The organism is Pseudoalteromonas sp. TB25 (genome assembly GCF_000497995.1).
Classification (GTDB): domain Bacteria; phylum Pseudomonadota; class Gammaproteobacteria; order Enterobacterales; family Alteromonadaceae; genus Pseudoalteromonas; species Pseudoalteromonas distincta.
This window is the reverse complement of record NZ_AUTI01000458.1, coordinates 1-57,671: the sequence shown is the minus strand read 5'-3', so window position 1 is coordinate 57,671 and position 57,671 is coordinate 1. Positions and strand designations below refer to the sequence as shown.

50 protein-coding genes and 2 pseudogenes (1 of these 52 running past the window's edge) are annotated in these 57,671 nt (G+C 39.1%); 32 read left to right on the top strand and 20 right to left on the bottom strand.

What is annotated here, in order from left to right; all coding sequences use genetic code 11:
* The coding region annotated (locus tag L652_RS0123110) for an NCS2 family permease (RefSeq protein WP_029770364.1) crosses the window boundary (this coding region is incomplete at its 5' end): on the top strand, positions 1–138 show 138 of its 985 nt. The annotated region extends 847 nt beyond the left edge of the window.
* Positions 139–211: 73 nt separating this feature from the next.
* On the opposite strand, the gene L652_RS0123105 is transcribed toward L652_RS0123110, so the two are convergent.
* Complete coding sequence (locus tag L652_RS0123105; protein ID WP_024594743.1) at positions 212–970, bottom strand: hypothetical protein; 759 nt, start codon at positions 968–970, stop codon at positions 212–214.
* A gap of 324 nt (positions 971–1,294) precedes the next feature.
* Here L652_RS0123105 and cysB point away from each other — a divergent pair, with 324 nt between their 5' ends.
* On the top strand, positions 1,295–2,272 hold the full coding sequence (cysB, locus tag L652_RS0123100) for an HTH-type transcriptional regulator CysB (RefSeq protein ID WP_002961670.1): 978 nt from the start codon (positions 1,295–1,297) through the stop codon (positions 2,270–2,272).
* Positions 2,273–2,348: 76 nt separating this feature from the next.
* Here the strand turns inward: cysB and L652_RS0123095 are convergent, their stop codons facing one another.
* From L652_RS0123095 to pabB, 3 genes are all read right to left on the bottom strand, one after another.
* Positions 2,349–3,725 carry an L-serine ammonia-lyase gene (locus tag L652_RS0123095; RefSeq protein ID WP_024603668.1) on the bottom strand — a complete coding sequence of 459 codons (1,377 nt, stop codon included), beginning with the start codon at positions 3,723–3,725 and terminating at the stop codon, positions 2,349–2,351.
* A gap of 101 nt (positions 3,726–3,826) precedes the next feature.
* Positions 3,827–4,402, bottom strand: coding sequence for a CoA pyrophosphatase (locus tag L652_RS0123090; RefSeq protein WP_024594770.1), 576 nt, complete (start codon positions 4,400–4,402; stop codon positions 3,827–3,829).
* 6 nt (positions 4,403–4,408) lie between these two features.
* On the bottom strand, positions 4,409–5,767 hold the full coding sequence (pabB, locus tag L652_RS0123085) for an aminodeoxychorismate synthase component I (protein WP_024594771.1): 1,359 nt from the start codon (positions 5,765–5,767) through the stop codon (positions 4,409–4,411).
* Between the two features lie 155 nt (positions 5,768–5,922).
* Between pabB and L652_RS01000000124330 the strand changes: the two are divergent.
* The 5 genes and pseudogenes from L652_RS01000000124330 to L652_RS0123055 all read left to right on the top strand — a co-directional run bounded on the left by L652_RS01000000124330 (position 5,923) and on the right by L652_RS0123055 (position 13,987).
* Positions 5,923–7,454, top strand: a pseudogene (locus tag L652_RS01000000124330) (fumarate hydratase).
* Between the two features lie 430 nt (positions 7,455–7,884).
* Complete coding sequence (locus tag L652_RS0123075; RefSeq protein WP_024595520.1) at positions 7,885–8,925, top strand: Glu/Leu/Phe/Val dehydrogenase; 1,041 nt, start codon at positions 7,885–7,887, stop codon at positions 8,923–8,925.
* A 136-nt stretch (positions 8,926–9,061) separates the two neighbouring features.
* A complete protein-coding gene (locus L652_RS0123070; protein WP_024595521.1) occupies positions 9,062–9,700 on the top strand; it encodes a CatA-like O-acetyltransferase in 639 nt (212 codons plus the stop codon).
* 177 nt (positions 9,701–9,877) lie between these two features.
* The gene (locus L652_RS0123065; protein ID WP_024595522.1) at positions 9,878–10,702 is read left to right on the top strand and encodes a M90 family metallopeptidase; all 825 of its coding nucleotides are present in this window, start codon (positions 9,878–9,880) and stop codon (positions 10,700–10,702) included.
* A 105-nt stretch (positions 10,703–10,807) separates the two neighbouring features.
* The gene (locus L652_RS0123055) at positions 10,808–13,987 is read left to right on the top strand and encodes an amidohydrolase family protein (RefSeq protein WP_024595523.1); all 3,180 of its coding nucleotides are present in this window, start codon (positions 10,808–10,810) and stop codon (positions 13,985–13,987) included.
* Between the two features lie 139 nt (positions 13,988–14,126).
* On the opposite strand, the gene L652_RS0123050 is transcribed toward L652_RS0123055, so the two are convergent.
* Entirely contained in the window at positions 14,127–14,468 is a 342-nt protein-coding gene (locus tag L652_RS0123050; RefSeq protein WP_002961684.1) for a hypothetical protein, read from the bottom strand.
* A 150-nt stretch (positions 14,469–14,618) separates the two neighbouring features.
* On the opposite strand from L652_RS0123050, the gene L652_RS0123045 reads away from it, so the two are divergent.
* The gene (locus tag L652_RS0123045) at positions 14,619–15,371 is read left to right on the top strand and encodes a Nif3-like dinuclear metal center hexameric protein (protein WP_024595524.1); all 753 of its coding nucleotides are present in this window, start codon (positions 14,619–14,621) and stop codon (positions 15,369–15,371) included.
* 14 nt (positions 15,372–15,385) lie between these two features.
* Here L652_RS0123045 and L652_RS0123040 read toward each other — a convergent pair whose 3' ends face one another.
* The 3 genes from L652_RS0123040 to L652_RS0123025 all read right to left on the bottom strand — a co-directional run bounded on the left by L652_RS0123040 (position 15,386) and on the right by L652_RS0123025 (position 19,872).
* Positions 15,386–16,150, bottom strand: coding sequence for an ElyC/SanA/YdcF family protein (locus L652_RS0123040; RefSeq protein WP_024595525.1), 765 nt, complete (start codon positions 16,148–16,150; stop codon positions 15,386–15,388).
* 54 nt (positions 16,151–16,204) lie between these two features.
* Positions 16,205–17,092, bottom strand: a complete 888-nt coding sequence (locus L652_RS0123035) for a LysR family transcriptional regulator (RefSeq protein WP_002961689.1) — start codon at positions 17,090–17,092, stop codon at positions 16,205–16,207.
* A 410-nt stretch (positions 17,093–17,502) separates the two neighbouring features.
* The gene (locus L652_RS0123025; protein ID WP_024595526.1) at positions 17,503–19,872 is read right to left on the bottom strand and encodes an EAL domain-containing protein; all 2,370 of its coding nucleotides are present in this window, start codon (positions 19,870–19,872) and stop codon (positions 17,503–17,505) included.
* A 293-nt stretch (positions 19,873–20,165) separates the two neighbouring features.
* Here L652_RS0123025 and pyrC point away from each other — a divergent pair, with 293 nt between their 5' ends.
* The 9 genes from pyrC (at position 20,166) to L652_RS0122980 (ending at position 29,009) form a co-directional block, all read left to right on the top strand.
* Positions 20,166–21,218, top strand: a complete 1,053-nt coding sequence (pyrC, locus tag L652_RS0123020) for a dihydroorotase (RefSeq protein ID WP_024595527.1) — start codon at positions 20,166–20,168, stop codon at positions 21,216–21,218.
* A gap of 438 nt (positions 21,219–21,656) precedes the next feature.
* The gene (locus tag L652_RS0123015; protein ID WP_002961702.1) at positions 21,657–21,860 is read left to right on the top strand and encodes a cold-shock protein; all 204 of its coding nucleotides are present in this window, start codon (positions 21,657–21,659) and stop codon (positions 21,858–21,860) included.
* A 1,071-nt stretch (positions 21,861–22,931) separates the two neighbouring features.
* On the top strand, positions 22,932–23,702 hold the full coding sequence (locus L652_RS0123010; RefSeq protein WP_024590812.1) for a DUF3450 domain-containing protein: 771 nt from the start codon (positions 22,932–22,934) through the stop codon (positions 23,700–23,702).
* A 6-nt stretch (positions 23,703–23,708) separates the two neighbouring features.
* Positions 23,709–25,073, top strand: coding sequence for a MotA/TolQ/ExbB proton channel family protein (locus L652_RS0123005; protein ID WP_002961707.1), 1,365 nt, complete (start codon positions 23,709–23,711; stop codon positions 25,071–25,073).
* Positions 25,073–25,597: a MotA/TolQ/ExbB proton channel family protein gene (locus tag L652_RS0123000; RefSeq protein WP_002961709.1), complete on the top strand. Its 525-nt coding sequence runs from the start codon at positions 25,073–25,075 to the stop codon at positions 25,595–25,597. Before L652_RS0123005 ends, L652_RS0123000 begins: the two co-directional genes overlap by 1 nt.
* Positions 25,598–25,611: 14 nt before the next feature.
* Entirely contained in the window at positions 25,612–26,016 is a 405-nt protein-coding gene (locus L652_RS0122995) for a biopolymer transporter ExbD (RefSeq protein WP_002961710.1), read from the top strand.
* Positions 26,016–26,633, top strand: coding sequence for an energy transducer TonB (locus L652_RS0122990; RefSeq protein WP_024603667.1), 618 nt, complete (start codon positions 26,016–26,018; stop codon positions 26,631–26,633). Before L652_RS0122995 ends, L652_RS0122990 begins: the two co-directional genes overlap by 1 nt.
* 11 nt (positions 26,634–26,644) lie before the next feature.
* The gene (locus tag L652_RS0122985) at positions 26,645–27,904 is read left to right on the top strand and encodes a tetratricopeptide repeat protein (RefSeq protein ID WP_002961712.1); all 1,260 of its coding nucleotides are present in this window, start codon (positions 26,645–26,647) and stop codon (positions 27,902–27,904) included.
* A gap of 61 nt (positions 27,905–27,965) precedes the next feature.
* Complete coding sequence (locus L652_RS0122980; RefSeq protein WP_024596349.1) at positions 27,966–29,009, top strand: hypothetical protein; 1,044 nt, start codon at positions 27,966–27,968, stop codon at positions 29,007–29,009.
* Between the two features lie 16 nt (positions 29,010–29,025).
* Here the strand turns inward: L652_RS0122980 and L652_RS0122975 are convergent, their stop codons facing one another.
* Both L652_RS0122975 and L652_RS0122970 read right to left on the bottom strand, forming a co-directional pair.
* Positions 29,026–29,352: a hypothetical protein gene (locus L652_RS0122975; RefSeq protein ID WP_024603666.1), complete on the bottom strand. Its 327-nt coding sequence runs from the start codon at positions 29,350–29,352 to the stop codon at positions 29,026–29,028.
* A 43-nt stretch (positions 29,353–29,395) separates the two neighbouring features.
* Entirely contained in the window at positions 29,396–30,394 is a 999-nt protein-coding gene (locus L652_RS0122970; protein WP_024596350.1) for a tRNA-dihydrouridine synthase, read from the bottom strand.
* A 226-nt stretch (positions 30,395–30,620) separates the two neighbouring features.
* Between L652_RS0122970 and L652_RS0122965 the strand changes: the two genes are divergently transcribed.
* From L652_RS0122965 to adk, 12 genes are all read left to right on the top strand, one after another.
* A complete protein-coding gene (locus L652_RS0122965) occupies positions 30,621–31,205 on the top strand; it encodes a hypothetical protein (protein ID WP_024603665.1) in 585 nt (194 codons plus the stop codon).
* 67 nt (positions 31,206–31,272) lie between these two features.
* Entirely contained in the window at positions 31,273–32,130 is an 858-nt protein-coding gene (locus tag L652_RS0122960; protein ID WP_024596352.1) for a DUF692 domain-containing protein, read from the top strand.
* Between the two features lie 36 nt (positions 32,131–32,166).
* The gene (locus L652_RS0122955) at positions 32,167–32,919 is read left to right on the top strand and encodes a putative DNA-binding domain-containing protein (RefSeq protein ID WP_024596353.1); all 753 of its coding nucleotides are present in this window, start codon (positions 32,167–32,169) and stop codon (positions 32,917–32,919) included.
* Positions 32,920–32,991: 72 nt separating this feature from the next.
* Entirely contained in the window at positions 32,992–33,114 is a 123-nt protein-coding gene (locus tag L652_RS1000000125650) for a hypothetical protein (protein ID WP_259398718.1), read from the top strand.
* 171 nt (positions 33,115–33,285) lie between these two features.
* Positions 33,286–33,831, top strand: coding sequence for an adenine phosphoribosyltransferase (gene apt, locus L652_RS0122945; protein WP_002962303.1), 546 nt, complete (start codon positions 33,286–33,288; stop codon positions 33,829–33,831).
* Between the two features lie 3 nt (positions 33,832–33,834).
* Positions 33,835–36,360 carry a DNA polymerase III subunit gamma/tau gene (dnaX, locus tag L652_RS0122940; RefSeq protein ID WP_024596354.1) on the top strand — a complete coding sequence of 842 codons (2,526 nt, stop codon included), beginning with the start codon at positions 33,835–33,837 and terminating at the stop codon, positions 36,358–36,360.
* A gap of 60 nt (positions 36,361–36,420) precedes the next feature.
* Positions 36,421–36,747 carry a YbaB/EbfC family nucleoid-associated protein gene (locus L652_RS0122935; RefSeq protein ID WP_002962306.1) on the top strand — a complete coding sequence of 109 codons (327 nt, stop codon included), beginning with the start codon at positions 36,421–36,423 and terminating at the stop codon, positions 36,745–36,747.
* Between the two features lie 7 nt (positions 36,748–36,754).
* The gene (recR, locus tag L652_RS0122930) at positions 36,755–37,363 is read left to right on the top strand and encodes a recombination mediator RecR (RefSeq protein WP_002962308.1); all 609 of its coding nucleotides are present in this window, start codon (positions 36,755–36,757) and stop codon (positions 37,361–37,363) included.
* Between the two features lie 133 nt (positions 37,364–37,496).
* Complete coding sequence (locus L652_RS0122925; protein ID WP_024596355.1) at positions 37,497–39,398, top strand: MFS transporter; 1,902 nt, start codon at positions 37,497–37,499, stop codon at positions 39,396–39,398.
* Between the two features lie 4 nt (positions 39,399–39,402).
* A complete protein-coding gene (locus L652_RS0122920; RefSeq protein WP_024596356.1) occupies positions 39,403–40,140 on the top strand; it encodes an RluA family pseudouridine synthase in 738 nt (245 codons plus the stop codon).
* Between the two features lie 118 nt (positions 40,141–40,258).
* On the top strand, positions 40,259–42,172 hold the full coding sequence (gene htpG / locus L652_RS0122915; RefSeq protein ID WP_024596357.1) for a molecular chaperone HtpG: 1,914 nt from the start codon (positions 40,259–40,261) through the stop codon (positions 42,170–42,172).
* A gap of 191 nt (positions 42,173–42,363) precedes the next feature.
* Positions 42,364–43,008 (top strand): adenylate kinase, encoded by a 645-nt coding sequence (gene adk / locus L652_RS0122910; RefSeq protein ID WP_002962321.1) that lies wholly within the window; start codon positions 42,364–42,366, stop codon positions 43,006–43,008.
* An 88-nt stretch (positions 43,009–43,096) separates the two neighbouring features.
* Here the strand turns inward: adk and tpx are convergent, their stop codons facing one another.
* Positions 43,097–43,678, bottom strand: coding sequence for a thiol peroxidase (tpx, locus tag L652_RS0122905; RefSeq protein ID WP_024596358.1), 582 nt, complete (start codon positions 43,676–43,678; stop codon positions 43,097–43,099).
* A 233-nt stretch (positions 43,679–43,911) separates the two neighbouring features.
* On the opposite strand from tpx, the gene L652_RS0122900 reads away from it, so the two are divergent.
* Together L652_RS0122900 and L652_RS0122895 are read left to right on the top strand one after the other, a co-directional pair.
* On the top strand, positions 43,912–44,916 hold the full coding sequence (locus L652_RS0122900) for a response regulator (RefSeq protein ID WP_024590825.1): 1,005 nt from the start codon (positions 43,912–43,914) through the stop codon (positions 44,914–44,916).
* A 3-nt stretch (positions 44,917–44,919) separates the two neighbouring features.
* Positions 44,920–45,891, top strand: a complete 972-nt coding sequence (locus L652_RS0122895; RefSeq protein ID WP_024592692.1) for a diguanylate cyclase — start codon at positions 44,920–44,922, stop codon at positions 45,889–45,891.
* A 100-nt stretch (positions 45,892–45,991) separates the two neighbouring features.
* Here the strand turns inward: L652_RS0122895 and L652_RS0122890 are convergent, their stop codons facing one another.
* From L652_RS0122890 to L652_RS0122875, 4 genes are all read right to left on the bottom strand, one after another.
* The gene (locus tag L652_RS0122890) at positions 45,992–47,506 is read right to left on the bottom strand and encodes a SpoVR family protein (RefSeq protein WP_024596359.1); all 1,515 of its coding nucleotides are present in this window, start codon (positions 47,504–47,506) and stop codon (positions 45,992–45,994) included.
* 19 nt (positions 47,507–47,525) lie between these two features.
* Positions 47,526–48,809, bottom strand: a complete 1,284-nt coding sequence (locus L652_RS0122885; protein ID WP_007375849.1) for a YeaH/YhbH family protein — start codon at positions 48,807–48,809, stop codon at positions 47,526–47,528.
* Positions 48,810–48,840: 31 nt separating this feature from the next.
* The gene (locus L652_RS0122880) at positions 48,841–50,763 is read right to left on the bottom strand and encodes a PrkA family serine protein kinase (RefSeq protein WP_007375848.1); all 1,923 of its coding nucleotides are present in this window, start codon (positions 50,761–50,763) and stop codon (positions 48,841–48,843) included.
* A 210-nt stretch (positions 50,764–50,973) separates the two neighbouring features.
* A complete protein-coding gene (locus L652_RS0122875; RefSeq protein WP_002960323.1) occupies positions 50,974–51,555 on the bottom strand; it encodes a Fe-Mn family superoxide dismutase in 582 nt (193 codons plus the stop codon).
* Between the two features lie 266 nt (positions 51,556–51,821).
* On the opposite strand from L652_RS0122875, the gene L652_RS0122870 reads away from it, so the two are divergent.
* Positions 51,822–52,160 (top strand): Grx4 family monothiol glutaredoxin, encoded by a 339-nt coding sequence (locus tag L652_RS0122870; protein ID WP_004335359.1) that lies wholly within the window; start codon positions 51,822–51,824, stop codon positions 52,158–52,160.
* Positions 52,161–52,249: 89 nt separating this feature from the next.
* On the opposite strand, the gene L652_RS0122865 is transcribed toward L652_RS0122870, so the two are convergent.
* The 5 genes and pseudogenes from L652_RS0122865 to L652_RS1000000125580 form a co-directional block, all read right to left on the bottom strand.
* Entirely contained in the window at positions 52,250–53,563 is a 1,314-nt protein-coding gene (locus tag L652_RS0122865) for an ATP-binding protein (protein ID WP_024597404.1), read from the bottom strand.
* A complete protein-coding gene (locus L652_RS0122860) occupies positions 53,563–54,894 on the bottom strand; it encodes a sigma-54 dependent transcriptional regulator (RefSeq protein ID WP_024597403.1) in 1,332 nt (443 codons plus the stop codon). Before L652_RS0122860 ends, L652_RS0122865 begins: the two co-directional genes overlap by 1 nt.
* Positions 54,895–54,965: 71 nt before the next feature.
* Positions 54,966–56,174: an FtsX-like permease family protein gene (locus tag L652_RS0122855; protein WP_024597402.1), complete on the bottom strand. Its 1,209-nt coding sequence runs from the start codon at positions 56,172–56,174 to the stop codon at positions 54,966–54,968.
* A gap of 11 nt (positions 56,175–56,185) precedes the next feature.
* A complete protein-coding gene (locus L652_RS0122850) occupies positions 56,186–57,499 on the bottom strand; it encodes an ABC transporter permease (protein WP_024597401.1) in 1,314 nt (437 codons plus the stop codon).
* Positions 57,500–57,502: 3 nt separating this feature from the next.
* Positions 57,503–57,671: pseudogene (locus tag L652_RS1000000125580) on the bottom strand (ABC transporter ATP-binding protein); the annotation flags it as partial.

Here is a 57,671-nt window from a genome sequence, read left to right as displayed (position 1 = left end):
TCGATTGCGCACGGTATTGCACTTGGCTTTATATCTTATACAGCGGTAAAAGTATTGTGTGGTAAGCAAGATCAAATCAGTATTAGTGTTTGGATATTGACAGCCTTGTTTGTTTTCAAGTTTGCATTTTTGTCTTAATGACTAACAAATAGACAAAAAAGCCTGCATAAATTTAATTTGTGCAGGCTTTTTTAATACTTTTATAAAAGAATTACCATTTCTTTTTAGGAGCAAACAATATATCTAAGTCGTCTTGCTCTTCTTCTGTTTTCTTTTTAAGTGCGCTTGCATTAGAAGCTCTAAGTTCAACACTAATTGCTTCTAAGTAACCTTCAACTTCTTGGCGTTTTGTTGTTACATATTCATCGGTGTATGTAACTGCATTGAGCGTTGCCTGTGCTTTTTCAAAATACTGCCTTGCAGAGCCAACCATACTCGCTGAGCGGGCAGATAAGCCACGTTTTATTTGGCTTTCGATATTAATACGCAGTTGTAGTTTTTCAAGACGTTTATCTTCTAAAACAAAAACTTGGCTATCAATACGACCTTTATTATGTTCAGAGCGTAAAATTGAGCGTAATTTTTTAATACCTTGAATTAGGCCAACAAGCTGCTTGTCATTACTCGGTAGCGTTAGGGCTTCACTGCTGTTGTCTAGAACTGCATTGGTGAGGTGCGTTTTAGCCTCACCTAAGCGGCTTTTGAGTGCTTTGGATGTTGGCGAACTAGTAACCATCGTGTTTAATGCTTCGTAAATACGGCGTTGCAATACACGGATTATATTTTCAGAAAGAGGTATATTGGCACTATTCATTAGTGCTTCTTCTGTTTCTTCTATTATAGCTTTTTGTTTTGTTAGCTCTTTGCGGCGTTCCGCTTCTTGTTTTTCTTTGTGTTGTTGTACAGCACTTACCCAAAGTGCAATCACAATCAATGCAACTATAAGCACTATTATAATAGAAACGATCATGGTGTAATTCTCGGATATATAACCTAATTATTTAATCTTACATTAAATATACGTTAACAGGGTAGCTTTGCGCCGATTAACTTAAAAAATACACCAAAAAATTGATAGGTTGAGCTCTTTATAAACCGTAGTCATCCTAAGGGCTTATAAACTAAAGCTGAATAAACATCGCTACCTGAAGCATATTTATTATGCTAGCCTTGAGCTCTAATCAGATAATTGCACACCTAAAGACCTAAAGTGATATTTTACGCAAATAACACTTGGTTTTAAGCGGTATTGCCTTTATAAATAATATGAATAATAACGTTAAAATTTGCAGCCATGAAATTACAACAACTCAGATACATCGTAGAAGTACAAAATCATAAATTAAATGTTTCAGCGACTGCTGAGAGTTTATTTACCTCGCAGCCAGGAATTTCTAAACAAGTACGCATGTTAGAAGATGAGTTGGGTGTACAAATTTTTGGTCGCAGTGGTAAACATTTAACGCATGTAACCGGTGCTGGCGAAGATATAATTAATATTTCTCGTGAAATACTCTCCAAAGTAGAAGGTATTAAAGCCGTTGCTAATGAGCATACGCTACCTGATCAAGGTAAGTTAAATATTGCCACAACACATACCCAAGCCCGTTATGCTTTGCCTAACGTTATTCAAGGGTTTATGAAAAAATACCCTGCGGTATCGCTTCATATGCACCAAGGTACTCCACAGCAAATATCGGATGCTGCAGCACGCGGTGATGCCGACTTTGCTATTGCAACAGAAGCACTGCATTTGTATTCAGATTTAGTTATGCTGCCTTGCTACCATTGGAACCGCAGTATTGTTGTTGCTAAAGACCATCCTCTCGCTAAAAAGGCAAATAGTTTAACTGTTGCTGACATTGCCCAATATCCACTCATTACATATGTATTTGGTTTTACGGGCCGCTCAGAGTTAGATAAAGCGTTTAGCGCACACGGGCTTGAACCACACATTGTATTTACTGCAACCGATGCTGATGTTATAAAAACATACGTACGACTGGGTTTAGGAGTTGGTGTTGTCGCTTCAATGGCGATAGATCAAGTGAGCGATACCGATTTAGTGTGTATTGATGCAAGCCACTTATTTGAAGCAAGCACGACCAAAATTGGTTTTAGAAAGGGCAGCTTTTTACGTACCTATATGTATGATTTTATTGAACGTTTTGCACCGCACTTAACTAAAGAGCGCGTAGAGCGAGCAAGCTTGTTACGTAACCAAGATGACGTAGATAAGTTATTTGCAGATATAGAGTTACCCGTTAAATAAGGTGATTGCATTGAACGAACAATAAAAAAGCTGTCTATTTTAAAATAGACAGCTTTTTCTCTTTATAGCGAGCTGATTAACATTCGATAATATTAACTGCTAATCCACCGCGAGCGGTTTCTTTGTATTTGGTTTTCATGTCGTTGCCGGTTTCAAGCATGGTTTTAATCACTTTATCAAGTGATACCTTTTGCTCGCCACTGCCACGAATAGCTAAACGTGAGGCATTAATTGCTTTAATCGCGCCCATTGCATTACGTTCAATACACGGTACTTGTACTAAGCCACCAACAGGGTCGCACGTGAGGCCTAAATTATGTTCCATACCAATTTCTGCTGCGTTCTCTACTTGCACAACATTGCCACCAACAATTTCTGTTAATGCGCCTGCAGCCATAGAGCACGCAACGCCAACTTCACCTTGGCAACCTACTTCAGCACCCGATATAGAGGCATTCTTTTTATATAAAATACCAATAGCAGCAGCCGTTAATAAATAACGTGTGGCTATATCGCGGTCTACTTCTTTCACAAATGTGTGATAGTACATAAGCACAGCCGGTAAAATACCCGCAGCACCATTAGTTGGTGCGGTAACTACACGGCCACCTGCCGCATTTTCTTCGTTTACGGCAAGGGCAAATAAATCAACCCAGTCCATTGCACGAAGTGGGTCGTTACTGACCTCTATATTTAGTTTTAAGTATAAGCTAGGCGCTCGGCGCTTTACTTTTAAGCCGCCAGGTAGGATACCTTCGGTACGCATACCACGGTCAATACAGGCCATCATTACTTTCCAGATATGAAACAGCGTGTCTTTTATTTCATCTTCAGTGCGTAGTGTTTTTTCGTTCTTCATCATTAAGCTTGAAACACTAAGCCCTGACTCTTTACACATCTCTAGTAGCTCTTTTGCGCTACTGAAAGGGAAAGGAGCTGGGTTTTCTTCTCTAATATCAAGGGCTGCTTGTTTTTCGTTTTCAAACTCTTCATCAGTAACAATAAAGCCACCGCCAATAGAGTAATATACTTTGCTGTAAACTTTTTCGCCGTTGTTTGAGGCGATAATTTCCATTGCATTAGAGTGCTTAGGCAGCGTTTTGCGACGATGAAAAACAATAGCGCCTTGTTTTGGAAACTTAGCTTTGTGTGTTTTGTTTAGATAAATAACCTGATCTTTTTCGATGGTCGCTAAAATGTCGTCGACTAAATCGGCATCTATAGTTTCAGGGTCATAACCGGCTAAACCAAGAATTACGGCTTTACCCGATCCATGGCCAACACCTGTTTGTCCCAAAGAGCCATAAAGCTCTACTTTAATATCGGTAACATTTGCTAATAATTGTTGTTCTTGTAGGTCATTAACAAATAAGCGTGATGCGCGCATTGGGCCAACGGTGTGTGATGACGAAGGGCCAATACCAATGCTAAACATATCAAATGCACTGATCATAATGTGTGTCTCTACTTTGTTTTATCAGCACGAAGCTGCTCTTTGAACGGTCGAGCATGATAACGTGGAATTGTGATTGTGTAACTACTAATAACGAAGATTTAAACTGGTAAGGCGAGTTGTTTTGTAAAGTTTTTTATAATGCTTGCAGTCGCACCCCAAAGTAAACCATGTGGCGTTTTAAAACCTTGCAAAATAACCGTTTTCCCAAATCGTTGAAAAGGTAAGGGTTGCCAATTAGCTTCGTTATTTAACTCAGTGACCGAGAGTAAAAAGCTCGCTTGTACTTCATTATAGTCATTTTCCCAGGTGGTGCCTTTATTAAGTAAACCCACATAGGGGCTAATACTAAAACCCGTTAATGTTGAATACTCAGGTAAATGACCTAATACATTAACGTTGCTTTGGGCAATATTTAGCTCTTCTTTTAGTTCGCGAAGGGCTGTGGTGCGAAGGGTAATGTCGCTTACTTCAAACTTACCTCCGGGCAAACAAATCTCCCCAGGGTGATGGTGTAAATAAGTAGGGCGTTTACACAGTAAAATATGTGCATGATTATCTATATCAATAATTGGCAGCATAACAGCGCTAGCACGTTTTTTACGCGTGTCTTTTAACTGGTTTGGCGCAGCTGTAGGGCTTAACAGAAACCGCGCCATAATGTGTTCACTATTCAAAGCGACCTACTGTTTTAATAAAGGGAGGATTTTATTTACTTTATCGTAAGTTTCTTGATATTCCAATTCGACTTTAGAATCAGCTACTATTCCGCCACCTGCCCAGCAGTAAATTTGCGCTTTGTGGCACACCAAGGTACGAATAGTGATACTCGTATCCATATTTCCACATGCACTTAAATAACCAATTGAACCACAATAAATGCTGCGGCGATGTGGTTCTAGTTCTTCAATTATTTCCATCGCTCTAATTTTGGGCGCACCGGTGATTGAGCCACCCGGAAAAGCCGCTTTTAACTGATCGACCGCTGTTTTGCCTTCATCAAGTTCTGAGGTTACCGTGCTTACTAAATGATGCACTGCCGGAAAGCTTTCAATAGCAAAAAGGGAAGGGACGTGGACGCTGCCAGGTTTTGCCACTTTGCCTAAGTCGTTACGCAGTAAATCAACAATCATGACATTTTCAGCGCGATCTTTAGCTGATGCTGCGAGTATTTGGGCTTGGCGTTGATCCTCCAGCGCATCCGCTTTTCGCGGCAGAGTGCCTTTAATAGGTTTGGTTTCTACAACGTTATTATTTACAGATATAAAGCGCTCAGGGGAAATTGATAAAATTGCCCCTTGAGGGTGATTTATAAAGCTCGAAAATGGCGCTTTATTTGCCTCACGCAGTTTAATATAAGCCGCCCAAGGGGAGCCTTCAAACTGAGCGTTAAAGCGCTGCGCTAAATTAATTTGGTAACAATCGCCACTTTTTAGATACTCCTCAATTTGGGCAAACTTTGCAGCGTATTCCGTTTCGCTCATATTTGATTGCCAGTCGCTGTTTAGGGCAAAGGACTGCGTATTAACTTGGGAGTTAGCGTGTGTATTTAAGTATTGCTCATAAAGCGCTAATCGATCGGTGTTTGGCTGCGATACATAAAACCAGCTTTGTTGCTGCTTGTCGTAAATAAGGGCATCTAAGTAAAGGCCAATAGCCATTTGGGGAAGATTAATATCTTCAATAGCACGAGTGGGGATGTTTTCAATTGTACGCCCTAAGTCGTAGCCAAAGTAGCCAAGCCAGCCGCCGTTAAAGGGTAAATCGTAATCGGCTTTTGTTTTAGCAAGATGCGAAAGCTCATTATTCATAATTTCAAAGCAGTTATCACTACTTTCTATATTATTTAAAAAGCTTTTATTATTTTTTACTTCAAGGGTACTTTGCGGCTCAATAGCAACAATATCAAAACGGCTGTTTATATGATTACTATTTGCAGAATCTAATAGAATTGCATAAGGCAAATGTGAAAAATGCGCAAAAACGTCAATGCAGTTTTGTGTTATGCCTAATTTAATACAATTTTTTTTATTGTTTAGCATTTACTGCCCCTTTAAGAACTGGCTCGAAACGGGCTGGGAGGGTATCATAAGTCAAATTTTTTGGCAGCACTAAGCTGCAAAAAACAGTGCAAACCACCGTCACCGGTTTGATTTAGATTACGCGACAACGCGTAACGGTAACTTAAGGAACCACTATGAGTACAATTTGTCAGCAAGACTTTATTGATAGCATTGAAGATGCATTGCAATATATTTCGTTCTATCACCCACTTGATTTTGTTCAAGCACTCGAAAAAGCGTACAACAAAGAACAAAGTAAAGCGGCTAAAGACGCCATTGCACAAATTTTAATTAACTCACGCATGTCGGCTGAAGGCAAGCGTCCACTTTGCCAAGACACCGGTATTATTACCTGTTTTGTTAAAGTAGGTATGGATGTTAAGTGGGATAAAACAGATTTAACCGTTCAACAAATGGTTGATGAAGGTACTCGTCGTGCATATTTGAATCCAGATAACCCTTTACGTGCATCTATTGTTGCAGACCCTGCTGGTACGCGTAAAAATACTAAAGATAATACGCCTTCGGTTGTGCATATTGATTTAGTAGCGGGTGGAAAAGTAGAAGTAATGGTTGCGGCTAAAGGCGGTGGCTCTGAAAACAAAAGTAAAATGGTTATGTTAAACCCGTCAGATGATGTTGCTGCATGGGTAGAAAAAACACTACCAACAATGGGTGCTGGTTGGTGTCCGCCAGGCATGCTAGGTATAGGTATTGGTGGTACGGCTGAAAAAGCAGCAGTAATGGCTAAAGAGTCGTTAATGGATCCGGTTGATATCCATGAATTAATGGAACGCGGCGCAGAGACAACTGAAGAAAAACTGCGTTTAGAAATTTTTGACCGTGCTAATAAATTAGGTATTGGCGCACAAGGTTTAGGCGGTTTAACAACGGTTGTTGATGTTAAAATTAAAACAGCACCAACGCATGCAGCTTCAAAACCTGTAGTAATGATCCCAAATTGTGCGGCAACTCGCCATGTACATTTTACGCTTGACGGTTCTGGCCCTGCTAATTTAAAAGCACCTAAACTAGAAGATTGGCCACAAGTAACATTTGAAGTGGGCGAAGGCACACGTCGTGTTGATTTAAATACACTGACTAAAAAAGATGTTCAAGAATGGAAAATGGGTGAAACCGTTTTACTTTCGGGTACTATTTTAACAGGTCGTGATGCAGCGCATAAACGTTTGCAAGATATGATCAACTCAGGTGAAGGTTTACCTGAGGGCGTAGACTTTGATAATAAATTTATTTATTACGTAGGCCCTGTGGATGCGGTACGCGATGAAGCAGTAGGTCCTGCTGGCCCCACAACAGCNCAGCCACTCGCATGGATAAATTTACCGATATGATGCTAGAAAAAACAGGCATTGTAGGCATGATTGGTAAAGCTGAACGTGGCCCTGCGACTGTTGAGTCTATTAAAGAGCATAAATCTGTTTATTTGATGGCTGTAGGCGGCGCAGCTTACTTAGTATCTAAAGCGATTAAAAAAGCGCGTGTTGTAGCTTTTGAAGATTTAGGTATGGAAGCTATTTACGAATTTGAAGTAGAAGATATGCCAGTGACTGTTGCAGTAGACAGTGAAGGCGCCAATGCGCATACACAAGGCCCTGCTATCTGGAAAGCTAAAATTGAAGAGCTTGATAGCAAGCTAAAATAACGTACGTTTTGTGTTTTTAAAAAGCGAGCCTAGTGCTCGCTTTTTTGTTTTTTTAAATAGGGTTATTAGTAAGTTTACAGCTCTGACCAGTTTGCGAAAAAGCTCACTTTTTACTGAAAACCTATAGGCAGCAGTACGTGTCGGGCAAGTAGCACTTGTATATTAAACTTTACATGCAATCGCTGTGTTACGTGTACGTAAACGTAAGTTAGTGAGATTCTTATATTCATAGTAATTAAAACTTACAAATGATGGTTTTGTGAATTTTTTATCTGTATAAAAGTTTTAATTAGGTTATTTAATTTAAGTTTAATGTTTTCATTGGTTTTATCATCTGTGAGTATGGCGAACACGTATATGAAGTGATAAAGTCTCGGCAATTTCCAGCGCGCATACCCTCTCACGGGTTAACTATTTCGGAGTATTTTAAGTGGCTGTGTTTAATCGAGTTGAATTTGATAACCATGAACAAGTGGTTTTTTGTTCTGATGAAGAGTCGGGTTTAAAAGCAATTATTGCTGTACATAATACCAACCTAGGTCCTGCAGTTGGCGGATGTAGAATGTGGGATTATGCGAACGACGAAGATGCTGTTTATGACGTGCTACGTTTATCAAAGGGCATGACTTATAAAAATGCAGTTGCGCGCTTACCCTTTGGTGGTGGTAAATCTGTAATTATAGGTAACGCGAAAGAAATTAAATCTGAGCAATTATTCCGTGCATTTGGCCGCCAGTTAGAGCGATTAAATGGCAGCTATTACTCAGCAGAAGATGTAAACATCACATGTGCTGATGTAGCTATCATGAATAAAGAAACTAATTACGTACTGGGTCTTGAAGGTAAAAGCGGTAACCCATCGCCATTTACAGCATACGGTACGTTTTTAGGAATTAAAGCAGCGCTACAGCATCAACGCGGTCATCAAAATTTTGCAGGTGTGAAAGTGGCTGTTCAAGGTTTAGGTGCTGTTGCTTATGGTTTATGTAAACATTTACATGATGCGGGCGCTGAGTTGTTTGTAACTGATATTAACCAAGCTGCCATTGACCGTGTAGTAAGTGATTTTGGTGCAACTGCGGTTGGCATTGATAACATTTACGACTTAGATGTTGATGTTTATGCACCTTGTGCATTAGGTGCAACCGTTAACGATTTAACGATACCGCGTTTAAAAGCGACTATTATTGCAGGCTGTGCTAATAATCAGCTGGCAGAATCTCGCCACGGTGAAGTTATTCGTGAAAAAGGCATTTTATATGCACCAGATTACGTAATTAACGCCGGTGGTATTATTAATGTTTATTACGAAACAGCGCCAGATGGTTACAGTGCAGCAGCGTCTAATAAACATGTTGAAGGTATTTTTAATACGTTAACTGAAATCTTTGCCCGTAGCGAAAAAGAGCAAAAATCAACGCATTTAATTGCTGACGAATTAGCGCAAGAGATCATTAAAAACGGTCTGTGATCTAAGTTCTAATTTATATAAGGGTGTGCAATTGCACACCTTTTGTTTATCTGTAAGTTAATGCAATTGTTACTGAACAGCGGTACACTTTATTTTTAATTTTGTGCGGCAAATTATGACTCCCTCAACTTCTCTCATGCAGCCTATCGATTTAGATAATTGGCCTAGAAAGCAACACTTTGAATTATTTAAACACTTTTCTCAGCCTTATTTTAATGTGTGTGTGCGTTTAGATGCTCAAGCACTTTACGACTATTGCAAAACCAATCAATTTTCTTTTTTTCAAGCATATGTATATTGCACCTTAAAAGCGTGCCATGAGTACGATTCAATAATGCTACGTATAATAGATAGTAAGCCATGGCTACTTAATAGTGTTCGCGCAAGTGTGGTTGAGTTGTCTGAAAACGATACGTTTGTTTTTAGTTATTTTAATAGCGCAAGCGATTTTAAAGAGTTTGCAAATCATGCAAGTGACGTAAGCAAAAAAGCGAAATTACAGCCGTTATTTTCTGATGCATTTGCTCAAACAGAAGGGCAGGCCGACCTAATTCATATATCTGTTTTGCCGTGGCTGAATTTTAGTGCGTTTTCGCATGCATTTAGTGAAGGGGAGAGTTTAGGCATTCCTAAATTTGTATTTGGTCAGTTTGATAAACACACAGGTACAATACCTTTAGCTATCGATGTACACCACTCATTAATGGATGGTTTGCACGTAGCGAAATTTATAAACACATTGCAGGGTACATTTGACTCTTTTTGCAAAAATTAACTTTAAACACGTCATTTAACGGCAGTGCAAAGCAGTAAACAATTTATAAGTAATCTATAAGTAATCTATAAGCAATGCGATGTGAATTACTTTTTATTCAAATACATAACCTTATATGCTTGAAAAGCACGTGTGCTGGACATATTTATATACCATACCTTAGCTCAGGAAATCCCCATGATAAATGGACTGTTAATTGTTGTTTTAATTCTTTTTGTGGTGATTTTCTGGCGTTGGCCATCAATTCAAAACCGATTATGGCGCAGTAAATATAAAGACTTTGCTTTAAATTCGCAGCAAAAAGATATTTTACTGCGTTGCATGCCCATCTATAAAAAAATGACCGATGCCGACAGAGAGAAGTTAGAGCGACATATTACGTGGTTTTTAAACGAAAAACGCTTTGTCGGTTGTGATGGCTTAAAGCTAACGTCTGCAATGAAGTTAATTGTTGCCGCCGATGCGTGTGTATTAGTGCTTAATAAGCCGTGGCCGTTATATAGAAATGTAAAAGAAATTTTATTATACCCCAGTGCTTATTACGCCCCACAATCAACTCGCGATAGTGCAGGACTTGTGAGTTACCACAATACGGTAAGACTAGGCGAGTCATGGCCTGGCGGCACGCTTGTACTCAGTTGGCATGATGTGCTTGAGGGTAACCGCTTGCCAAGTGATGGACATAATTTAGTTTTTCATGAGTTTGCGCATCAACTCGATCAAGAAACAGGTAAAACAACGGGCACACCCATTTTAAAAAGCTCAGCAGATTACAAAGAGTGGGGCCGAGTATTTAGCCGTGCTTTCACCCAGTTAAAAAGTCACGTTGCTTATAGCATGCCGCATGTTATTCACAGCTATGGTGCGACTAACGAAGCTGAGTTTTTTGCTGTACTCACCGAAACCTTCCTCGAAAAACCCGCAGAGCTTCGCCGATACGATCCTGAAATTTATAGCATGCTAGTTAATTACTACCAATTTGACCCTATTGTTTGGCATTAAACCTACATAAACCGCGCTTTATCATATAACGCTGGCAAGTTAGGTTTGTTTTTGTTGCAATCATGTGAAATAGTTTTTACTGCAACAATAACAAGCGAGAAACGCATGAAAAAAATGCTTCATACAGTATTAGCATTGTCGGTGTCATTAGCGATAGGGCAGGTAAATGCCGCCGAAAAAGACGAACAAAAATGGCAAGTAGATTCACCTAAGGGGCAATTTGTTGACGCTGCAATTAGCGTTGAGCAAGGCACATGGATGAATATAGATATTAGCCCTGATGGTAAAACCGTGGTGTTTGACTTACTTGGCGATATTTACACTATGCCAATGAGTGGTGGTACAGCTACAAAGCTCACCTCTGATATTGCATGGCAAATGCAACCTCGTTTTAGTCCTAACGGTAAAAGTATTGCGTTTACCTCCGATCAAGGTGGTGGCGATAATATTTGGGTTATGGACTTAAATGGCGAAAATCAACACGCTGTTACCGATGAAACCTTTAGATTACTAAATAGCCCTGCATGGAGTCCTGATGGTGACTATTTAGTTGCACGTAAACACTTTACAGCTAGCCGTTCATTAGGTGCCGGTGAAGTGTGGTTGTATCACAAAGCGGGTGGCAAGGGCGTACAGCTTACAAAACGCGAGAACGATCAAAAAGATTTAGGTGAGCCAATGTTTTCACCGGATGGTCGTTATGTATACTTTTCGCATGATGCTACACCCGGTAAAACCTTTCATTATTCAAAAGATTCTGTAGCGGGCATTTATAAAATTAAGCGCTACGACCGTGAAACGGGTGAAATTGAAACCATAATCGATACGATGGGCGGTGCTATTAGGCCTACACCGTCACCTGATGGAAAAAAACTGGCGTATATAAAGCGTGATGATTTTCAAACTAGTCTTTATTTATATGACTTAACCAGCGGTGAGCACACTAAGCTTTACGATAAGCTTGAGCGAGATATGCAAGAAACCTGGGCTATTCATGGTGTATACCCAACCATTGCATGGACACCCGATAATGAAGAACTGGTATTTTGGGCTGGTGGTACAATTCACAAGCTCGATGTTGCAGACAAATCTGTAAAAACCATTCCTTTTAAAGTGCAAACAAGTAAAAAAATTCAAAAAGCGGTGCGCTTTACACAAAACTTAGATACTGATGAGTTTGATGTAAAAATGCTGCGTAATGTGCAAGTAAGCCCAGATGGCGAAACGGCAATATTTGAAGCGCTTGGGCATATTTATAAACGTGATTTAGAGTCGGGTAAAATTAAGCGTTTAACAAAGCAAACAGATCATTACGAATTATTTCCACAGTACTCTCGCGATGGTAAAAAAATAGTTTTCACCACATGGGATGATAACAAACAAGGGTCTGTGAGGGTTGTGTCTGCGCGCAGTGGCCGTGGCGATACCATTACAACGCAGCCAGGCAAGTATGTAGAGCCAACTTTTAGCCCAGATGGTAAAACGGTTGTTTATCGAAAAGCTACTGGCGGCAGTATTTTAAACCCTAAATGGTCACTTAATCCGGGGGTTTATAGCGTAAGCGCAAAAGGCGGTAAAAGTGAGCTTATTTCAAAAAGTGGTTATCAACCACAATTTGGAGATGCAAACGATCGCGTTTTTATAATGAGTTCTTGGCCAAAACCAACGCTTAGCGTAGTAGAGCTTGAAAGTAAAAAAGTTCGTAAACTGTACGAGTCAGAACATGCGACAGAATTTAGAGTATCACCAGATGGGCAATACCTCGCTTTTGCTGAGCGATTTAAAGTATTTGTAACGCCGTTTGTTCAAAGTGGTAAAACAATTAATATTGGGCCTAAAGACAGTCAATTCCCAATAGAGCAGTTATCGGTACGTGCTGGTGAAAACATTAGCTGGAGTGCTAAGAGCAACAAACTTTATTGGACATTAGGGCCTGAGCTTTATCATGCAAGCCTTGAGGGGATGTTTGCTATTAACAAAGCCGAAGATGCCGACTTTAAAGTGAAAAGTGGCGATAATATCGGTTTCAGTAAAAAAATGGCAGAGCCTAAAGGCATGATTGCGCTCACTGGTGCAAAAATTATAACGATGGACGGCGAAAAGGTTATTGAAAATGGTGTAATTATCACTGATGGCAAGCATATTAAAGCAATTGGTACAGCCAGCGAGATAAGCATCCCTAAAGGTGCTGAGGTTATTGATGTAACAGGCAAAACAATTATGCCTGGTATTGTTGATGCTCATGCACATGGCTCGCAAGCAAGCGGTGAAATTATACCTGAGCAAAACTGGAAAAACTTTGCAGGTTTAGCGCTGGGTGTAACTACAATTCACGATCCATCAAACGATACCTCTGAAATATTTACCGCAAGCGAAATGCAAAAGGCAGGCATGATTGTTGGCCCGCGTATTTTCTCAACCGGTACTATTTTATATGGCGCAAATATGCCAGGTTATACGTCGCATATTGACTCGTTAGACGATGCTAAATTTCATTTAGAGCGCCTTAAAAAAGTAGGGGCGTTTAGTGTTAAGTCGTATAACCAACCACGTCGTGAGCAGCGCCAACAAGTTATTGAAGCAGGCCGTGAACTTGAAATGATGGTTGTCCCTGAAGGTGGCTCATTATTACAGCATAACTTAAGTATGATTGTAGATGGACACACAGGTATTGAGCATTCAATCCCTGTAGAGAACATATACGACGATATAAAGCAGTTATGGTCGCAAAGTAATGTTGGTTACACACCAACACTTGTAGTGGCTTATGGTGGCATTTGGGGTGAGAACTACTGGTACGATAAAACTGATGTGTGGAATCACCCGCGTTTAAGTAAATTTGTGCCAAAAAATCAATTATTACCACGCTCTATGCGCCGCATTAAAGCGCCCGATCATCACTATAATCACTTTAATAACGCACGCGTTGCTGCTGAGCTGCAAGACCTAGGTGTATTAGTTAACTTAGGTGCTCACGGTCAGCGTGAAGGCTTAGGTGCACACTGGGAGATGTGGATGTTTGCACAAGGCGGAATGACACCGCTTGAGGCAATACGTGCATCGACACTCGATCCGGCTAAGTATTTAGGGCTTGATAAAAACGTAGGCTCGCTTGAAGTGGGCAAACTGGCTGATTTAATGGTTATAGATGGCGATCCGCTTAAAAATATTCGAGATTCGGATAAAGTAGATTACACCATGATCAATGGTCGACTATTCAATGCAGAGACAATGAATGAAGTGGGTAAAAAAGAACGCGAACCACTTTATTTTGAAGAACTGTAATTTATTTTAAACTTTGTTAAAGCGGCTACATAGCCGCTTTTTTTAGCCTTACACAACTTATAAAGCTTTATATTTTTGGCAAATAATGGATATAAAAAAACCGCTTAACGCGGTTTCTTTTAAAAATCATAAATGTTGATTAAACAACACCGCGCGGTAAGCGACAGTCATGATCTTTACGAGCTAAAATTACAATCCAAAGTTCTTCCGCTGTGTAACCTTCTTCATTTTCGGTAACAACAGTGAATGGCGCTTTTTTCTGTGCTTTAACAGGAGCAGCTGCTTTTGGTTTTTTCGTTTTAGTTGTTTTACCAGAGTTTAATTTTTTAGTAAGCTCTGCTACGTCAGCTAGGCGTAAATTTTTACCGCCATCAATGCTGTACCAACCAGGTTTGGTTGTGATTTCAGGTTTTTTACCATTGGCAGTTTCGTACGCTGCTTCAAAGGCAGATAACACTTCTGTTTTGTCTAGTTTGCTCATCAGAGACCCTATACGTTGTGAACACAGATAAAGAAGAGGTATTTATACCTATTTTAAAACAGTTTTTCAATTTTTTGCGATTTTCCTTCCATTTTAGGCCTATAAACGCCAAAATTTGCACAAAATTCAGTGCTAAGTAAGGTAAGTTGTATGCAACGTAGAGAATTTAACCAACTCCTAAATGACATTTTGAAACCTCATTTAATAAAAGATTTTTGCCCAAATGGCTTACAGGTCGAAGGTAAAAACGAAATTAAAAAAATTGTGACGGGTGTAACCGCAAGTCAAGCTTTAATAGAAGCTGCCATTGAGCAACAAGCAGATGCTATTTTGGTTCATCATGGTTTTTTTTGGAAAGGGGAATCTCAACCAATAACGGGTATGAAAAAGCGTCGTATAGGCGCACTACTAGCAAACGATATTAATTTATTCGGCTATCACTTACCACTCGATATTCATCCAACAGTTGGCAATAACGCACAACTTGCAAAGTTATTAGATATTGAAATTGAAACAGGGCTAGAGCCAACTTCAAATAGCGTAGCAATGAAAGGACGTTTAAAAACACCATTAAGTGGTGAAGATTTTGCAGATAAAATTGCAAAAGTGCTTAATCGAACCCCGCTCACAAGCTTAGTACGTTCAGCTAAAATAGAAACCATTGCACTGTGTACTGGTGGTGGGCAAGGATATATTGACTTAGCAGCAGAGCAAGGCATTGATGCTTATTTAACGGGTGAAGCATCGGAGCAGACAATTCATAGTTCTCGTGAACAAAACATTGATTTTTTTGCAGCCGGGCATCATGCAACAGAGCGCTATGGTGTAAAAGCACTAGGTGAGTTACTTGCTCAAGAGCATGGTTTTGATGTGACATTTATAGACATAGATAACCCAGTTTAATTAGGCTATATAAGTTACAGCGCCTCTGGATCTATCCAGCGGCGCAAACTTATCCATATATTTCCTACTACTTCGTGACTGTATTGCGTAACCACAAGTAAGGCATGAGCATTGGGAATAAACTGCTTGCTCCATGGAAGTGCAGCAAAATTATGATAATCAGTGGCTGCGGTTATGACTTCAATACCTTGAGCATTAAATAAGTCTTTGGCACGGGGCATGTGCAGTACAGATGTTACTAGTGCAACTTTAAAGTCGACTAATTTTGATGCCAGTAATTTAGCTTCTTCACCTGTGTCCATTGCTTTTGGATTTTGGAAAATACGGCTCTTATTAACGCCTAAACTAATTGCCGTTTGATACATAAGCCCGCTATTAGTGGTATTTTTATAACCCCCGCCTGAAACTATAAGCTCTGCGTTAGGGTAGTGCTTTGCCAGTTTTACACCTTCTACCAAGCGCGTTAGCGCACAATTACCTAATTGATTATTAGCACTGATTGCAGGATTTGGGTTTATATCGCAACCTAGTACAACTATTTTGTCTATTTTTGGATGCTTTAGAGTATTAAATGCAAGCGACGCAGGTTCATTATTTTGGATAATTAAATTGGCGATAAAGGGTGTGCTCAATGCAAGTAATACAATTAAACTTAAAGTAGACAAAAAGAGAGCTGATTTGCGGCCTTTAAATGCCAGTAGGAGCATCAGACACGCAAATAAACCAAATAGAGGCAGTGGCATAAGTAAACCACCAATCATTTTTTTAATAACAAACATAAGAGTTAAACGCTGTAGAGTTAATTACAGCGATATTACTTATTATATTGATGATTATCGACCGTTATTTAGCTTACAGGTATTTAAAAAGTGACGATAAACAGGGTTATCTTTCATGTCTTTTTTCATCGCTAAATACATAGGGCGAGTAAGACCAAGAGCGCCTAAAGGAATTGATTTAATTAAGCCTTGGCTTTCATAAGGTGTAACTAGCCAATCGGGCAAAGCAGCAACGCCCATGCCAGCACTTACTAGTTGAAAAATAAGTAGTCCTTGGTCAACCGTTTTTAGTGTACCGTCAAAACGAGCATTTTGAATGAAATGCTTAAATATATCTTGGCGTTCACGCGGGATAGGGTATGAAATAATAGTTTCGTTTTTTAAATCAAGCGCTGTTACATACGCTTTTTTAGCAAGTTCATGATCCGGCGCCACAATAAGCTTCAATTTAAAATCAAATAAGTGCGCGTATTCTAATGTGTCGGGTTCGCGTATATCAGACGTTAAAACTAAATCGAGCTCATCGCTTAGTAAGTCAGGAATAGCGTCGTAACTAAAGCCACGTTCATAATCAATTTTTATATCAGGCCAAAAGTTATTAAATTCTTTAATAGTAGGTAATAACCAATGAAAACATGCATGGCATTCCACGCTCAAACGTAGTTGAGAAATAGGCTGGTTTAAGCTTTCTTTTAAACGACATTTAGTCGCTTCCATTTTTGGCAATATTTCGTGAGCTAATTCAAGTAATAGCATTCCCTGAGGGGTAAAGCGGACTGGTTGAGTTTTACGCTCAAATAATTGGCAATCCAATTTATTCTCTAAATCTTTGATTTGATGAGATAAAGCAGACTGTGTCAAAAATAACTCTCGTGCTGTATTAACCAAAGATCCTGTTTCTTTTAGGGTTGCTATGGTTTTTAAATGTTTAATACCAATCATCTTTAAAAATTCTCATGGGAAAAGTGAGTTCAGCTCAGATTAATTACATACTACGCCTATATAAAAAACGTTTCAACGTCTAGATGGCTAAAATTATGCGTTTTATTGCAGTTTATCGCTATGAATCGTGAAAATATTAGAGTTAGTAATGATAAAAGTCATTTGAAAACTGGTTTGATGAGTTTTAGATGAGTTTGCTTCATGTTGTATTTTAAATATAACGATTGCTGTGCGTTTTAGCTCAGCGTGAGTTTTAACCATGCTGATAACGGTATGAGGTGAGGTTTGTTGAATGCTTACTTTAGATTGTGCTTTAAAAAATAGAGTCGTTTTGCCTTATAGCTCAAGTTTAGCTCAATGGGAGAGTATATGCGTAATACCTAAGCCAGCGACCTACTCGCTGGCTCTTTTTATAAGGGTTTATTAATTAGTAATATGGCTTCTTTGGCAGTAACAGGTTTTGATTTTAAAAAGCCTTGACCATAGTCGCACGCGGTGGATTGCAAAATAGTTAATTGCTCAACTGTTTCTATTCCTTCAGCTACAACTTCAAGTTTTAATGATTGCGCAAGTGATAAAATGGCTTCAACAAGTGGGTTAGTAGAATCCTGTAGATGGTCAATAAAGCTTTTATCTATTTTTAAAATATGAATAGGCAGTTGGTGCAAGTAGCCTAGTGCTGAATAACCTGTTCCAAAATCATCAAGACATAATTTTACTTTTAAAGGTGAAAGACCTTCAATTATTTGAGTGGCGAGTTCTAGATTTTCTATTAAGCCAGATTCGGTAATTTCTAAGCATAAAGAACCAAGAGGTAATTGGTACCTATTATAAATGGAATGTATTTGCGCTACAAAATCGAGGCTTGCAAAGTGTCGTGACGATACATTAACGGTGACTTTTAAAAAGCGATGGCCTTGTTGGTGCCAATTTGAAATATGCTGGGCCGCCAAATCAAGTAAATGTAAATCAAGATTTATAATTTGCCCTGTAGTTTCAGCTATCGGTATAAAGTCATTAGGGGGTACAAACCCTTTTGTAGGGTGATGCCAACGAACAAGTGCTTCAAAGCCGATAACTTCACTGGTAGTAATTGTGAAAATTGGTTGAAAATAAAGTTCAAACTCGTTGTGTTCAATACCGTGTTGTAAGTCGTTTTCTATATCGGCATGGGTTTTAAGTTTTTTACGCATCGTGTTATTAAAAAACTTTACCTGACCACGTCCGGTTGACTTAGCTTCATACATAGCGGCATCGGCTTGTTGCAGTAATATATAAGCTTTGTCGTTTACGTTATCTGTATAGGCAACCCCAATACTCGTTGATGCTTGGAGTAAGTGGTTATCTATATTTAAAGGTTTTGATAATGCGTTTTTAATGCGGTTTAAAGCTTCATTAACTTGGTTTTTATGCGTGATGTTTTCCATAAAAATTGCAAATTCATCGCCGCCTAAACGTGCAAATGTATCCGTGCTTCGTACTGTACCTTTAATCAAGTCGCATATTTTTATAAGGAAGTGGTCCCCAACTTCATGCCCGAGCGAATCATTAATACTTTTAAAACGGTCAAAGTCTAGATACAACAGGGCATGGCTAGTACTCTTTTTAGCACGCGTTAAACGTAAAATAGCATGTTTTATACGTTCAATAAGTAGTGAGCGGTTAGCAAGGCCTGTAAGCTCGTCATGTAATGCTTTGTGCTCAAGTTCTTGGCGGGCTAATTGCCTATCAATTGCCATACTTATTTGGCGACTTACATACGTTAGAAGAGCACTATCGTGTTCGTTGTAATGCAGTGTTTTATCGTAACTTTGTACAACAATAACCCCGCTTATACGATCACTTGTTTGAAATGGAACACCTAACCAAGACTCAGATTGCCGACCTACCATTTTAAAATCACCGTTATTAATGTGACTTTGAAAGGCATCTTTGTTAAGTAATAGGGTTTGCTCTGTTTTTAGAAGGTAATATGAAGCGGTATCTTTAAGTTGTTCTTTAGATATTTTTTGATGAGTTTTAGTGTTTATGCCTTCTTCGACTATGTAAACGAGGTCAAGTATATCTATTTTTTTGTCGTATAGAGCGATAAAAAAGTTATCGGCTCGAAGTAAGTTATTTATGATTGAATGCAAGGCTTTAAAAAATGTATCTAGGTCACTCGCTTTGTAAGTTAGGTTAGCTATTTGTAATAAGCTGTTTTCTAATTTTTGTGCATTGTTGAGTTGCTCAACTGTTTTTTGTAAGTTGTTTACTGTATTAACCTGGTTAATCTTGGCACTGAGTAAGTGAGCAACTGTTGTAAGAATTTCAAGGTGTGCATTGGTAAAATAACCTTTGATTGGGTGCTCACAATCAATAACACCTAAAACTTGTTCTTTATATATAAGGGGAACACATAGTTCTGATTGAGCAGGGCGTTCATCAGCGATATAACGGCTGTCTTTCGTTACATCGTTAATAATTACCGCTTTTCCGGTCGTTGCAACAGCGCCCGTTATACCTTCACTAAAACGTATTATTTTACGTTCCGCTTGATATTTGTCCCGCGCGTGTGCAATACCCATTGATGCAACTTGGTTTAATGTATTTGCATTATTGTCAGCTAGATATATGACACAATCAACAAACCCTAAGCGATTTACAACGTGTGTTGTAACATACTCAAACAATTCTTCTAATGTATCGAGTTGCAATAGACTAGATGAAAATTGATTAATGATACTTAGTTGATCAGTTTTTATCTCAAGCGCTCTAGTCGCATCAGTTTTATAAGACATAGGCAATTTATATTATTCTTGTTATTTTTAAATTCACAGTTAAGTTAACCTAATCTTGGGTTTTTGTACAAATTAAAGCGATGAGTGGTTTCAATACTCTGTAAAGTTTTAATATAGCGAGTTTTAATTAATCATAAATCATTACAATAAGCTAATAGCATTGAATTTGCTCATTGTGCTTTTAAATAGTACCTCAGTAATTTTATCCATATAAAAACTTTATTTTTAATAAAATCTTTACTCGAAAACATCATATGCCTATGATCGGATAAATTCAGCCGTGGAACAAAGTAATGACAAGTAATAATACAAACTCTGTAACAACCCTTACTATCACTCGCCCTGATGACTGGCATGTACATTTACGTGATGGTGACCAGTTAAAAGACACTGTACGGGATATTAGCAGATACATGGGCCGCGCTATTGTTATGCCAAACCTTGTTCCGCCAGCAACGTGCACAGATACGGCATTGTCGTACAGAGAACGCATTATGTCTGCAAATCCACAAGGCAACTTTGAGCCATTAATGGTTTTGTATCTCACGGATAAAACTACACCAGATGAAATAATAAAAGCTAAAGCGACAGGTAAAATAGTAGCAGCTAAGCTTTACCCTGCTGGCGCTACCACTAATTCTGACTCGGGTGTTACATCAGTAAAAAATATTTATCCAGTTTTAAAAGCAATGCAAGAAGTAGGCATGTTGCTGTTAGTGCATGGGGAAGTGACAGATTCGTCGATTGATATTTTTGACCGTGAAAAAGTATTTCTGGATACAATTTTAGGAGATGTAGTAAATGACTTTCCTGAGCTTAAAATTGTACTCGAGCATATTACGACTAAAGATGCAGTAGAGTTTGTAGTTAATGCACCTAGCAATGTAGCGGCAACAATTACAGCGCATCACTTGCTTTATAACCGCAATCATATGTTAGCGGGTGGAATTCGCCCACATTATTACTGTTTGCCAATTCTCAAGCGTAACATTCACCAGCAAGCATTAATGGCTGCAGCAATAAGTGGAAATAAAAAATTCTTCTTAGGAACTGACTCTGCACCACATTATAAAGATAAAAAAGAAGCAGCCTGTGGGTGTGCTGGTGCATACACGGCTCATGCCGCTATTGAATTATATGCTGAAGCATTTGAGGATGCAGGAGCTTTGGACATGCTTGAAGGGTTTGCAAGCCACTTTGGCCCTGATTTTTACGAATTGCCGCGTAATACAGATACAATTACATTACAAAGAAAGCCGTGGAAAGTACCTGCAAGTTATACATTGGGCGACTCTGAAGTTGTGCCTATAAAGGCTGAAAATACAATGGATTGGTCTGTCGAATAACCAATAATATATTTAAATCTAAAGCCGCTTAATTTTTAATGCGGCTTTTTTGTTTGTGCTTTTGATATTATTGAAGCGTAATTCGACGACAGGGTGGTTGTAGGTGGCTTTTGATCTCGCTTACAGCAATAAATATTACAATAATACTTATAGTTTTTTGCTTGTAAATTAGTCAGTTAAAGGCGATTTAAAACAAATTTATATTTTTAAGAAATAATTCCTAATTAATAGAGCGAAAAAAAATATAATGTGTTAATCTTACCTTGCTTTGAGTTTTTATGTATTGAATTTACGGATATTGTGCTGCGTTTAAGGTTACCGGTTAGGTTATTACTTGTTCCTGTACTGTACCTCCATATTTTTGAGCATTGACTCAGGGAGGATATTGCCATAATAATATGGCTGAATTTTAATTATTGACTTACAGGAAAATTTAGTATGTCGGTTACTGGTAAAGTAAAGTTTTTCAACGAAGCTAAAGGCTTTGGTTTCATTGAACAAGAAAATGGTCCTGACGTGTTTGTACATTTCAGCGCAATCACTGGTTCTGGTTTTCGCACTCTTAGCGAAGGTCAAGCAGTGACATTCAGCATCAAACAAGGTCAAAAAGGCCCTGAAGCTGAGAACGTAGAAGCAGCATAATTTATTATGTGAACTCTAGTTCATCTTGGTGAAGCAGGTTTCTGTTTCACCATAATTCCCCTTTCTTAAATCTATTTATTTTAATACCTCAAATTCTCCTTTTTTTTAAATCTAAAAAACTACTCAAACATTCTATCTTTGCAAAGCTAAACAACTAATAATCTAACGGACAAAACAATCCTCTAATACTTTTAAAAACCATTCATAAGAATTTATTCAATGGGCCTGATACCAGCTTAAATAAAATCGATGCTCAATATCAATCCATGCAAATTCTGTTTCAAGCTTACTCTGTGTGACGAAGGCTACTCATTGATAAAGGCTTCTAGGTGCTTCTATTACTTTATTATGTGAACGTAAAGCTTCATTTATAGTGTATTACTAATAAAGTAGGGTAACTCTTCATGATTAACTTAATTACTGAATTAACCTTAACGTTAAAATAGTATTAAAGAATACTTTAAAGCGGTAAATACAACCTGTTTAATTATCAAAAGCTTTTATGCTGCTAAAAGAAATGCATTGTTGAGTTTATTATTACTATTTATGGAAAAACACGTTTTAAAATAGTTTTAAAAGTAACGTATATAAAGCGTGAGTATCCGATATTAAATATTATCCAGTGTTGTTTTTTTGTGCGACAAATGGTTTGTTTTTTCAGATGAAGTGTAACTGAGGCGATATAACACGATAAAATCGTGTAAAAAATAACTTTTGTTATATCAATTTATATTTTTTTTAGTTTTTTTTCAGTGCGAATTCAGCTTTAGCTAAATGTTGCAATAATGTTGTTTTATGTCAGTGCAATGCGAATAAATACACCCCTTAAAAGGCTTTAATAGAAATATTAAGAAAAAGCTTCGTTGCAATAATGTTAACCGTTGTGGGCTGGTACTTTCGTTTAAGCATTAACTTAGCTATTTATTTACTGAGATTAGTAAACATCAAGTTGACAGCGCTAATTGCATTTAGCATTATTGGAAGGTTGATATCTATTAAAAGATATCAGGGTTGTTCTCCTCGGAGGATAATTAAATTATAAAAGTAACATTACTTAATTGGTTGGGAACTATGTCTGTTAAAATCAGAAAGAGTCTTGTAGCAACTGCGTTGGTTGGCGCATTTGCATTTGCAAGCAGCAATGTGATTGCAGATCCTTTGAATGACGTGCAAAAAGCAGGTCAACAAATTCAAAAGGCTGCGGTTAAGTCTCAAACTAAAATTGACAATGTATATGGTCAAACTCAGGAGCTAATCGCTGAGTACCGTAGCGTTGTTGATGAGACTGAACTTATGAAAGTGTATAACGATCACGTGTCGCGCTTGGTTGATAGCCAAAACGCTTCAATTGAATCGTTTGATCGTCAAATCGCGACTATTGATAACACTAAACAAAACGTTGTGCCTTTGATGTATCGCATGATCGATACGCTTGAGCAATTCATCAAAGCGGACGTTCCATTTAATCTTGAAACGCGTTTAGGACGTGTTGAAAGACTACGTGAGATCATGGTTTCTGCGTCTGTAACGACGTCTGAAAAATTCCGTCAAGTACTTGAAGCTTACACTATTGAAACAGCATACAGCTCTCTTGTATCTGCTTCACAAGGTACTCTAGAAGTTGATGGTAAAAGCATTAACGTTGATATCGGTCAGTTAGGTCGTATCACTTACGTTGCTCAGTCTTTTGACTTGAAACATGCTTGGGTGTGGGATAACAACACTAAACAGTGGAAAGAATTAGGCGAAGAATACCTAAAACCTGTTAAAGAAGTTATTCGTATGGCGCGTAAGCAAGCGACATTAGAACTTGTTAAACTACCTATCTTTGGCGCGGAGTAATCAATAATGAAGAAACTATTTAAAGGTTTTGCTGTTGCAGCAGTACTAACTGTTTCTGCAGGTACCGCGCTTAATGCACATGCAAATACTGGAGCTCTAGATAAAATTCTTGAGCAAGTAAAGCAAGAGCGTATCTCTGAAGGTAAAATCAATAAGCAACGTGAGCAAGAGTTCTTATCAGAACGTGCTGACAAGCAAGCATTACTTAACAAAGCTAAAAGCCAACTTGCTTCTGAGAAGTCTCGTGGTGAAAGCTTAGCTAAGCAATATGCACAAAACGAAAATACGCTAGCTGAAAAAGAAGCAGCTCTTCAAAGTGCCCAAGGTACTTTAGGTGAGATGTTTGGTGTTGTACGTCGTGCAGCTCAAGATGCTATCGGTTCTATCGAAGCGTCACTAGTTAGTGCTGAAAAACCAGGTCGTGCTGAAATCTTACGTTCGTTAGCAGCTGCTAAAGAACTTCCTACAGTTCGCGAACTTGAAGAACTTTGGATTTCACTTCAAACTGAAATGACAGAATCAGCTAAAGTTTCAACTTTTGAAACTGAAGTTGCTGGTCTTGACGGTAACCCGTCAATGAAAAAAGTAACACGTATCGGTAACTTTAACTTAGTTACAGACGATGGTTACTTAATTTATTCACCAGAGACTAAGTCTATCCAGCCTCTAGGTAAGCAACCAGACGGTTATATCTTAGACGGTATCACGGCTCTAGAAAATACATCACCAGATAACTACGCTGGTGTTTACATAGATCCGACTCGTGGTGCTATCTTACGTATCAACACTCAAAAAGCGACCCTTATGGAATACTTCCATCAAGGTGGCGTAGTTGGTTATATCATCACGGCTTTACTTGGCCTAGGTATGCTAATTACTCTAATCCGCTTTGTTGACCTTACACTTACTACTAGTAAGATTAAGAGCCAGCTTAAAAATGTTGCTACACCGAATACAAATAACCCACTGGGTCGTATTCTTAAAGTGTACCATGACAACAAGAACCAAGATGTTGAAAACCTTGAGCTTAAACTTGATGAAGCGATTCTACGTGAAACGCCACGCATTGAAGCTGGTATCAATATAATTAAGATTCTTGCTGCAATCGCACCGTTACTAGGTCTACTAGGTACAGTAATCGGTATGATCTTAACGTTCCAAACAATCACATTGTTCGGTACGGGTGATCCGAAGATCATGGCAGGTAACATCTCTCTAGCACTTGTAACTACAGCGCTAGGTCTAATTGCTGCATTACCACTAATTCTACTTCATGCTCTTGTAGCTGGTCGTAGTAAGTCGGTATTACACATCCTTGATGAGCAAAGCGCGGGTATCGTTGCTACTCACGCGGAGAAGGAGAAAGCCTAATGCTAGTCCTGATGGAGATATGGGAATCTATCAGGGATTTTGTTGGCACAGGCGGCCAGGTTTTATACGTGGTCGCGATAGCACTCTTTCTTATGTGGGTTTTAATGATTGAGCGCTATTGGTTCCTACTTGCAGAATTTCCTCGCACAGCGAAAGAAATTGTAGCAAAGTGGGATGCCCGCCAAGACACTACGTCTTGGTACGCACACAGAATCCGTGAAGCATGGATTTCTGAAGCGTCTGAAAAATTAGATCAGCGTATGTTGTTGATTAAGACATTAGTAGCTGTTTGTCCTTTAATAGGCTTACTTGGTACTGTTACTGGTATGATCTCGGTTTTTGAAACCATGGCCAACCAGGGTACGGGTAACGCACGTTTAATGGCATCAGGTATTTCAATGGCAACAATCCCAACAATGGCTGGAATGGTTGCGGCATTATCTGGAGTATTTTTTAGCTCACGTCTTGAGACAAAAGCTAAAATGGTGAAAGCCAAACTTATTGATAGTATGCCTCATCACTAGAGAGAGAATTAAATATGGCACGTAAACAACGTTTTCGTGAAGAAGAAGAAGCAGCGGTTGATATGACGCCAATGCTTGACATCGTATTTATCATGCTTATTTTCTTTATCGTAACTACATCGTTCGTTAAAGAGGCTGGTATCGAGGTCAATAAACCTAAAGCGGCTCAAGCTACTAAGCAAAAAAATGCTAACATTTTTATTGCTATTCGTAGTAACGGCGAGATCTGGATTGATAAACAGCAGGTTGATGTTGAACGTATTTCAGCAAAAATCGAAAGTTTATTAGCAGAACAACCTACTGAAGTTGTAATTTTGCAAGCTGATAAAGAAGCAAAACACGGCGTAGTGGTTAAAGTTATGGACCAGATTAAAGCGACGGGTGATAACCTGAGAATTTCAATAGCTGGAGATCAGTAATGATTCGTTTTCTGTTTTCACTGATTGCAGGTGGGGCAGTTACTTTCGGCTTGTTCTACTTCATGGCATTCCTCATCTCTGGTGGGGCTGACCGTAATACGGAACAAAAAGAGCAGATCATAGTCGAAATAATGACGAATCCGCCTGAATCTAAGGTGCAGGAGAGGAAGCGTGTACCGCCTCCTCCTCCGCCACCGCCAAAGCAGCCGCCTAAACCGCAGCCGCCACAGCCGGAAAATAATAATCCAAATCCTGGTGCTATGTCATTTAATATGGGAAGCATTGATGTTGGTAGTTCGGCAGGTGGACTAAGTGGTCCTGGTGCATTTGGACGAGATGGTGATGCGACACCTATCGTTCGTATAGAACCAAAATATCCAACGCAAGCAGCACGTGATGGTAAAGAAGGTTGGGTTCAACTTTCATTCACAATTGATGAGCTAGGTGGAGTAACTGACGTTGAAGTAATTGACGCAGAACCGAAACGTATCTTTGACCGTGAAGCTAAACGTGCACTGCGTAAGTGGAAGTACCGTCCTAAGATCATTGACGGAAAACCACAGAAACAACCAGGTTTACAAGTTCAATTAGACTTTAAACTTAACCAAGGCAACTAAGGAGGCGAGTAATGAGAAATTTTTCTAAAGTAACTGCTCTTGCAATTCTTATGTCTGTGTCGGGTGCTACTTTAAGTGCATCTGTTTTAGCAGCGCCGGATTACGCAAAGATTGAAGAGCGTAAAAAAGCAAAAACTAAAATCATGGGCGAGCGTACTGGTAAAAAAGTAATTAAAGCATTTGATTTGTACAACGAAGAAAAAGTTGATGAAGCAATTGTTTTGCTTAGAGAAATCGAGCCTTCGAATGACTTTGATAAAGCGACCGTAAATCGTTACTTAGGTAGCATGTACGCTCAAAAAGAAAAGTATGACGAAGCGATCAAGTACTCTAAGCAAGCCGTTGCACCTGATGTTTTAAACTTTGCTGATCAAGAACAAACTCTTAAGTTGTTAGGTGACTTATACGCTGGTACAGAAAAGTTCCAAGAAGCTAAAAAAGCATATGTAGCTTGGATGGACTTTACCGGTGAAGAGGACCCTACGGTTTATACACGTATTGCTCAAGCTAACTATCAGTTAGAGCAATACCGTGATGTTTTTGAACCAGCAGATAAGGCAATAAAACTTCAAAAAGAGCCTAACAAAGGCCCTTACCAATTAAAACTTGGCGCATACTTTGAGCTTAAAGATTATGCAAACATGGTTAAAATTGGCGAAGAAATTGTTCGTGTATGGCCTGATGATAAAAAAGCTTGGGTTAGCTTAGGTAAGTATTACCTACAAACTGAAGATTATTCTAAAGGTTTAGCAACTATGGAAGTTGCATACAAGAATGGTTACTTTGAAAATGAAGTTGAGTATAAAGTCTTATCTAACTTTTACTCTCTAAATGAGATCCCTTATAAAGCAGCTGTAACGCTAGAAAAGGCCATTAAGAGTGAAAAAGTAGAACGTACAAAGCAGAATGTTAGCGCGATTGCGAGTAATTACCATCGTTCTAAAGATTTAGAAAAAGCTGCTAAGTACTACGAAGATGCTGCTAAATTTGATGACGACGCTGAGCTTTACCGCAAAGCAGGTTCATTACTTTTACAATCTGAAAAATTCAGTGCTGCTATTGTTCGCTTGAACAAAGCATTAGAGCTTGGCTCTGACAAAAAAGGCACAATTTATTCAGATTTAGCTGAAGCGTATTACTACCAAGGTAAGTATAAGCAAGCATATGCTGCAATTACTAAAGCTATGGATGACCCTCGCACACGTAAGTTTGCAAAAGGTTGGTCTACATATATTAAAGATAAAGCCGCTCGCAACGGTGTTAAAATTTAATTTTAATTAGCTTAAGCAACTTATAAAAAGCCCCTCTGGGGCTTTTTTTATTGGAACTACTATGTATAAAAAGCTCTTTTTATCATCACTACTGTGCCTATTTTTAGCTGCATGTTCAAAGCAGCCTCAACCTTATGAGTCGTTTGAGGACGCACAAGTCGCTTTAAAAGCTTTAAACATGGCGCTTGTACAAACAGGTGCTACTAAAGGCAATAACATTGAAAAAGATCAATTGGTTTTCTCTGATGCTTACTTAACAAAACGCCATACTATTTATCAGAGCCTAATGGGTATGGAGCTTAATCTAAATCAAATTGCGCAAGTAAACTATTTGGTAATTGCAGAGCGTTTCCCTGAACGCTACTTTAATTGGCCAGCCCAAGTAAATGTTTTAGAAAACATGCTCGCTTTTGAAGGCTCAAAAAACACACCGGATAATGTTATTACTTGGCTCAAGTTAACCCAAGATACCCTAGACAGTGCTCAACAAAGCAATTTAAAGCTGAACAAGGTTGAACTTACATTGTTACAAAGCTATGTATTAAGTGCGATAGCAAGTAACCATGTTCAACCAGCGCTTAAAAGCCATATAAGAGCTTTTAGCGATTATTTAGCTAGTTATAAGCCAAGAGGAAGTGTGGGTCTAAGAGGTCTGCCAAATGGCACTCAGTGGTATCAGAGCAAACTTAATTACTTTAGTGGCGAAGTACATTCACCGTTAGAATGGGTTACTCTTTTAAACGAAAAAATAAAAGTATTAGATCGTGTTGCATTCGACAGTAAGCTGCCAACTTCTCACCAAAAATCGTTTTTAGTTCAGTATTTATCTGATGAAAAATTAATAGAAGGCTTAGATTGGCAGGCTAACTATCAAGACTTACCTGCAATGGCGATCGCTATGGATATGTCTCATAAAGATAAAACATTGATGCTTGCGATGATGGAATCAGATATAGGTATTCACTACCATGCGTGGACTTTGCCTCAAGCAAAGGTAAACCTTATAAAGCGCCTACAAATGAGTCCAGAAGAGGCCCAGTACTTGGTTGAAGATATAATTCTCTACCCAGGGCAATCATTTAGCTTTATACAACACATTATATAATGATTTGAAAGTGCGCTTATTGTGCGCACTTTGTACACCGTTGAGTTGCGGGGTCTAGTTCAAGTGACTTAGCTGATATTTTTTCTTCACAATCACAGCAGTAGCCATACTGGCCAATTTCTATTTGACTTAGTGCGGCTTCTAGTTTGGTCATGCGACTGATTAAAAGTGCATACTCAGGGCCTAACTTCTCTGCTGCGCAGTCTAACCATTCATTATTTGCTGTATCAGCTAAAATTTGTATTAAATGGTGATGTGCAGGGTAAGCTGATTTAGAAAGCATGGTTAATATATTTAATTTAACTTGTGCTATTTCATCGTTAAGTCTTTTTTGATGATGCATTATCAGTACAACCTTATTAAATGGGCTTTACGTTATTCTGATATTATCTAGAGTCTTTAAGTTGGTCGTTATGATTTGAATCAAGTTGAGGTGCTTTGGCATATTTATTTAATACGCTCGCCACATCTTCTTTACTTTTTAAACGTCTGATTTCATCAAACAAATCGATAGCTTGCGGGTACTGGCGTTTTAGATAACCAAGCCATTGTTTAGTACGTGAAGCAAAGTATTTTTCATCCTTCGCGGGGTCTTGATGAATAGCTGAGTGAATTAAGTGATAAATAATATGCTCCCACTCAAGGCTATCATATTGCTCATTATTTACATGAGCTTTAATTTTTTTTGCTAAATCAGGGTGCGAAAGGGCGCCACGACCAAGCATTAAATCAGTGCACCCACTTCGTTTTTGACAAAGCATTGCGTCCTCTACTTGCCAAATTTCACCATTGGCAACAACTGCAATATTCTTACCTTTTATTATTGGTGGAATTTTTTCCCAATAAGCTGGCGGGTTATAACCATCTCGTTTGGTTCTGGCGTGAATAGCTACACTATTTGCACCTGCACTTACCACAGCATCAACAATTTCTTGGCTGTTACTGTCATCATCAAAGCCTAAGCGAATTTTTGCACTTACTTCATGTTTATCATCTACAGCATCTCGGACTGCTTTAATAATCGTATACATATGGTCAGGGTCTTTAAGCAGTACAGCCCCCCCTCGGCTACGATTAACTGTTTTTGCTGGGCAACCAAAATTTAGGTCGACCCCATGGGACCCTAATGCGATTGCTCTTATTGCATTTTCGGCTAACGGATTTGCTTCTTGACCGAGTAATTGAACACGCACAGGAGTACCTGCTCGTGTAAATCCATTATTATGTAGTTCAGGGCAAAATCGATGAAAAACTTTGTCAGGTAAGCATGTTTCAACCACTCTTACAAACTCTGTAACGCACAAATCGAACCCACCAATGTCTGTGAGTAATTGGCGCATTTTAAAATCAACGACACCTTCCATAGGTGCTAAAACAAGTTTCATAAAGAGATTAATTTTGATAAAAAACTGGGGGCATAGTTTACCTGTAAATCACACATTGATAAATCTGTAATTACCGCCCATATTTGATGTATAAATTGCAAAAGTAAATATTATGAAAATAAATGAAAGTTTTTATTTTTGTACGGGTCTACTTAAGCATACAAGCAATTTAAAAATACATTTTTATTGCTGAGATTTACAATCCTTGATTAAAGAGAGTCATAAAATGAATACAGTTAAAAAAAATACAATCGCGTTAACTTTAGGTGCAGTAGTAGTTGGCTCTGCAAGTTTTGTATCTGCAGATGTACAAGCTAACCCATTTGAGTTTCAACAACTAGTAACAGGTTACCAATTAGATGCTGCAGAAGGTAAGTGCGGTGAAGGCAAATGTGGCGGTGACGCAAAAGATAAAAAAGAAGGTAAATGCGGCGAAGGCAAATGTGGTGGCGACGCAAAAGATAAAAAAGAAGGCAAATGTGGCGGTGACGCAAAAGATAAAAAAGAAGGTAAATGCGGCGAAGGCAAATGTGGTGGCGACGCAAAAGATAAAAAAGAAGGCAAATGCGGCGAAGGCAAATGTGGCGGCGATGCAAAAGGTAAAAAAGAAGGTAAATGCGGCGAAGGCAAATGTGGTGGCGACGCAAAAGATAAAAAAGAAGGTAAATGCGGCGAAGGTAAGTGTGGCGGCGATGCAAAAGACGCAAAAGCTAAAACAGAAGGCAAATGTGGTGAAGGTAAATGTGGCGGCGACGCTAAAAAAACTAAAAAAGAAGGTAAGTGCGGCGAAGGTAAATGTGGTGGCCGTTAATATCTTATTCTAAATAAGTTATGCTAAAAGGGCCCTAAGGCCCTTTTTTGTTAAGTTAGAGGTAGTTATGATACAAACTCAAAGTAAAGATTTTGGGATGGTGGGCCTTGGCCTACGACGAGAAATGCTTGATGAGCTGCTTGAGCATGTACCTAATCAAGTAGACTTTTTAGAAGTTGCGCCAGAGAACTGGTTAAAACTGGGTGGACGCTTTAAAAAGCAATTTAAAACATTAACCGATGCTAATAATTTTGTGTGTCATGGATTATCACTGTCTATCGGTTCTCCCGAACCTCTTGATGTTGAATTTGTTAAGTCTTTAAAAGTGTTTTTTGAAGAGCACAATATAAAAATTTTTAGTGAGCACTTAAGTTACTGCTCCGGTACAGGGCATATGTATGACTTAATGCCCATTCCATTTACACAAGATGCCATAGCACATGTTGTACCTCGCATTAAACAAGTTCAAGACATACTAGAGCAGCAAATTGCGATAGAAAATGTTTCCTATTATGGTGCTCCTGGACAGCAATTATCAGAGCTTGAATTTACGAATATTATTTTAGAGCAAGCTGACTGCAAGCTTTTACTTGATGTGAATAACATTTATGTTAATTCGATAAATCATGGCTACAACGCGCAAGCATTTTTAACTGGGTTACCCTCTAATCGTATAGCCTATGGGCATGTTGCTGGCCATTATAATGAGGCTGATGACTTAATTGTTGATACACATGGCGCTGATGTGATTGATCCTGTTTGGGAGCTACTCGATAAAGCATACGAAGTGCATGGCGTATTTCCAACCTTGCTTGAGCGCGATTTTAATATTCCTACCATGAATGTTTTAACCAAAGAGTTAGATATAATTCATGATCTACAGGCTAAACACTTTGATTCAACTGTTTCAAAACAACGAGCTTAATATAAGCCTTTATCAACATTAAAAGAGTGCCTAGTTATGAGCTTTATTGAAATACAAAACGAATTTATGGCGCATATTCGCGAGCCTCAAAAAAATAAAAAGCCCAGCGGTATCGAAGACAGGCGTATGGCTATTTATCGCGACCTATTTTTTAATAACATTGAAGGTTTTATATCATCAGGTTTTCCGGTATTAAAAACGTTATATACCCAGAAGCAATGGCAAGCCCTCGTACGCCAGTTTTTTAGCGAATATGATTGTCATTCGCCGTACTTTTTAGACATAGCAGGGGAGTTTATTAATTACTTATCAAGTGATTATAAAATGAAAAAATACGATCCCGTGTTTATGCTTGAGCTTGCCCATTATGAATGGGTAGAGCTAGATGTATCCATTGCACACGAAGATGAGCAAGAGAAAAAATTACAAACAACAGCGCTCACTAGTTCAGCTTTATATTTATCGAAAACGGCAAGAAATTTAAGTTATCAATTTCCGGTTCAAAATATTAGCAATCGCTTTAAACCAAAAGAGCCATCACCTCAGCCTAATTATTTTGTTGTATATAGAGACGAAAATGACGACGTTCAATTTCTGGCTACGAATGCGATGACAGCTTTGCTATTGTCAATCATAGAGACAAGCGAAGGCGCGACATTTGACAACGTCTGCCAACAGGTATTAGCTCATGCACCACAATTTAATGCAGAGCAAATTACTCAAGGTGCACTGGTTACTCTTAATGCTATGGTTGAACGAGGAGTAATTGTGACAAAAAATCAAGACTAAGGTCTTTATTGATGATTTTACATCGTCTATTATGGCAGCCTTATTTGCCGTGCTTAATAAAAGGTTGTACCAATGTCAGATGATAAAGACTTTAAAGATCCGTTCAACGTTACTTACTTTCTTGCTTTTTTAGCTGTATTTGCAGGGATTGGTTGTTTAAATGCAATATTAGGCTGGATCACTAGCTTAACGTAAAATGTATAGCGTTTATGAAGGCTGTTGCTAACTTCAGCCTTGAACCACTTTATTTTAATTACCCCGTCCATATTTAATACTTCTTTTATAATAACGCCAAACTCGCAATTAAAGGTTAGTTAAGGTTATAATCACCTGCTTTGTAATATAAACAATTGAGCAGTTAAAATTATGACTCAAGTAACACCAGCAATTATCAAAAACAGCATAACTACAATTGCTGATTATCCAAAAGCGGGCATTATGTTTCGCGATGTAACCACTTTAATGGCAAATCCAGAAGCCTTTAAAGCAACTATTGACGCGTTTATCGCAGAATATAAAGATCAGGGCTTTACTAAAATCATAGGCACAGAATCACGTGGTTTTATTTTTGGTGCGCCATTGTCTTATGCGTTAGGCATTCCGTTTATTCCAGTACGTAAACCAGGTAAGTTACCACGCGAAGTTATTCGCCAAGATTACTTACTTGAGTACGGTGAAGACACGCTAGAACTGCATGTAGATGCAATTGTACCTGGCGACAAAGTATTACTAGTTGATGACTTATTAGCAACTGGTGGCACAATTGAAGCCACTGCTAAGTTAGTTAATAAACTAGGTGGCGAAGCCACAGATGCAGCATTTGTTGTATCACTACCAGAACTTGGTGGCGAGCAGCGCATCAAAAAAATGGGTATTAAAATCCTAAAATTGGTTGAATTCGAAGGCGAGTAATCGATGAGTTATCAGGTTCTAGCGAGAAAATGGCGTCCTCAAACCTTTCATGAATTGGTTGGGCAGTCTCATGTTAAGCAAGCGCTTGTAAATGCGCTTACGCAAAATAGACTGCATCACGCTTATTTATTCACTGGAACCCGCGGTGTAGGTAAAACCACCATTGCACGTATTTTTGCTAAAAGCTTAAATTGCGATGAAGGTATATCTGCAAATCCGTGTGGACAATGTAGCAGCTGTTTGGATATAGAAGCAGGGCGCTACATTGACCTACTCGAAATAGATGCGGCTTCTCGTACAAAAGTAGAAGACACTCGCGAAATACTTGATAACGTTCAATATGCACCAACTCGTGGACGTTATAAAGTATACCTAATCGATGAAGTTCACATGCTTTCTAAGCACAGCTTTAACGCGCTTTTAAAAACGCTTGAAGAGCCACCAGAGCATGTGAAATTTTTATTGGCGACCACCGATCCTCAAAAATTACCAGTTACTATTTTATCTCGCTGTCTACAATTTAACTTAAATGCCTTGTCGCAAAGTGAAATTAAAACACAGCTTGAACACGTACTTACTCAAGAGCAGCTTAGCTTTGATACCGATGCACTTAGCATTATTTCAAAAGCCGCTGATGGCAGTATGCGTGATGCACTTAGCTTAACCGACCAAGCTATTGCGCAAACAAATGGTGATATTAATAATCAAGCAGTACAAACAATGCTTGGTTTAATGGATACTCATTATAGCCAAAGCTTGCTTGCAGCATTACTTGCACAAGATGGCGCTGCGTTAATGGATGAGATTGCGCAGGTGGCAAGTCGTAATCCTAATTATGTGGCATTGCTTGATGATTTAATTGCACTTACACATTTAACACAACTAACCCAGTTAGTGCCTGAAGCGGCAGGGCTAGATGAAAAAAATGTAGATTATATTGCTCATGTTGCACAACATACGAGCCCACAACAAATTCAAATTTATTATCAGTTACTGTTAAATGGTAAAAAAGATTTACAATGGGCACCAGAGCCTCGCTTAGGTTTTGAAATGATTATGCTAAGATTATTAGCATTTAAGCCTACAGACGCGCAACAAACTGTACACACAGCAAACGAAGAGCCGGCCCCAAATAAACAAGGCCGTGCAAATGCACTGCGAGATATATTAAATAAAAATAAAACATCGCAAAACACCGTAGCTGGCCAAAGCAGTGCTCCAGTAAATAATATTAAGCCAGTTAGCAATGCAGAGCAGCCTAAAGCCGTTGAGATAGAGCCTTCAGCTAACGCAGCCGCTCAGTCATCAAATAATGAAGTCGTGCAAAGTAATAATGAGCCTGCCCAAGTTGCAGTAGAGCAACCGGTTCAACAAAGTGAAAACGCTTCAAAGCAACAGGCTTTAGCTAAAGAGCAACCACAAACCAATGTTGTTTCAGATGCTCAAGCCCAGCGACAAAGTGAAGATGAAGCTTATATGCTCCATAGTGATGCTGAACAAACGCTGGCCTCGCAATTTGACGATATAATGAGTAGCGCTGTAGATCAGGGTTTTAACCCTGCACCTACTGCAAACTCAGAACCTCAATCAAAGCCCTTAACAAATCACAATGCAAGTACGCCAATAGCTGAACAAGAAGCGCAGGCGCAATCTGCCATTGCTCGTATTTTACGTGATAGAAACATATCCGGTGCGGGTAGGTTATCAAGCAAGAGTACAAGCACCTCTGCAAATAATGTAGCAGCGCAGCCAAACCAAGCACCCGCTAAAAAGCCAGAACACCAGCCAAGAATGCCTAAAGCTCAAATTGTTCACCAAGATAGTACCGCTGAAAATACAAACGAGCTCAACAGCGTTACAAACGTAGCACCTAGCGATCCCCCACCTTGGGTGAATGATAGTGCAGATGCAAGTGAAAAAAAGCATGAGCTCCCACTAACAGGGAGCGAAAGCCAGGCACATGGTCACGCTAATACAAAACCAGCACGAAAAGTTGATTTTAAAGAAAAGCATCAAACAATTACCGAAAATCTAGCGCCAGAGCTACTTGAGCAAATAAACCCTCAAAAAGTACCTGAAGCAGCGCCCGAGGAAATTAGCATTCCCGTGCCTGATGATTTTCAAAGTCCAATTAGTGAAATTAGATTTGCACATCAACAAGATGAATGGGCTTATTTAATTAAACGTATGGGACTGGGTGGTCGTATGCGCCAATTTGCGTTGCATTCAATATTTACTAAGCAAGGCAACAGCTTACATATAGACGTTGATGAATCACAAAAGCATTTAGATACACCGATGCTTCGCCAAAGATTAGATGCCGCATTGTCGAGTATTTATGAGCATAACGTGTCGTTAAGTATTAATTTTGCTAAGGGAGTTATTGATTCTCCTTATCTTATTCAGCAAAAAATAGATGCAGGACGTCAACAACAAGCAATCGATGTGATCACATCGGATGAAAACATAGTACAATTTCAGCAAGTATTTAGCGCCGAAATTGACGAAAACAGTATTCAGGCATTGTAATTACTTACAATCGCCCTTATGTTCATGTTAATTAATGTATTAAAAGAAAGAGAGAAAGTTATGTTTAAAGGTGGAATGGGCAACATGATGAAGCAAGCGCAGCAAATGCAAGATCGCATGCAAAAAGCCCAAGACGAAATCGCAACATTAGAAGTTGTCGGCGAAGCCGGTGCCGGTTTAGTTAAAGTAACCATGCTTGGTAACCACAATGTACGTCGTGTTCAGCTTGATGAAAGCCTTATGGAAGACGACAAAGACATGATTGAAGACTTACTTGCAGCAGCATGTAACGATGCTGTACGCCGTGTTGCTGAAGAAACACAAGAGCGTATGGGTAAAGTAACTGGCGGTATGCAATTACCACCAGGTATGAAAATGCCGTTTTAAGTCAATAATGCAACTTTCAGATAGTTTAAATCAGCTTATAGAAGCACTGCGCTGTCAACCTGGCATTGGTCCAAAGTCAGCGCAACGTATTGCTTTTCACCTGCTTGAGCGCGACCGAAAGGGAGGCACTCAGCTGGGCAATGCACTCACTAAAGCAATGACCGCCATAGGGCACTGTCAGTCTTGTCGTACTTTTTGCGAACAAGCTCAGTGCGATATTTGTTTAAGTACAAAACGCCAAGACAGCGGTATATTATGTGTTGTTGAATCGCCTACTGACGTACTTGCCATCGAGCAAACAGGTCAGTATTTAGGTCTATACTTTGTATTAATGGGTCACTTATCGCCAATAGACGGTATTGGTCCTAAAGAGATTGGCTTAGATGTTTTAGAGCAAAAGCTTGCTCAAGGCGATATTAATGAGGTTATTTTAGCGACTAACCCTACGGTTGAAGGCGATACTACCGCACATTATATTGCTCAGCTTTGTCATAAATACAAAGTAGGCGCTTCACGTATTGCCCATGGTATTCCTGTGGGAGGTGAGCTTGATTTAGTAGATGGTAGAACACTTATGCATGCCTTTAGCGGCAGGCGCCTAGTTACTCAAGACTAGCTCTAAGTCACTATTTGAAAACAAATTACAAAAGCCTACATGATTAAATCATGTAGGCTTTTTCGTTTTTAAGGTAAGCTTAAAAACAATCTAATTTATTTTTGGGCTATGTCTCTAATTAGTAAGGAATACAATGAAAGATAACCAACCCTATCAAGGTGCATTACTGGGTAGTAAGCGTTTTTTACCGCTTTTTATTACGCAGTTTTTCTCAGCGATAAACGATAACGTGTATAAGCAATCAGTGCTTATTCTATTAATATTTCAGGCTGCAACGCTTGCAGATGGCGCACTTTATTCAAATATTGCTGCTGGGTTATTTATTCTTCCGTTCTTTTTATTTTCAGGGATGGCAGGGCAGCTTGCAGAAAAAACAGAAAAATCAAAATTGATTAGAATCGTAAAACTATGTGAAATCCCTATTATGGTTGTAGGGGCAGTTTCTATTTTAACGCAGTATGTGTGGCTAATGTTAGCCACCGTATTTTTAATGGGCGTGCAAAGTACGTTTTTTGGTCCATTAAAATATTCTATTTTACCGCAGCACGTAGCACCTAATGAATTAACAAAAGCAAATGGCTTGGTTGAATCAGGCACGTTTGTGGCGATACTAATGGGTACAATTTTTGGCACTTATTATATTACTCAATCAGTAGGGCCTACGCTTATAAGTATTGCCGTATTAGTCTTGGCCGTGATGGGTTATGTGAGCAGTCGCTTTATACCCACTAGTGAAGCAAACGAGCCTAACTTAAAATTTACCTATAATATATTTTCATCGACAAAAAACGTATTTTCAGCACTTAATTCGCAAACAGAATCGGTTGGTAAATCAGTCCTTGGGATCAGTTGGTTTTGGTTAATTGGCGCCATCGTTTTAACGTCCCTACCAAATTATGTAAAACACACAATGGGCGGCGATGAACTGGTTGTAACTAGCGCACTTGTTGTGTTTTCACTAAGTATTGCTATTGGTTCGTTACTGTGTGAAAAGCTTTCTCGCTCTCGAATAGAATTAGGAATTGTGCCTTTTGGCGCTATCTTAATTACCTTGTTTTTATACTTACTGAGCCAAGAGCCAGCCATTAGCTCTTATTTACCTCAACACCCTGAGTTAATGACGCTTCAGGAGCTATTAAAAACAGGCGATATGGTGTGGCACTTTGTATGGATGGCAGGCATTGGTATTGGCTCTGGTTTTTACACTGTACCGCTGTATGCGCTTATTCAACAGCGTACTGAAGAGTCGAGTCGCTCACGAGTTATAGCGGCTAACAATGTATTAAATGCACTGTTTATGGTGGGCAGTGCTGTTTTAAGTATTGTAACGCTGTCTGTTTTTCAGTGGAGTATTTCAGAGTTGCTACTGTTACTTGCCGGGCTAAACTTACTTATCTCTGTTTATATTTATACCAAAGTACCAGAGTTCTTTTTACGATTTATTATATATATTTTAGCTATTTGTATGTACAGAGTGCGTACAAAAGGTGAAAGTAATATACCTGATGCAGGCGCTGCGGTTGTCGTGTGTAATCATGTCAGCTTTGTTGATTGGATGTTTATTTTAGCCGCATCACCAAGGCCTATCCGGTTTATGGTATTTGCCCCTATTTATTATTCGCCGGCCCTACATTGGTTATTTAAAATGGCTAAGGCTATTCCCATTAACAGTGAAAAAACCAATCCAGAAGCGTTTAAAAAAGCCTTTGACGAAGTAGCTGCTGCGCTTAATAAAGGCGAACTTGTTGGTATTTTCCCTGAAGGAAAACTAACCAGTGACGGCTCAGTGGATATTTTTCGCCGTGGAATCGAGCGCATTATTGAGCGCTCACCTGTGCCCGTTATTCCTGTGCACTTAGGTGGTTTATGGGGCAGCATGTTTAGTCGTAAAGCTAAGTGGCAATTGCCTCGATTAAAATGGTCTTTGGTGTCGGTTGCAGTCGGTGCCCCGATTGCTGCTGATAAAGTAGTAGCAGATGATTTACGTGAAAAAGTATTGGCATTAAAAGCGCTTCATTCAAAAGATAGTGACTAATTTAATGATTAACTTAATGGCTAACTCAACATCGCAAACACCTTCAGAACAACCCATTATAGTTGATGATTTTGTAGCCCCTAAGTGCGACGGGTTTATTGAAATATTATATCAAGATGACGATATTTTACTGATCAATAAACCCAGTGGACTATTAAGCTTATCAGGTAAAAATCCGCTTAATTGGGACTCAGTGCATTACCGCTTAGTAAATGGTCAAAAGGGCTTAACAGCTGCATTTGCAGAGGCTAAGTTACCGCATCGGCTAGATTTGGGCACATCGGGCATTATGATTGTTGGGTTAAACGCGATTGCGTCAAAGCACCTTAATAAGCAATTTCAAGCGCGTACTATTCAAAAGCGTTATGTAGCCATGTTAGAGGGATGCTTGGCTGTTGATGAAGGGCAAATTACTGCGCCAATTGCAAAAGATAAACTGCTTTTTCCGCGTGTTAAAATTTGCCAATCGACAGGTAAAACAGCGCTGAGTGAATATAAAGTACTTGAGCGGCTCAGGCAGCCGTGCAGAACCTTAGTGCAATTTACACCTATTACTGGGCGTACCCATCAATTACGAATACACAGCCAGTTTATAGGGCACCCAATTTTAGGCTGTGATTTATATAAAAGTGCGCAAAGTGAATATATGGCAGGGCGGTTACAATTACATGCCAGCGATTTATATTTTGAACATCCAACAACAGGTGAAAAGATTCATATTAATTGTCCGCATTCGTTTTAAACAAATTAATGGTTCTTTGTTTTCGTTTCACCTTTTTTAAATTTTTCCCTTGAAGTTCTAACACCTCACCCCATATTAAGTGCATAACGCAGACACTTTGCAAATTGGAGATATATAAATGACTGCAGCACAAAAAGAAACATTAGGCTTTCAAACAGAAGTAAAACAATTATTAAACTTAATGATTCATTCTCTTTATTCTAATAAAGAAATATTTTTACGTGAGCTTGTGTCAAATGCATCAGACGCAGCAGACAAGTTACGCTTTTTAGCATTATCTCAAGGTGACCTTTACCAAGGTGATGCCGATTTACGTGTTCGTATTAGTGCAGATAAAGAAGCAAATACAATTACCATTTCAGATAATGGTATTGGTATGACGCGCGATGAAATCATTAGCTCATTAGGTACTATTGCAAAGTCGGGTACTGCTGAGTTTTTCAAAAACTTAACGGGTGATCAAAGTAAAGATTCACAGTTAATTGGTCAATTTGGTGTAGGTTTTTACTCTGCATTTATTGTTGCTGATTTAGTAACTGTTCGTACACGCAAAGCTGGTGAAACAACCGCTTATGAGTGGGAATCTCAAGGTGAAGGCGAATACACACTTCAAGAAATTGAAAAAGAAGGCCGTGGTACCGACATTATTTTACATCTTCGCGATGAAGAAAAAGAATTTGCTGATGACTGGCGCCTACGTAGTATCGTTACTAAATACTCTGATCACATCTCAACGCCAGTACAAATGTTTAAAGCAGAAGTGCCAGAATCTGAAGGTGAAGACGGCGAAAAAATTCCAGCAGTACCAGGTGAGTGGGAAAGCATTAACCGCGCGACTGCATTGTGGACACGCGATAAATCAGAGCTTTCTGATGATGAATACAAAGAGTTTTACAAGCATGTAAGCCATGATTGGGAAGAGCCACTTAGCTGGGCACATAATAAGGTTGAAGGTAAAACTGAATACACTAGCCTTTTATATATTCCTAAAAAAGCACCTTTCGACTTATGGAACCGTGAACGTCAAAGTGGTTTAAAACTTTACGTACAACGTGTGTTTGTAATGGATGATGCTGAGCAATTCATGCCAAGCTACCTTCGCTTTGTAAAAGGCTTACTAGATTCAAACGATTTACCACTGAACGTATCTCGTGAAATTCTACAAGACAACAAAGTAACGCAAGCTATTCGTAAAGGGTGTACATCGCGTATTATTAAAATGCTTGAGCGTATGGCTAAAAACAAAGCTGACGATTACCAAGTATTTTGGAATGAGTTTGGTCAAGTAATGAAAGAAGGCCCAGCTGAAGATGCTGCCAATAAAGAAGCTATTTGTAAGCTACTTCGTTTTTCTTCGACACACACTGATTCACAAACACAAGATGTGTCGCTTGAGCAATATGTTGAACGCATGAACGAAGGCCAAGACAAAATTTACTACGTAGTAGCTGATACATTCACCGCTGCGAAAAACTCACCGCATTTAGAGATTTTCCGCAAAAAAGGCATTGAAGTATTACTACTAAGTGACCGTGTTGACGAGTGGATGATGAGTCACCTAACTGAATTTGCTGATAAGCAACTACAGTCGATCACACGTGGTGACTTAGATTTAGGTAAGCTTGACGACGAAGAAACTAAAAAAGCGCAAGAAGAGTCTGAAAAAGAAATGGCTGGGCTTGTTGAACGTATTAAAACAGCACTAGGTGATGACGTTAAAGAAGTGCGCTTTACGCACCGCTTAACAGATTCTCCAGCATGTGTTGTAAGCGACGACAACGACATGAGCTCACAAATGCAAAAGCTAATGGAATCTGTTGGTCAAGCAGCCCCTGAAGCAAAACCTGTGTTTGAGCTAAACCCAGAGCATCAACTTGTTAAGCACTTAAATGACGAACAAGATGAAGATAAGTTTGCGCAGTGGTCACACGTTTTACTAGATCAAGCACTACTTGCAGAACGCGGTACACTTAAAGATCCAACAGGATTTGTTACTCGCTTAAATAAATTGATGCTTGAACTAAGTAAATAAGCAAATAGCTATTTACTCAGTTAATAAAGTATAAATTATGTACTTTAAAAAAAAGGGAACGTGTGTTCCCTTTTTTAATGCCCTGTAAACACCCCAACGGCTCATCAATTAGTATAAGTTGCTTGAGTATCGGCGGCGCTTGTGGAAGAATTCAGGCTTTAAAATAAATATCCATACTAGGGGACAATAATATGCGCATTATTCTTTTGGGCGCGCCGGGTGCAGGTAAAGGTACTCAAGCTCAGTTTTTAATGGACAAATACGGTATTCCACAAATTTCTACTGGCGATATGTTACGTGCGGCAATTAAAGAAGGCACGCCACTGGGTCTAGAAGCAAAAAAAGTAATGGATGCTGGTCAACTAATTTCTGACGATATTATTATTGGTTTAGTTAAAGAGCGTATTACTAAAGCGGATTGTGAGAAAGGTTTTTTACTTGATGGCTTCCCGCGTACAATCCCGCAAGCGGATGCAATGAAAGAAAATGGCGTAGTGGTTGATCACGTTATTGAATTTGACGTGGCTGATGAAGTCATTGTTGAGCGTATGGGCGGACGTCGCGTTCATCCTGGTTCTGGTCGTGTTTACCACGTTGTTTATAATCCACCAAAAGTGGAAGGTAAAGACAACGAAACTGGCGAAGACTTAATTGTTCGCGCTGATGATACTGAAGAAACAGTACGTAAACGTTTAGGTATTTACCACGAGCAAACTATGCCATTGGTTGATTACTATCAAGCAGAAGCGGCTGCTGGTAATACTCAATACCATAAACTAGATGGTACACAAGCTGTTGAAACTGTTAGCCAACAACTTGGTGAACTTTTAGGTTAATTATAAAAGCACATTAAAAAACCGCCAATTGGCGGTTTTTTGTTTTAAGGCTATTTAGCATTGCTTAATTAGTGCTACTTAATGGACTTTACAATGTTTTAAGTTTCTCAATTACGCTGTTGTATTCTGGTTCAGTTGAAAGGCTACTAACTAACTGTTTATAAATGACGTTATGGCTTTCATCTAAAATAAAGACTGTTCGCGTTAGTAAGCCCATATCTTTAATAATCAATCCGTATTTTTGACCAAAATCACGCCAAACAGAATCTGATAACGTAGTGATTTTATCGATATTTTCAGCTTTGCAAAAACGCTTTTGAGCAAATGGTAAATCAGCACTAATTGTTAGCATAACTACACTTGGGAATTGTGAGGCTACTTTTTCATTAAAGTGCTTAGTTTGCAGGCTACAAATGCCGGTATCTAGGCTGGGTACTACACTTATTAATACAGCTTGGCCTTTATAATCCTCAAGTGTCACTGGAATAAAGTTGTCATCAACAACTTTAAAGTTTGGCGCACTATCTCCAATTGAGATACCTTGACCTAATAAAGTGACTGGTTTGCCTTGCGCGGATACTTTTCCTGCATCAAGCGTGTTTTCTGGATAGTCGGCTGCAATAGCCACAGAACAAAATGAACACAAAGCAAAGACAAGTGAACGTAACATAAGGTATTTCCTTTTAAATTAACGCAATGGGCGTCAGTGTATTATACTGGGCTATAGTTACCAAGTGATTAAACCTGCTTAATAGAGTGGGTATTAGCTCTGAAATATAAAAATTGTAACTATGCTAAACTTTGATTAACATGAAGTTACAAAAGATATCTTCAATAATAAAAATAAAAACCATCATAAAATGATTTTAATGCTCATTACTGGTTTAGAAACAGAGAGATAATATGTCAACATCGGTATTAATATGTGATGACTCGAAATTAGCTAGGCGTCAGCTAGCTCGCTCATTACCTGAAGATTGGGACATTAAAGTTGAATTTGCACTTGACGGCGTTGATTGTATAAAGCAAATAAAGTTAATTGAACCAGAGATACTTTTTCTCGATTTAAACATGCCAGAAATGGACGGTTATGAAGTTTTAATCGCTATGAAAGAACAGGGGCTTAATATTCTCACTGTTGTTGTCTCTGGTGATATACAACCAAGTGCACACCAAAGAGTGCTTGAGCTTGGTGCTATCGATTTTATTCAAAAACCATGTTCTCCCGAAAAACTAGCCAGCATAATTGAACACCATGGGATTAAAGATAAAGCCATGCGTGAGCGTCTCTCTCATTCGCTAGGAGAGCAAGTCGACCCTGATGTTCGGGATATATACCAAGAGCTAACTAACGTTGCTATGGGACAGGCTGGGGATTTACTTGCACGTCTTCTTAATGTATTTGTAGAGTTACCAATTCCTAATGTGAATATTTTGGAAGTTAATGAACTCGATATGGCGCTGCAGTCTATAGATAATAACGCAGCTACATCGGGTGTGTGCCAGGGCTTTATTGGCGGTGGTATTTCGGGCGAGGCGCTATTACTTTTAAATGATTCAAGCTTTAAAGAAATAGCTTCTTTGATGAACTATGACGGCGAGTTAAACGATAAAGTTGAACTTGAGCTGCTTATGGATATTAGTAATATTTTGATAGGCGCTATTTTAACGGGTCTTTCAAAACAGCTCGATATGTCATTTAGCCAAGGGCACCCGATTGTACTTGGCCAACACAGAGATGTATCTGAGTTGGTTAAATCAAACAAGTCACGTTGGCAACGCACCCTTGCAATAGAGATTAGTTACGGTATTGAAAACCATGATATAAATTGCGACCTCATGCTGTTATTTACTGAAGATTCACTTAAAACTTTGAAATACAAAGTTGCTTACCTATTAGAAGATTAAGTTATGGCCGCTGATTTAGAAATGAATGAGATCCATTGGTTAATGGATATGTTTAATACCGTTGATGTAGGCCTTGTGGTACTCGATAGGGATTATAAGGTGTGTGTATGGAATGGTTTTATGGAAAACCATTCAGGGCTTCTACCAAGCGCAGTAAAAGATAAAGATCTATTTGATTTATTTCCTGCAATAGACGAAAAATGGTTTAGAAGTAAATCTGAGTCGGTTTTTGTTTTAAAAAACCGCTCTTTTACGATTTGGGAGCAGCAGCCATACATTTTTAGGTTTAAAAATTATCGACCTATTACTGGTAAAGCTGATTACATGTATCAAAATGCGACATTCATCCCTCTTACCAATACGATGGGCGAAGTTAGCCACATTTGTATTATTTTGTATGATGTAACAGATGTCGCGGTAAATAAAAAAGAGCTTGAAGAGTTAAATAAAAAATTAGAACAAGTAAGTCAAACAGATAGCTTAACGCAGCTTGCAAACCGTGGACACTGGGAAGGTACGCTACGCCAAGAGTTTTTAAGAGTTAAGCGAAGTGGTGGCTGTAGTACATTATTAATGTTTGATATTGATCACTTTAAAAAAATAAATGATGAATATGGTCATAGCTGTGGTGATGAATCGCTTCGTCACTTATCTAACTTACTACGTACGACGCTGCGCGAGACTGATGTTGCAGGGCGCTATGGCGGTGAAGAGTTTGCAGTGACATTGCTTGATACAGATAAAGAAGGCGCTTTTGTATTTGCTGAGCGTTTAAGGGTATTGATTGAAACTAACCCTGTTAAGTATAAACACTTTGAAATAACAATGACGGTAAGTATAGGGCTGGCTGGTAGCAGTAATGATTTTAAAAATCATGAGCGCTGGATAGAGGCTGCAGATAAAGCACTGTACCAGTCTAAAAATACAGGGCGAAATAAAGTAATAGCCTACGAAGATATAAAAAATGACGCTTAAGCGTCATTTTTTATATCCAGAATTTAGGGTTAAATAATACCGTGTTTTTTTACAATCTGCTGAGCAAATCCAATCAGTATGGAAATTGTATTGCCCTTCATTATTGTGTTGTGTGTCGAGAGTCATCTATTGGGCATTGACCAATCATTGAAACCTCACCAGAATTTGACTCTTGCTCTAGTTTTACTTTAAAGCCCCATAATCTGTAAAGATGCTTAAGCACTTCCTCGTGCGAGTTTGCTAAAGGAATATTGTTATGAGGTACATAGCGTAGGGTTAATGAACGGTCACCTCTAATATCAACATCATACACTTGAATGTTAGGCTCATGATTACTTAAATTGTACTGCGCTGAGAGTGCTTCTCTCACTGCCTTATAGCCGTTGTCGTTATGTATTGCGCCAATTTCTAGATGGGGATTATTAGTATGGTCAATAATAGTAAATAATTTAAAATCACGAATTAACTTAGGCGATAAAAACTGGCTAATAAAACTTTCATCTTTAAAGTTTTCCATTGCAAAATGCAGTGTATCTAGCCAGTTACTACCTGCATATTCAGGAAACCAGCGTTTATCTTCTTCAGTTGGGTGTTCACATATTCTGCGAATATCAACCATCATATTAAAGCCTAAAGCATATGGGTTAATGCCTGAATAATACTTACTGTTATAAGGTGGCTGATAAATTACGTTGGTGTGGCTTTGTAAAAACTCTAACATGAAAGAGTCGCTGAGCTTTCCCTCATCATATAAGTGATTAAGGATGGTGTAATGCCAAAAAGTTGCCCAGCCTTCGTTCATTACTTGAGTTTGCTTTTGTGGGTAAAAGTATTGCGAAATTTTACGAACAATACGTATCACTTCACGTTGCCAAGAATCGAGTAATGGGGCATTTTTTTCAATAAAATACAAAATATTTTCTTGAGGTTCAGAAGGGAAATGGCGAACTTTCTTTTTGGTTTCTTGCTGTTGCTCAGGAATAGTTCGCCATAATTCGTTTACTTGCGATTGAAGGTAGTCTTCGCGCTCTTGTTGGCGTTTTTGCTCTTCAAATAGCGATATTTGTTGTGGACGTTTGTAGCGATCGACCCCGTAATTCATTAATGCATGACATGAGTCGAGTAGGGCTTCTACTTGTGTAATACCATGCTTTTCTTCACAGCGGCTTATGTAGTTTTTAGCAAATACCAAGTAATCAATAATTGAACCTGCATCGGTCCAGGTTTTAAATAAGTAATTACCTTTAAAAAATGAGTTATGTCCGTAACATGCATGTGCCATTACAAGCGCTTGCATAGGCAGGGTGTTTTCTTCCATTAAGTACGCAATACAAGGGTCTGAATTTATCACTATTTCGTACGCGAGGCCCATTTGTCCGCGCTTATAATTTTGCTCTGTTTGAATGAACTTTTTACCGTAAGACCAATGACTGTAGCCAATAGGCATACCAACGCTTGAATAAGCATCCATCATTTGCTCTGCGGTTATCACTTCAATTTGATTAGGGTAGGTGTCTAACCTGTAGTGAGCTGCAACACGGGCAATTTCACCTTGATACTCATCTAATAAATCAAAGGTCCAATCTGGGCCATCACTCAATCGTTTATCATTCATAATGCTACCTCGCTTTTGGCTATGCAGAGTTTTGCTGTTGACGACCTTTTTTAAATAGCTCCCTAAAAATTGGGTAAATATCTTCAACGCTTTGAATATGCTGTATGGCGAAATTATTATGGCTGTGTGTTATTGATTCATATTCGCGCCATAGGCTTTGATGAGCACGAGTGGTTATTTCAATATAAGCAAAATAGCGTACTGCGCTTAAGAGCTTATTACGTAATATTTCACCACACTGCGGCGTGTCATCCGCCCAGTTATCGCCATCAGAGGCTTGTGCGGCGTATACATTCCACTCATTTGCGTGATAACGCTCTTTTATTATTTCGTTCATTAATTTAAGAGCGCTTGAAACAATAGTGCCGCCAGTTTCTTGGGAGTAAAAAAACTCTTGTTCGTCTACTTCTTTAGCTTGTGTGTGGTGGCGAATATAAACAACTTCTATGTCTTTATAACTGCGCGTTAAAAATTGATAGAGCAAAATATAAAAACGCTTTGCCATGTCTTTTGTTGGCTGATCCATTGAGCCTGACACATCCATAATACAAAACATCACGGCTTTGCTGGTGGGGTGAGGGCGCTTTTCGTAATTACGAAAACGTAAATCGTAGTTATCAATAAACGGAACCGACTTAATTTGCACTTTTAATGCTGCAATTTCTTTTTGTAATAAAGCAATTGCCGCTTTATCGTTATGTGGACCAGCAAGCAGCAGAGCAAGTTGTTCTTCGAGCTCTTTTAAACGGCGTTTTTTACCTGCACTCATGGCAACACGCCGTGCAAGCGAGCCTTGAAGAGAGCGTACAATGTCAATATTACTTGGCATGCCGTCGCTACAAAAACCTGCGCGATGGGTTTTCATTTGCACTAACTTATCAAGCTGGTTCTCTTGTAAGTTAGGAAGTTCTAGATCTTCAAACAGTAAATCAAGGTATTCATCTTTTGATATTGAAAATACAAACTCATCTTGTCCCTCGCCCGAATCGCTGGCGTCACCTTCACCGGCACCACCGCCTTGTCCGCCTTTAGGGCGCTCAATTTTATCACCTGTAGAAAACTGATCGTTACCAGGGTGAATTTGTTCTCTATTCCCGCCTTGCCCTTGATGAAATGTAGGTTCGCTGATATCGCGTTGTGGAATAGAAATACTCTCACCAGAGCTTGAATCGGTAACGCTGCGTTTGTTAATCGCATCTGAAACCGCTTCTTTAATTTGTTTTTTATAGCGCCTAATAAAGCGCTGGCGATTAAGCGTACTTTTATTTTTTCCGTTTAAACGCCTATCTATAAAATGCGCCATATTGACCTCCTAAATACTACGACTATGAAGGTTATTGCGATTTTCTAACCCGTAAATACCACTCAGAAAGCAAGCGAACTTGTTTTTGTGTATAGCCTTTTTCGACCATACGGTTCACAAAGTCTTCGTGCTTTTGCTGATCCTCTGCAGACGTTTTAGTATTAAACGAAATAACAGGGAGTAAATCTTCGGTATTAGAGAACATTTTTTTCTCAATCACCGTGCGTAGTTTTTCGTAGCTTGTCCATAGTGGGTTTTTACCGTTGTTGTGTGCGCGGGCACGCAGTACAAAGTTCACTATTTCATTACGAAAATCTTTAGGGTTAGAAATACCCGCTGGCTTTTCTATTTTTTCAAGTTCAGCGTTTAGCGCTGCGCGGTCAAATAGCTGTCCTGTATCGGGGTCTCGATATTCTTGGTCTTGTATCCAAAAATCTGCATAAATAACATAACGGTCAAAAATATTTTGTCCGTATTCTGAGTACGATTCTAGATAAGCGGTTTGCAGTTCTTTACCTATAAACTCGACATATTGTGGAATTAAATAGCCTTTTAAAAAGCTTAAATAACGCTCTTCTATTTCACTTGAAAATTGCTCGCGCTCTATCTGTTGCTCAAGCACATAGAACAAATGCACCGGATTTGCAGCAACCTCAGTGGTATCAAAGTTAAACACACGGGACAAAATTTTAAACGCAAAGCGGGTAGAGAGCCCCGTCATACCTTCATCAACACCTGCGTAATCACGATACTCTTGATACGATTTCGCTTTAGGGTCGGTGTCTTTTAGGGTCTCGCCATCGTATACCCGCATTTTAGAATAGATACTTGAATTTTCTGGCTCTTTTAAACGTGATAGCGTCGTAAATTGCGCCAATGTTTTGAGTGTACCCGGTGCACATGGCGCGTTGTATAGCTCGCTGTGCTCAAGTAATTTGTCGTAAATTTTAATTTCTTCAGTCACACGTAAGCAATAAGGGACTTTTACAATATAAACACGGTCTAAAAATGCTTCGTTGTTTTTATTGTTTTTAAAGGTTTGCCACTCAGACTCATTAGAGTGAGCGAGGATCATGCCATTAAAGGGCAGGGCGCTAATACCTTCTGTGCCGTTATAGTTACCTTCTTGGGTGGCGGTAAGTAAAGGATGCAGCACTTTAATAGGCGCTTTAAACATTTCTACAAATTCCATCAGCCCTTGGTTAGCTAAACATAAAGAGCCAGAGTAGGCGTATGCATCAGGATCGTTTTGGGCAAAGTGCTCAAGCTGGCGAATATCGACCTTACCAACCAGTGCTGAAATATCTTGGTTGTTTTCATCTCCTGGTTCGGTTTTGGCAATGCCTATTTGGTTTAAAATAGAAGGGTAGCGTTTAACCACTCTAAACTGGCTAATATCACCATTGAATTCTTTTAAGCGTTTGCCAGCCCAAGGCGACATAATGGTTTTTAAGTAGCGCGGTTTAATACCGTATTCTTTGCTGAGTACGTCTGCATCTTCGATAGGATCAAACAAGGAGAGGGGGTGGTCGTTTACGGGAGACCCTTTAATTGAATAAATAGGCACTTGTTGCATTAAATACTTTAGTTTTTCAGCAATGGATGATTTACCCCCACCAACAGGTCCAAGTAAATAAAGCACTTGTTTGCATTCTTCAAGCCCCTGAGCCGCATGTTTTAAATAAGAGACTATTTGCTCAATGGCGTCTTCCATACCATAAAAATCAGCAAAGGCAGGGTAGCGCGCAACTACTCTATTTGAAAATAATCGACTTAGTCGTGCATCCGTTGCGGTATCTACCATGTGTGGTTCGCCAATTGCCATGAGTAGGCGTTCTGGTGCGCTGGCGTAGGCAGACTTATCGGTTTTACAAATCTCAAGAAATTCAGCGATACTGTATTCTTCTTCCTGTGCCGCTTCGTATCGTGCTTGGTAATGCTCAAAAATCGTCATAATAACCTCCGAAACCCGCTGTAAAAAGGTGCTTACCTTTTAAAGTCTAGTCACGAATGTGTATTTTTGTGCAATAAAATTAAAAATTTAAGTGAAAAAAGATCATGTTACTAAAAGTGTTTTATTAGATGATGAGGCGCTTAGGTGTGATAAACAACAAACAAAAAAAGACGCCTAAGCGTCTTTTTTACATTAGCGTTTAAAGGCTAATTAAGCGAAGTTAGCGTTCGCGAATTCCCAGTTAACAAGCGACCAAAAACCTTTAAGGTAATCTGGACGAACGTTACGGTAATCGATGTAGTAAGCGTGTTCCCATAAATCCACTGTAAGGATTGGAGTAACGCCATCATCAGTTAATGGTGTAGCAGCGTTAGATGTATTAACGATGTCTAGTGAACCATCAGCAAGCTTAACTAACCACGTCCAGCTTGAACCAAAGTTATTTACGGCTTTGTCATTTAATGCATCTTTAAACGCATCAAAAGAACCCCATTTAGCGTTGATTGCATCAGCAACTGCGCCAGTAGGCTCGCCGCCGCCGTTTGGAGATAAGCTGTTCCAGTAAAAAGTATGGTTCCAGATTTGTGCTGCGTTGTTAAATACGCCGCCTTCTGATGAACATACGATCTCTTCTAGAGATTTGTTTTCAAACTCAGTACCAGGGATTAAACCATTAAGCTTAACCACGTAAGTGTTGTGGTGTTTGCCATGGTGAAACTCTAGCGTTTCTTTTGAAATATGTGGCTCAAGTGCGTCGATTGCATATGGTAGTGACGGTAGTTCAAATGCCATTTTTTTATCTCCATCTTCTTTGGTTGATAGTCCATTTGGTAATACGTAATGCCTGTTGAAACAGAGCAGTTACCTATACCAAGCGGTAATATAGTGTTACTATAATTGTTGAGTATTTTACTCAAGTTTAAGCAAACAGCAATGCTATTGCGAAAGACTATTTCAATTGCGGCTTTATTTGCCCATTTTAAGTTATATATTTGTGGTCACGATGAGTTATTTTCAAGACCTAAATATATTTAGCTATCGTTACTTTGAGGTTGTAGATGGAAACCATTGATAAAATTAAACAGCAAATTTCAGAAAATCCAATAATCCTTTTCATGAAAGGGTCACCAAAATTACCAAATTGTGGTTTTTCTTCACAAGCATCGCAAGCGTTAATGTCATGTGGTGAACCATTTGCATACGTTGATATTTTACTTAATCCAGACATTCGTGCTGAGCTTCCAGCATACGCAAATTGGCCAACATTCCCACAACTTTGGGTAGATGGCGAATTAGTTGGTGGTTGTGACATTATTATCGAAATGTTTCAACGCGGTGAATTACAGCCGTTAATTACAGAAACTGCTGCTAAATACAAAGAAGCTGACGCAGAGTAATTTATTACTCAACCTGAACTCAGGTTATTAAGCTCTTTAAACACAAAGCCACTTTTTAAGTGGCTTTGTTGTTTTTAATTTGTGTAAATTTATGAATAAGGAAGGCTCACTTGTACGTTTAAGCCGCCCTCTATTTTGTTATGTAAACTTATATGGCCTTGGTGCGCTTCTGCTATTTCTCTGCATAAAGCTAGCCCTAAACCACTCCCCGTACTTTTTGTAGAATAAAAGGGCACTAAAGCATTTGCCATTACTTGCTCGCTCATTCCTTTGCCGCAGTCGCTTACATTTATAACACATGCTTGGGGTACAAACTCGACCTGAATATGTATTTCATTGGCGTTGGAGCCTGACTCGTGTGAATTTTTTAATAAGTTTATCAGCAGCTGCTCGAGTTGTGTTTGATCAGCTTGTAATTCATTGTGTGAATTTTTTATTTCGTAGCTAAATAGCCAGTGGTTTTTTAAATTATCGAGTGTGTTTTGCCAGTTAATCCGCGTTTTTTGTGGCTGAGGTAATTTAGCAAACTTGCCATAGCCTTGTACAAATTCAGTTAAATGACTAATTCGCTCATCAATAGTTGCAAATACACGGGCAAGGCGAGGCTCATCAACTTTATTTGCGAGCAATTGTGCGCTGTGTAGCATGGATGACATAGGGCCGAGTGAATTATTTAATTCGTGGCTAATAATGCGTATTACTTTTTTCCACACCGCAACTTCTTGGCGACTAAGTTCACGGGTTAACTGTTTAAATATATATAAATGATGCTTTTGATTATTGAGTAAAAACTCCCCAGTGGCTAAATGCCAAGTTTGCGAGTCTTGATTCTCTATTTCTATATTAAAGAGGCCATCAATACCGTGCTCTATAGCTGCTACTAATTGCAGAGGCGAATTTTCGAGTAATTTACTTAGTTGCATACCTTCAAGGCGAGTTGCGCTATTAAATAAACTACGGCTAATTAAATTACTAAATACCACCGTATTATTATCATTGACCAGCAATAACGCTTGCGGCGAGCTTTGCAATACTTTATCAAGCATTAACTCGCGCTGGTAAATCCATTGTTTTTCTTGGCGAAGCTGTTTTGCGGTTTGATTATAAAGTTGGCATAGTTTTCCAAGTTCATCATTACTTTTATACGCTAGTAAGCTGGAGAGCTCACCATCTTTAAAATTAAGTAATCCTGTTTCAAGCGATTGCATGCCAAGCTTTATTGGCTTGGTGAGAGTTCTTGAAAGTAGAGTGCTAAATGTAAGCGTTAGTAATATTAAAAACAGAGTGTAGTAAATATCAAAGCCACTTAGCGCGGCAATAATAACAATAGGCAGCGCGCTACAAAGCCCGCAAATTAATACAACCTTTTGGCTTAGGGTAAAGTTGCTAATAATGTTTGGTATTAATAATCAATACCCATTTTTTGTAATCGACGATAAAGCGCTTGTCGGCTTAAACCAAATTCACGGGCGACTTTGGCTATAACACCTTGATGAGCGCGCATTGCGTGTTCTATTTCCTGTTTGGTCGGCTCTGCTTTTGCTTCTTGTTGAGCAGTGACCAGTGACGATAGTGCAAAGTCATCGACTGCAAGCGCACCTGTAGGTTTTAGTACCGCTACGCGTTTACAAGCGTTTTCTAGCTCTCTAACGTTACCAGGCCATTTGTAGTGTTGAAGAGCTTGCTCTGTGTTTATAGTCAGCTCTCGGTGAGGTAAAAAATGGCTAATAAGTGCTAAAACATCATCTTGTCTTTCGCTTAGGGCAGGCACATTGAGCTCAATTACATTAAGGCGATAATATAAGTCTTCCCTAAATCGACCTTGTTGAATTGCTTGTAGTAAGTTTTCGTTAGTGGCCGATATAACCCGCACATTTACCTTTCGTGTTTGTGTTGAGCCTAAACGTTCAAACTCGCCGGTTTGTAGTACGCGTAGTAATTTTATTTGTCCTGAAAGTGGTAAATTACCAATTTCATCTAAAAATAACGTACCGCCATCAGCTGCTTCAAATCGACCAATACGTTGTTTGGTTATCCCCGTATATGCACCGGCTTCAGCGCCAAAAAGCTCGGCTTCTATAAGTTCTTGCGGTAGTGCACCGGCGTTTACCTTAATAAAAGGCTGCGATACAAGCGGGGAGTTTTTTTGAATAATATGCGCAATACACTCTTTGCCACTACCATTAGGGCCTGTAATTAATGCAGATATATCAGATTTAGCCACTTGAAGCGCCATAGTAACCAGTCGTTCCATCGCAGTACTTTTAAATATTAGCCCAGCAAGGTCTGCATTTTTAAATGTACCTTCACGTTCTTGTTGATGGCGATTATGCGTCGCCACTATTTTTTTAGCACTGCCTAGCTCTATTAAATTACTGATACAAACTAGTAGTTTTGCATCATCCCAGGGTTTTGGTAAGTAATCAGCAGCACCGGCTTTTACAAGCTCAATGGCGGTGGCAAGTTCGGTCCAAGCTGTAATAAGTATAATAGGGAGGTGTGGGTTTATTTCTCGTAGTTCATAAAACAACGCTTTACCTTCTTCGCCAGAGGTGGTGTCACTGGTAAAGTTCATGTCTTGAATTACAAGCTCAATTCGCTGATAGCGAACTATTTGCAGAGCATCAAACGGATTTGTTGCAGTGACTACCGAAAATTCGTGGATCTCGAGCAACAATGAAAGTGCGTCGAGTACTGCTTGGTTATCATCAACAATGAGTATTTTATGAGTCATAGGTTATTTTTATAATTTTTTAATGGCTACACTGCCTTACTAAGCAGTGTAGCATAGTGATTTACATATAATTAAATAGTGCGAGTTGCGATACTGGGCGAAATATTGGCTGCGCGTTTAGCCGGCGCTAATACTGCAAGTAAACTCATTAAAAATACGGCAATGGCGGTAACGGCTATATAGCTTGGTGGTAGTGCGGCAACAGAAAAAGACTGCATTAACATTTTCCCAAGCAGTATTGCTGTTATTGCACCTAAGGCTAAACCTAGGCTACAAATTAGTGCGTTTTCTACTAAAAAATAGCTGATAATAGCTGACTTTCTTGCGCCAAGTGCTCTGCGTGTACCAATTTGCTTAGTACGTTTGCTAATATTAAATAAGGTTAAGCCAAAAATACCGAGAGCGGTTATAAGCACTAAAATAGTGATTAATACTATGAGCATGCGCATCATAAGGCGATCTTGAGCGGTATACTCATTTTTTAATTCATCAAGCCCTTTAATGTTGTTAATAACGCGTTTGCTGTAATTTTCGAGCATAGCATTTTCTATTTTTTTCATTACAGCTGCTCGCTGACCAGGCTCTGTACGAACGGCAACTTGTGCATAACTTGCTGCTTTAATATAAGGAATAAACGCAAGATTATCGGGTTTACTGTCTTTGAGCCACGGGCCTTTCATTTTTCCGATCACGCCAATAACTTTAAGTGGTAGGTCGCCAAAATAAACTATTTTCCCTAAACCATCTCCATCAGGGTAGAGCTCATCAAGTAAGGCTTTAGTGACTATAGTGACGTTGGTACGCTTTTGTGTAATTTCGTTTGTAACGAGCACTTCATCTTCGGTAAAGTTTCGCCCTGCAATTAAGTTAACGCCGTAGGTATTAATTGCGTGGTCATCTATAAAAATATAAGCGGTCCTGACACTTAGGCCTTCTTGTGGAGCAGGTTTTAAATTAAAGCTCGAAGCGCTGCCCCCCCCTGATAGCGGAATACTACTGCTTAATGCGGCATCAACTACGCCTGGCATTTTTCTAAGCATGCTTTCATCAAGCTCAAACTGCTGGCTTAAGTTAATATCAGTACCAAAGGTCATTACATTAAACTTAAATATATCTTGTTCAGGGTAGCCAGTTTCTTGGTTTAAATAACTAATTCTATCTTGAATGATAAATGCAGCATTACTGACGATAGCTGTGGTAATTGCAATTTGAATTAGCAGTAATACAGCGCCCACCTTTGAACGGCATAAGGCGTTAAATATAGGTTTTATTTCTAACATTGTGACATTCCTTATTGGCTCTTAAGATAAATAGCAGGGTTGGTTTTACACACTAGCCAAGCAGGGTACAAACCAGTCAAAATGCAGGTTGTAATTGCAATCAATGGGGCGCTCAATAGCATGGTTAAATCCATTGTCGCTAAATTTTCATAGTAGTCATAGCTTTGCCCTACGCCCATTAAGCCAAGTTGTGCTAGTACAATTCCTAGCATGCCACCTATAAAGCCAAGCATGGCGACCTCAACTAAGTGCTGTAAAAATATTTGCCTTTTACTCGCACCTAATGCGCGTCTTACACCTACTTCTGGCGCTCTGCGTAAAAACTTAGCTAAAAGTAAACCTAAAATATTGGCTAAGCAGACACCTAAAAACATAAAGCTCAGGCCCACTAAAATTTTATTGTCTTCGGTGACGACGTTGTTGTATTGCATCCATTGGTTTACATCGCGAAGTTTATACTCAAGTTCTTTACGATTAAATCGACCACGTTTTTGTTGTTCTTGCATATAGGCTAATAAGTAATTTTGATAGGCTTGTTTTTGTTCAAGCGTATTTAGCTCTGCCCAAAACTGGATCCATACTTGCTCAGATTGCAGTTTATCTGCAAAGGTTGGTGTGTTTTCGTGTTTCCATCCATTGCTATTGCCCCAACTTACTAGCTCTTTTGTCTTTATTAAGCTAAAGGGCATAAATAACTCTTCTACTTGATTAAATGCACCGTTATTTAAATCATAATATTTAATATTGAGAGGCCAATGATTAATAACACCAACTACTTGATAGCTTGCATCATCTAAGTAAATCAGTTCTCCGACAGAGTTTTTTCCAGCAAATAGTTTATCGTTTATTTCTTGGGTAATAACAACCACAGGTGCGGCAGAGTCTTCTTGCTCTTTGCTCCAAGCCCCCCCGTATAAAAATGACAAATTAAACATGCTAAAAAACTCAGGCGTTGTCATGCGAGCATTACCTATAAAAGGTTTTATTTTGTCGGAGTCTAAATAAACTGAAAAGCCGGTACGCATCATAGCCACTTTTTTCTCTGACGTGGGTGCGTTTAATAAGTTCTCTGCATCTTGATGGGTCAGTTGCAGTGGCATGTTATCTTCTGTCCACCACGTACTACCATCGTCCATTGTTTGTAATTGCACACTGTAAAGTTGGCTGCTTTTTTCAGGGATAGGATCGGCTGACATCATGTGATAAACACTAAGGCTGGTCATTGTTATGCCTATACCTATCGCAATGGCAAGTACCATTAAAAAGCTAACCAGTGGGGTGCGCTTGAAGCTGCGCCAACTTAAATCTAAATAATGAATAAACATTAGTTAAACCCCCGTTGCTATTTTTATAGTTTGCGAGCCCTGATAAAGCGTAAAGTCGGCAAGTTGCCCATCAACTACTTGAATATTACGCGGAGCACGGCGGGCTAATTCGCTATCATGCGTTACCATTACAATAGTGGCACCGTCGCGATTGATTTGTTCAAGTAACTCC

What these genes read in the sequence shown, in the direction of transcription:
- L652_RS0123105 (WP_024594743.1), bottom strand. Translation starts at nt 970, where the DNA reads ATGATCGTTTCTATTATAATAGTGCTTATAGTTGCATTGATTGTGATT.
- cysB (WP_002961670.1), top strand. Translation starts at nt 1,295, where the DNA reads ATGAAATTACAACAACTCAGATACATCGTAGAAGTACAAAATCATAAA.
- L652_RS0123095 (WP_024603668.1), bottom strand. Translation starts at nt 3,725, where the DNA reads ATGATCAGTGCATTTGATATGTTTAGCATTGGTATTGGCCCTTCGTCA.
- pabB (WP_024594771.1), bottom strand. Translation starts at nt 5,767, where the DNA reads ATGCTAAACAATAAAAAAAATTGTATTAAATTAGGCATAACACAAAAC.
- L652_RS0123070 (WP_024595521.1), top strand. Translation starts at nt 9,062, where the DNA reads ATGCAGCCTATCGATTTAGATAATTGGCCTAGAAAGCAACACTTTGAA.
- L652_RS0123065 (WP_024595522.1), top strand. Translation starts at nt 9,878, where the DNA reads ATGATAAATGGACTGTTAATTGTTGTTTTAATTCTTTTTGTGGTGATT.
- L652_RS0123055 (WP_024595523.1), top strand. Translation starts at nt 10,808, where the DNA reads ATGAAAAAAATGCTTCATACAGTATTAGCATTGTCGGTGTCATTAGCG.
- L652_RS0123050 (WP_002961684.1), bottom strand. Translation starts at nt 14,468, where the DNA reads ATGAGCAAACTAGACAAAACAGAAGTGTTATCTGCCTTTGAAGCAGCG.
- L652_RS0123045 (WP_024595524.1), top strand. Translation starts at nt 14,619, where the DNA reads ATGCAACGTAGAGAATTTAACCAACTCCTAAATGACATTTTGAAACCT.
- L652_RS0123040 (WP_024595525.1), bottom strand. Translation starts at nt 16,150, where the DNA reads ATGTTTGTTATTAAAAAAATGATTGGTGGTTTACTTATGCCACTGCCT.
- L652_RS0123035 (WP_002961689.1), bottom strand. Translation starts at nt 17,092, where the DNA reads ATGATTGGTATTAAACATTTAAAAACCATAGCAACCCTAAAAGAAACA.
- L652_RS0123025 (WP_024595526.1), bottom strand. Translation starts at nt 19,872, where the DNA reads ATGTCTTATAAAACTGATGCGACTAGAGCGCTTGAGATAAAAACTGAT.
- pyrC (WP_024595527.1), top strand. Translation starts at nt 20,166, where the DNA reads ATGACAAGTAATAATACAAACTCTGTAACAACCCTTACTATCACTCGC.
- L652_RS0123015 (WP_002961702.1), top strand. Translation starts at nt 21,657, where the DNA reads ATGTCGGTTACTGGTAAAGTAAAGTTTTTCAACGAAGCTAAAGGCTTT.
- L652_RS0123010 (WP_024590812.1), top strand. Translation starts at nt 22,932, where the DNA reads ATGTCTGTTAAAATCAGAAAGAGTCTTGTAGCAACTGCGTTGGTTGGC.
- L652_RS0123005 (WP_002961707.1), top strand. Translation starts at nt 23,709, where the DNA reads ATGAAGAAACTATTTAAAGGTTTTGCTGTTGCAGCAGTACTAACTGTT.
- L652_RS0123000 (WP_002961709.1), top strand. Translation starts at nt 25,073, where the DNA reads ATGCTAGTCCTGATGGAGATATGGGAATCTATCAGGGATTTTGTTGGC.
- L652_RS0122995 (WP_002961710.1), top strand. Translation starts at nt 25,612, where the DNA reads ATGGCACGTAAACAACGTTTTCGTGAAGAAGAAGAAGCAGCGGTTGAT.
- L652_RS0122990 (WP_024603667.1), top strand. Translation starts at nt 26,016, where the DNA reads ATGATTCGTTTTCTGTTTTCACTGATTGCAGGTGGGGCAGTTACTTTC.
- L652_RS0122985 (WP_002961712.1), top strand. Translation starts at nt 26,645, where the DNA reads ATGAGAAATTTTTCTAAAGTAACTGCTCTTGCAATTCTTATGTCTGTG.
- L652_RS0122980 (WP_024596349.1), top strand. Translation starts at nt 27,966, where the DNA reads ATGTATAAAAAGCTCTTTTTATCATCACTACTGTGCCTATTTTTAGCT.
- L652_RS0122975 (WP_024603666.1), bottom strand. Translation starts at nt 29,352, where the DNA reads ATGCATCATCAAAAAAGACTTAACGATGAAATAGCACAAGTTAAATTA.
- L652_RS0122970 (WP_024596350.1), bottom strand. Translation starts at nt 30,394, where the DNA reads ATGAAACTTGTTTTAGCACCTATGGAAGGTGTCGTTGATTTTAAAATG.
- L652_RS0122965 (WP_024603665.1), top strand. Translation starts at nt 30,621, where the DNA reads ATGAATACAGTTAAAAAAAATACAATCGCGTTAACTTTAGGTGCAGTA.
- L652_RS0122960 (WP_024596352.1), top strand. Translation starts at nt 31,273, where the DNA reads ATGATACAAACTCAAAGTAAAGATTTTGGGATGGTGGGCCTTGGCCTA.
- L652_RS0122955 (WP_024596353.1), top strand. Translation starts at nt 32,167, where the DNA reads ATGAGCTTTATTGAAATACAAAACGAATTTATGGCGCATATTCGCGAG.
- L652_RS1000000125650 (WP_259398718.1), top strand. Translation starts at nt 32,992, where the DNA reads ATGTCAGATGATAAAGACTTTAAAGATCCGTTCAACGTTACTTACTTT.
- apt (WP_002962303.1), top strand. Translation starts at nt 33,286, where the DNA reads ATGACTCAAGTAACACCAGCAATTATCAAAAACAGCATAACTACAATT.
- dnaX (WP_024596354.1), top strand. Translation starts at nt 33,835, where the DNA reads ATGAGTTATCAGGTTCTAGCGAGAAAATGGCGTCCTCAAACCTTTCAT.
- L652_RS0122935 (WP_002962306.1), top strand. Translation starts at nt 36,421, where the DNA reads ATGTTTAAAGGTGGAATGGGCAACATGATGAAGCAAGCGCAGCAAATG.
- recR (WP_002962308.1), top strand. Translation starts at nt 36,755, where the DNA reads ATGCAACTTTCAGATAGTTTAAATCAGCTTATAGAAGCACTGCGCTGT.
- L652_RS0122925 (WP_024596355.1), top strand. Translation starts at nt 37,497, where the DNA reads ATGAAAGATAACCAACCCTATCAAGGTGCATTACTGGGTAGTAAGCGT.
- L652_RS0122920 (WP_024596356.1), top strand. Translation starts at nt 39,403, where the DNA reads ATGATTAACTTAATGGCTAACTCAACATCGCAAACACCTTCAGAACAA.
- htpG (WP_024596357.1), top strand. Translation starts at nt 40,259, where the DNA reads ATGACTGCAGCACAAAAAGAAACATTAGGCTTTCAAACAGAAGTAAAA.
- adk (WP_002962321.1), top strand. Translation starts at nt 42,364, where the DNA reads ATGCGCATTATTCTTTTGGGCGCGCCGGGTGCAGGTAAAGGTACTCAA.
- tpx (WP_024596358.1), bottom strand. Translation starts at nt 43,678, where the DNA reads ATGTTACGTTCACTTGTCTTTGCTTTGTGTTCATTTTGTTCTGTGGCT.
- L652_RS0122900 (WP_024590825.1), top strand. Translation starts at nt 43,912, where the DNA reads ATGTCAACATCGGTATTAATATGTGATGACTCGAAATTAGCTAGGCGT.
- L652_RS0122895 (WP_024592692.1), top strand. Translation starts at nt 44,920, where the DNA reads ATGGCCGCTGATTTAGAAATGAATGAGATCCATTGGTTAATGGATATG.
- L652_RS0122890 (WP_024596359.1), bottom strand. Translation starts at nt 47,506, where the DNA reads ATGAATGATAAACGATTGAGTGATGGCCCAGATTGGACCTTTGATTTA.
- L652_RS0122885 (WP_007375849.1), bottom strand. Translation starts at nt 48,809, where the DNA reads ATGGCGCATTTTATAGATAGGCGTTTAAACGGAAAAAATAAAAGTACG.
- L652_RS0122880 (WP_007375848.1), bottom strand. Translation starts at nt 50,763, where the DNA reads ATGACGATTTTTGAGCATTACCAAGCACGATACGAAGCGGCACAGGAA.
- L652_RS0122875 (WP_002960323.1), bottom strand. Translation starts at nt 51,555, where the DNA reads ATGGCATTTGAACTACCGTCACTACCATATGCAATCGACGCACTTGAG.
- L652_RS0122870 (WP_004335359.1), top strand. Translation starts at nt 51,822, where the DNA reads ATGGAAACCATTGATAAAATTAAACAGCAAATTTCAGAAAATCCAATA.
- L652_RS0122860 (WP_024597403.1), bottom strand. Translation starts at nt 54,894, where the DNA reads ATGACTCATAAAATACTCATTGTTGATGATAACCAAGCAGTACTCGAC.
- L652_RS0122855 (WP_024597402.1), bottom strand. Translation starts at nt 56,174, where the DNA reads ATGTTAGAAATAAAACCTATATTTAACGCCTTATGCCGTTCAAAGGTG.
- L652_RS0122850 (WP_024597401.1), bottom strand. Translation starts at nt 57,499, where the DNA reads ATGTTTATTCATTATTTAGATTTAAGTTGGCGCAGCTTCAAGCGCACC.